This window comes from Gemmiger formicilis, from assembly GCF_018784445.1.
In the GTDB taxonomy this organism is placed as follows: Bacteria; Bacillota; Clostridia; order Oscillospirales; family Ruminococcaceae; genus Gemmiger.
Window position 1 is genome coordinate 283,238 of record NZ_WQOH01000014.1, and the last position, 57,671, is coordinate 340,908.

The following is a 57,671-nucleotide window of genomic DNA, read 5'->3' on the forward strand; positions in this document are numbered from 1 at the left end:
CTGCGCCGCCCGCCGATTCTGATTTTGGACGAGGCAACGTCCAGCATCGATACCCGCACCGAGGTATTGGTGCAGGATGCCTTTGAGGAACTGATGAAGGGCCGCACGAGCTTTATCGTAGCCCACCGTCTGTCCACCATCAAGAACGCCGACCAGATTTTGGTGATGAAGGCCGGCAACATCATTGAGCGCGGTACGCATGACGAACTGCTGGCGCAGGGCGGTTTCTATAAGAACCTGTACGAAAGCCAGTTTGCCAAAGCGTAAGAAATAGGGTCTATTTGGAAAAGAAAAGGAGAATGTAATATGAGCAGCATTACCATTCCGGAAGGCTACCAAAGCCTGCTGGGCCTGTACGACACCCAGAAAGCCATTGGTCTGATCAAGACGATTTTCCAGGAGAAGATCTGCATGGCGCTCCACCTTAAGCGCGTTACGGCTCCCCTGTTCGTCATGCAGGGCAGCGGCCTGAACGACGATCTGAACGGTGTGGAGCGCCCGGTCGAGTTCGATGTGCCCAGCCTGAACGAGCACGCCGAGATCGTCCACAGCCTGGCAAAGTGGAAGCGCTATGCCCTGTACAAGTATGGCTTCCGCCCCGGCCAGGGCATTGTGACCGACATGAACGCCGTCCGCCGTGATGAGGAACTGGACAACCTGCACAGCATCTACGTGGATCAGTGGGACTGGGAGCGCGTTATCACCGCCGACCAGCGCACGCTGGAATTTTTACAGGAGACTGTACGGGATATTGTGGATGCGGTCTGCGCGACCTCTGACGAGCTGCGCTGGAAGTTCCCTGAACTGAAAAATAACATCCACCTTGGCCGCAAAGTGACATTTGTCACGACCCAGGAGTTGGAAGATATATACCCCGACTTCACCCCGAAACAACGCGAGAACGCCTATGCCAAGGAGCACGGCACCATCTGCATTATGCAGATCGGCGGCAAGCTCAAGAGCGGCAAGCCCCACGACGGCCGTGCCCCCGACTATGACGATTGGGCGCTGAACTGCGATATCCTCTTCTGGCACAAGCCTTTGGGCTGTGCGCTGGAACTGTCCAGCATGGGCATCCGCGTTGACGCCGACGCCCTGCGCCGCCAGCTGGCCGAAGCAGGCTGCCCGCAGCGTGCGGAGCTGCCCTTCCACAAGATGCTGCTGGACGGCACCCTGCCCCTGACGATGGGCGGCGGCATTGGCCAGAGCCGCCTGTGCATGCTGTTGTTGGGCAAGGCCCATGTAGGTGAAGTCCAGGTCAGCCTGTGGGATGACGCGACCACGCAGGCCTGTAAAGATGCAGGCGTAGAACTGCTGTAAGGATTGAATAAAGTATGAATCGAGCAGGAGGCTCTCTTAACCGAAGAGCTGACCTCTCACACCACCGTGCGTACCGACCGGTACATGGCGGTTCAACCGCATAAGTACAAGGACTCGTAGTAGTTGAGGATGCTGAAGTATCCCGCTGCTGCGAGTCTTTTGTTTGTAATGGAACATTTTAATACAGGACTCCTGGCGATACGCCAATAGTCCAGTCTGGAGTTGCCCCACTGGTAAGCCCTGTCGGCCGGAAGCTTAATTATGAGTACGCATGTGTCTTGGGCGATAACCAAAAGCTGCGAGAGAACAAATTGATTCGGCTGTAGAAAAATAGCCCCTATGGTTCAACCATAGGGGCTATTATAAACAAAAGCGCTCCTTGCATATTTATACAAGGAGCGCTCTGGATTGCGTGAAAAACTCTTATGGAATGTGTGCAACATAGAGCCTTATTCATGAACAGCGTCACAATAAGGTTTGTTCTATATTGCACTGTACATTGCATCTTTATTTTTCACAATCGTTTGGAGCTAGTAATAGGACTCGAACCTACAACCTGCTGATTACAAATCAGCTGCACTGCCAATTGTGCTATACTAGCGGGAACTTATTTAGTTTAACACAAATAAGCCCTGTTTGTCAATGGCTTAATCGTTATTCCTGCATCATTGCTGTCTGCAATGCACAATAATCTTCCAGTGTCAGCTGCTCAGGGCGGGCGCGCTCGTCGAGATTAGCAGCTTGCAAAGCAGCTATGACCTGGGCTTTGGGCAGGTGCAGGCCGTTGGCAATGGCGTTGGCGGCAGTCTTGCGGCGCTGGGAGAAGGCCGCACGGATGAGGGCGAAGAAGGCGGCCTCGTCGCCGTTGGGTACCTGTACGGCGGGCTTCTCGCGCACATCCAGGCGGATGACGGCGCTGGTCACTTTGGGGGCCGGGTAAAAGCTGCCGGGCTGGACGCTGAACAGCAGTTTCGGCTCAGCGTAATAGGCCACGGCGTAGCTGATGGCACCCGCGTCCCGCGTGCCAGGGGCAGCACACAGGCGCTGTGCGGCCTCCTTTTGCACCATGACGGTAATGTTGCGGATGGGCAGCTTTTCTTCCAGCAGGCGCATTAAAATCGGGCTGGTGATGTAGTACGGCAGGTTGGCGCAGACAGCCACCGGCTTATCGCCAAACTCTTCCGCCAGCAGGGCTTTCAAGTCGACCTTCAGCACATCGTTTAAGACGAGCTTGAAGTTGTCGTAATCAGCCATCGTCTCTTCCAGCAGGGGCGGCAGACGTTTGTCGACCTCAATGGAGACGACCTTATCCGCACGCTTGCAGAGCTGTTCGGTCAATACACCGATGCCGGGGCCGACTTCCAGCGCACCCCAGCCGGGGCCGATACCGGCGGCCTCGGCGATGCGAGGGCAGATGCCGGGGTTGATGATAAAGTTCTGGCCAAAGCCCTTGGACAGGGCAAAATCGTACCGTGCGCACAGGTCACGGATGGTAGACAAATCGGTCAGTGTGGGCACGGCGGACTTCCTTTCCCCATGGTCAAGAGGTTCAGTTCTGGCCGGTCAGCGTCATGGCCGCGTTGACGGCCTTGTTGATCTGCGGGTCAGTGTTGAGGGTGTAATCGTAGTAGGCATTCTGCTCGTCGACGGACAGCGAGGCATCAATATCCGGGCTCAGGCCCTCGCCGTTCCAAGTTTGGTCTTCATTGTCCAGTAGCAGGCCGACTGTGATATAGGCGGCAGAGCCGTCGGAAAAGCTCTGGGCATCGCTCATCACAACGCCCTTGCCGGCAGTCTTGGTGCCGACGATGGTCGCGCCGCCCATCTTGCGCAGGGCGTTGGCAAACAGCTCTGCACTGCCCGCCGTGCTGCCGTTGACCAGACAGACCATCGGGACGGTAATTTCATCTTCGTCGGACATACGCAGCGTAGTCACGGTGCCGTCCTTGTCCTGCTTTTTGGCAATATCACCGGAGGGCACACAATAATCAGCGGCGACCAGGGCTGCGTTCAAGTTCTCGCCGGTGTTGTCACGCAGGTCAAAGACAAACGCAGTCGCACCCTGCTGCAGCAAATCGTCCACAGCGGATTTAAACTCACTGGCTGTGCCGGCGGAGAAGGAATCGATGCGGATATAGCCGCAGGTATCCGCGACCATCTGAGCGGCGTAAATCGAAGGCGTCTTGTAGTTAGAGTGTACGAGGTTGAACTGCTGCTCCTGGCGGTCGGGCGTCAGGTAGGTGACGGCGGTGGTCGTGCCCTCTTCGCCCAGCAGTTTGGAGGTCAAGCGTGCGCTGGACGTGATATTGCGAGTGGACTCATCATTGATGGCGGTGATAAAGCCGCCGACCTGCATCCCGGCCTCGGCCGCAGGTGAGTTATCATACAGGCGGATGATGCGGGCGTAGCCGGAGGAGGCGTCATTGACGACGGCCACGCCGATGCCGGTTAGGGTGCCTTTTTCGACGGCCTGCTTTTCGCTGTACTCCTTGGCGGTGTAGTAGACGGCGTACTTATCGTTGATGCCGTTCATATAACCGGCAGCCAGGCGGTCGTTCAGCGTATCCTCATCGATGGTGAAGAACTCTTCCGAACGGACGAAGCGGTCGATCTCGGAGAGCTTGTTGTATTGACGCTCCTTATTTTTGACACTGGAAACGGTGGTGTTGAACATTTTCATCGATACGACCATCGTCAGCGAGAAGGTGACGGCCATTGCGATAATGGCAATCGTGGCGGCCACGCCAAGACTGATTTTTTTGCTCATGGGTCTGATGGCTCCTTACTGTTTTTGCGTTTTATGCCCCGTAGGCAAGCGAGAAAATTACCGTAGAGAAAAGGCTCAGCACCATCAGAACGGCGACCACCAGGCAAAAAATGCGCACGGAGGTCTTATGCTTCTGCGGTTTCATAGCAAACTCCCCTTTCATTTATGAGAGGTAATTCATGACATTGACCAGGACGTTGTTGACCTTCATTTCCAAGTGCAGGTGGTTGCCGGTGGAGTTGCCGGTGGAACCGACATAGCCGAGCACCGTGCCCTTGGAGACATTCTGACCCACGCTGACGACAGGGGCGCTATTCATGTGAGCGTACAGCGTCGAGTAGGTGTTGCCGTTGTCGTCCTTGCCATGGTAGACCTGGACATAGTAGCCCCAGCTGTAATGGTAGGCCGCGGCGGTGACAACGCCGCCGGAAACGGCGTAAATTTCGGTGCCGCCCGGTGCGGCATAGTCGGTGCCGCGGTGGCCGTTGCCGCCGAAATAGCAGGAAACGTACTTATAGGTAGCCAGCGGGCGACCGAAATCCAGCGAGCACTGGATGGACGCATTGCCGTAGGCCTGGTTCGCGGCGTTCAGCGCGGCGTCCAGCTCGGCAGCTGCTTTATCTACAGCCTTGTTGGCCTCGATCAGCGCAGCTTTGTTGGCTTCGATCTCTGCGTCTGCCGCCGAAATGCTGGCGTCGGTCTGGGAGATATTCTGGGCCAACTCGCTGGTCTTGCCGTTCAGGGCGGTGCGCTGGGATTCCAAATCGGCCTGTGTGGCCTCAAGGTCGGCTTTTGCCTGCTCAAGGTCAGCTTTCTGCTGTTCCAGTTCGTTGTGCTCGTCCTCAAGCTGCTGGCAGATTTGTTCGTCCTTGGCGACGATCTGCTCCAGCGTGTTGGCAAAGGTCAGCAGCTGGTACAGGTTGGTGGCGCTGGAAAGCAGCGCGATAGAGCCGCCGTCGTTGAGGCGCTGCATGGCCTTCATACGGCCCTTGAAATCCTCCCAGCGCTGGTCGTACTCGGCCTGCTTCTGGTCAACCTCCTGCTGCTTCTGGTCAATCTCGTCCTGCTTGTTGACGATCTCACTGTCTAGGTCACCGATTTGTTGGGCCAGGTTGTTGATCTGGCTCAGGATAAGTTCACGCTGCTGTTCCAGCTGCGCCTTTTGTGCCTCGGCGTCGGCCTTGTCGCTCTGGGCGTTTTTGAGCTGCTTGTCGAGTTCATCCTGCTTCGTCTGTAATTCCTGCAATTTCTGACGAAGGTCGCTGACGCTTGTGGTTGCGGCCAACGGCGTCATGACGGTGGACAGTGTCATGGTCATGGCGACGGCGACACTGAGCAGCAGCGAGATAAACTTTTTTCCGTGCGAAAAATGTTTCATGGTATCTTGACTTTCCTGTATCCCCTGTTATACGTTCAGATGCTTGCGGATGCTGGTTGCAGTGCCAAGGCCGCAGAGCACAAAGCCCAGCACGACAAAGCCGCCGACAATGTAATACCACACCTGTTCCAGCGGCACGAGGGAGCCGCCGAACATCTGGGATAGGTTGGACGGATTCTCGGCATACCAGCGGCAGAGCGCATAGTATGCACCGCAGACGATGCCGGAGGCGATACCTGCCGAAATCAGGCCGGAGGTCACGCCCTCGACAAAGAATGGAAAGCGGATGAAGCCGTTGGTGGCACCCACCAGTTTCATAATACCGATCTCCTTGCGGCGGTTAAAGACAGTGATTTTGATGGTGTTGTTGATGACGACGATGGAGACGATGGCCAGCACCGCCACGATGCCGTAGCAGGCGTAATTGATGACCCGCTGCAGGGACGTGAAGGTATCGGCCATAGCCAGCGGCGCATTGACACTGGCAACGCCATCGATTTGCAGCAGCTGGGCCGAGACGCTCTCAATATCATCGGGGCTGTCCACCGCGACGCGGTAGTTCGGAGTAAACGGGTTGTCATTCTCGAAAACCTGCTGCAGGTTCGTGTAGTCAGCCAGCATGTCGCCGTAGGTGGCAAGCACGTCCTGGGGCGACATATAGGTCACGCCCACCACATGGGGTGTGCTGCGGATGGCGGCGTCTGCAGCGGCAATCTGCTCGTCGGTGGCGTTGTCGTCCATATAGACGACAGTCTCGTTCTGGTCGCCGATGTACGCCACCATGGCGTCAATGTTGACGCCCAGTAGGTAGGCCGCACCAATCAGCAGCATACAGACGGTCAGCACACCCATAGAGGCAAAAGTCATCAGCCGATTGGCCCGCAGGTTGTGCAGACCCTGGCCGACCAGATAGGTAAAGCTGGAAAAACGCATGGTGTCCCCTCTTTGTTAAAAATCAATCCTCGTCGTAGTCATCGTACTCGTCGGCTTCGCGCTCGGCCATGGCAGCGGCGTAGCGGCGGGCAGCCTCCGGGTGGGCTGTGTCGGACGCGACCATGCCGTTGGCCAGCGTAATGACGCGGTTTCCGTATTTGCGGGCCAGCTTGTGGACCAGTTCGTGCTCGTGGGTGACGACGACAACGGTGATGTTGACTTTGTTGATGGCCTCGAACAGCTGCATAATGTCCATGGACATTTCCGGGTCGATGTTGCCCGTGGGCTCGTCTGCAATGATGAGCTTGGGGCCGTGGGCCAGGGCACGGGCAACGGCTACACGCTGCTGCTCGCCGCCGGAAAGTTCATCTGGCAGACGATCCATCTTATCTTCCAAACCGACGAGGGAGAGCGCGAACGGTACACGGTCCCGAATCTTCTTAGTCGAGATATTCGTCACGCGCATGGCAAAAGCAACGTTCTCGTAGACCGTCATCGTCGGAATCAGGCGGAAGTCCTGGAACACAACACCCATCTGGCGGCGCAGATAGGGCACCTTGCGCCGACGAATACGGGTCAGGTCCTGGCCGTTGATAAAGACCTTGCCCTTCGTGGGCTTTTCTTCCATCTGGATGAGCTTTAAAAAAGTGGATTTGCCCGCACCGGAATGTCCCAGGATAAAGACAAACTCGCCCTCTTCGATATGGATATTGATATCCTCGAGTGCAACGTTCTCGTCGTTGTGCGTCTCATAGGTTTTATAAACGTGTTCAAATTCGATCATTCGGGGTTCTCCTGCCGCCGTGCGGCTCTTGCTGTTATGGTTACAGTCATACATATAATAGAATACCATGATTGCCGCGCCCGGTCAAGTGACAGGAAATGACAAAAATAGCAAAAACAGCGCCGCATCGTTGCGCAGCGCTGTTTCTATCTGTGAAAGTTTTATTAAAATCAATACTTGGCCGGGTTGGCGGACAGATATTTCTTGACCATCAGGGCTACCTTGAAAACGATAGCGTCGTCAAAGTTGCGCAGATCCAGGCCGGTCAGCTTGCGAATCTTCTCCAGACGGTAGACCAGCGTGTTGCGATGGACGAACAGCCCGCGGCTCGTCTCGGAGACATTCAGGTTGTTTTCAAAGAAGCGCTGGATGGTGAACAGCGTCTCGGCATCAAGGGAGTCAATGCTCTCCTGCTTGAATACCTCGCGCAGGAAAGCCTCGCAGAGCGTCGTGGGCAGCTGATAGATCAGGCGGGCAATGCCAAGATGGTCATAGCTGATGACCTGGCGCTCGGTGTCGAACACCTTGCCGACTTCCATAGCAATCTGTGCTTCCTTGAAGCTGGAAGCCAGGTCTTTGATGTTGCCGATGGGTGTGCCGATGCCGACGACCGCCTTGATATAGTGGTCGCCCTGCAAAGTGTCGACGATGGAGGCCGCCAGCTTTTCCATATCGCGGGTGTTGTTGTCGGGCTTGATTTCCTTGACAAGGACGGTGTCCGTCTCGCTGATGTTAAAGACGAAGTCTTTTTGTTTGTCCGGGAAAAGGCCGCTGACGACATCGTAGGCGGAAATATCGTTGCCGGAGGTCACGCGAATCAGCAGCACAACACGCTGCACGTCGGAGACGAAGTGAAGTTCCCGCGCCTTGGCGTAGATATCGCCGGGCAGGATGTTGTCGAGCACGACGTTCTTGATGAAGTTCGTCTTATCGAATTTTTCGTCGTGATACTGCTTGATGCTTTGCAGGCTGATGGACAGCATGGCGGCGAACTGCTCAGCCGTGGTGTCGGTGCCCTCGACAAAGACAGCATAGTCGTTGTGCTTTGCGTTGGAGAACTGGTGATAGGCATAGCCATCACGCACAAAAGCATCCCCGGCAGTCTGACGCACGGCTGCAACGCCCTCACGCACTTCGCCGATCTGCCCCAGTTCAGAGCAGGAAATGACGGTGCCGGTCTCATCAATGACGCCGACAACACGATCCACTGCGTCTTTCATCTGGTAGACCACATTCTGGAATACCCTGTTTGCCATAATATGTGACTCCCCTTTTGCTGTTATTTAGACAGTCTGCACCGGTGTGCAGTGCGGGCTATGGGTGTTTGGCAAAATTGCCGTTTGGTAATCTGCCCGAAAACCAAAACTTCATAATGTATATTTTACACAATTCAGTTGGCTTTTGCAACATATTTTCACTAAAATCGCAAGATTTTCTTGTACATTTTTCAAATCAGCACAAAAAATGTACCCACCGCTATGTTTGCGGCGGGTACAGCGTCCGTCATTTTGACGGATTTTCCTCTTTTGTCTGGTTCATCGCACCGGTGCCGCCCTCGACAACGCCACGCCGTTCAAACACGTAGGTGATGCTGTGAAAGAAGATTTTCACATCCTGCCAGAAGGTTACATGGGCGGCGTATTCACCGTCGTAGCGTGCCTTTATATCGATGGGCAGCTCGTCGCGGCCGTTGACCTGTGCAAGACCGGTCAGGCCGGGGCGCACATCGTTGGCGTGGACCTTGTCGCGGGCTTCAATCAAATCATACTGGTTGTACAGCGCCGGACGCGGGCCGATGACGCTCATCTGCCCGGCCAGGATGTTGTAGATTTGGGGAAGTTCGTCCAGGCTCGTCTTGCGCAGGAAAGCGCCGCTCTTGGTGATGTAGCTGTCGGCATTCTTCAAAAGATGGGTGGGCACGTCATGGGGCGTGTCACCGCGCATCGTGCGGAACTTTAAAATATTGAAGTGGGTCTTGTCCTTGCCGACGCGGCGCTGCTTGAAAAACACTGGGCCCGGCGAGTCAATTTTGATCCAGAGCGCCACAATACCCATGGGGATAGCCAAAATAATCGTGGCGGCCAGTGAGAGGATAATGTCCAGCAGACGCTTGATATAACGCTCGTACATGGGGTCAGCCCTCCTTATGTTCGCTTTCCTGCAATTTGCGGGCGACTTCCTCCTTGGAGAAAAGCGCCGTGTTGCCGGTGGCAGCTACAACGGTGTGGTCTGCGCGCACGCGGCGGTTGGGATGGTAGGTCGGGACCATCTCCTGCAGCACGTCGACGACTTCATCATCGTTGTGCTTGGCGGAGTCCTTGAGCTTCTGCAGATTGGTGTAGAATTTTTCCAAATCGATCTGCATGGGCGGTGCGATAAAAATTTTGTTGTGGGCCGTTTTCCCCATCTTGTCCCGCTCGGCGTCCATGAGCAGTTCCTCGTACAGTTTCTCGCCGGGACGCAGGCCGGTGATTTTGACCTGCATATTCACGCCCGGCTCATACCCGTAGAAGCGAATCAGTCGGTTGGCGAGATCCATAATTTTGACCGGTTCGCCCATGTCCAGCACGTAGATACTGCCGCCCTTGGCAAGGCCGCCCGCCTGCAAAACGAGCTGTGCAGCCTCGGTGATGGTCATAAAGTAGCGCACAATGTCCGGGTGGGTGATGGTGACCGGGCCGCCGCGCTTGATTTGCTCCTCAAACAGTGGGATAACGCTGCCGTGGCTGCCCAGCACGTTACCGAAGCGGACGGCCACACAGGTCATCGTTGTACCGCGTGAGAAGGTCTGGATGAGCATTTCGCACAGGCGTTTGGTGCAGCCCATGACGTTGGTGGGGTTGACGGCCTTATCGGTAGAAAGCTGGACGAAGCGCTCAACGCCGTGTTCAGCGGCAGAAGTCAGCAGGTTTTTCGTGCCGAACACGTTGTTCTTGACGGCCTCGGCGGGGCTGATTTCCATAAGCGGCACATGCTTGTGGGCGGCTGCATGGAACACGACCGACGGATGGTAGGTTTCAAATACTTCGTCCAGACGCGCTTTGTCACGGATGGAACCGATCAGGGTGATGATGGGGGCATCGGCACCGTACTTGTTTTTCAGCTCGGTTTCCAGCTCATAGGCACAGTTCTCGTAGATATCAAAAATCAGCAGCCGCTGAGGCTGGTAGCGCATGATCTGGCGGCAAAGCTCACTGCCGATGGAACCGCCGCCGCCCGTGACCAGCACGACTTTGTCATGCAGGTACTCGGAAATCTGGGCGTTGTTCAGCTGAATTTCGTCGCGGGAGAGGAAGTCTGCCGTGTTCAGTTCGCGGAAACCTGCGGCCACCGGGTTGCCGTTCTCGTCCACGGCCTGGGGGTCACTGATCATCCGCACGCGGCAGTGGGTGGAATTGCACAGGTTGATGATTTCGCTCAAACGGTCGCCTTTCACGGTGGTGATGGCGATGACGATTTCCATAATGTGGTACTTGCGCACCAACTCGGGAATATCGGAAATCGTACCCCGCACCGGCACACCCTGCACGCGCAGGTCTTTTTTTGTCAGGTCGTCGTCCACTATGCAGACCGGGTTGCCGAAGCTCTGGTTCTTGTTCTTGCACAGGTTGACAGCCCAAGCACCGGCGTTGCCCGCACCGACGATGAGCAGTGGCGTGTTGTCCTCCGGCTTGGTAGCTTTGGCCGCCTGCACGGTGCGTATCAACCGCCAGAGAAAGCGAACGCCCGAGATGGCCGCCGTGTTGAACACTGCACCGAAAATCAGCACCGCGCCGGAAATAGGGCGGTTATGGTAAATCAAATCAAACAGCATGATCAGCCCTGTTGCCAACCCGGATAGGCAGGTCAGGCGGGCCAGGTCGCGCATACCGGCGTACTCCCACATGATCTCATACAGGCCGCCAAACCAGAACACGATCATGTAGATGGGCAGCACGTACAAAAGCATGGGGGCCATGGCGCGCAGAATTTCCACGCGGCGGTAGGCGTCGCCGCTGTCAAAGCGCAGCATGACCGCCAGCCAGTAGCAGACAACGATCAGGCAGCAGTCCAGCAGCATCAAGGCAATGCGGCGCGGCAGACCCTTTATGATTTGTTTGTTTACATCTTGTTGCATCTGTTTTTCCTCTACCATAAACTCTATATTCTGGGTGTTCCCTGTTTGAGGGGCCCGATAAAATCGCTATACTTATTTATTATAGCACAAAAGAACCCCATCTGTCCTACTTTTCGGCGGGCAAATGGGGCTAATGTTGTATAAAATTGAGCAGAAAATTTTGGTAAAACAGACGAATTTGCTTATTCGACCGTCACGCTCTTGGCCAGGTTGCGGGGCTTATCCACGTCCAGGCCCTTGGCGCAGCTGACATAGTAGGCCAGCAGCTGCAGCGGAATGACCGACAGGCTGGTGGCAAAGTGGGGGTCAGTCTTGGGCACGTAGACGGTAAAGCCCGCCGTGTCCTCAATGCTGTAATTGCCGTAGGTGGTCAGGCCCATCAGGAATGCTCCGCGGCTCTTGACCTCGACCATGTTGGAGACGCACTTCTCGAACAGATCCGGCTGGGTCAGGATGCCGACGACCAGCGTGCCGTTCTCGACCAGGGAAATCGGGCCGTGCTTCATCTCACCCGCAGCAAATGCCTCGGAGTGGATATAGCTGATCTCCTTAAATTTCAGGCTGCCTTCCAGCGCGACGGCATAGTCCAGCCCGCGGCCGATGAAGAAGGCGTCCTTGGCGTTGGCGTACTTGCTGGCAAACCACTGGATACGCTCCTTATCGGCAAGCGTTTTCTCGATTTTCTCGGGCAAGGCTTCCAGTTCGGTGACAAGGTGCTCATACTGGCCGTCAGCCAGGGTGCCGCGCACGCGGGCAAACTCGGTAGCCAGCAGATAGCAGGCCGCCAGCTGGGTGCTATACGCCTTGGTGGTGGCAACGGAAATTTCCGGCCCGGCCCAGGTGTACATGGTGGCGTCAGCCTCGCGGGCGATGCTGGAACCGACAACGTTAACGATGCCGATGGTGCGCACGCCGCGCTCCTTGCACAGACGCAGGGCGGCCAGCGTGTCGGCGGTCTCGCCGCTCTGGCTGATGACCATGGCGAGGGAATCCGACTCCAGCACCGGGTTACGGTAGCGGAACTCGCTGGCAACGTCAACCTCGACCGGGATGCGGGCCAGGCTCTCAAACACATAGCGCGCGGCCATGCCGACATGGTAAGCCGAGCCGCAGCCGATGATGTAGAGGCGGCGTACATTCTGGATGGCAGCCTCGTCCAGTGCCAGTTCAGACAAATCAATCTGGCCGTCCTTCAGGCGAGGCGAGATCGTGTCGCGTACAGCGGCGGGCTGCTCGTAGATTTCCTTCATCATGAAATGCTCGTAGCCACCCTTTTCGGCTGCTTCGGCATCCCATTCGATGGTAGTGGACTCGCGGGTGATGGGCTCCTTGTCGATATTGAAGAAGTCGATGGAATCCGGTGTCAGGCGGGCGATTTCCAGATTGTCAATGTAGTAGACCGTGCGGGTGTACTTGAGCAGCGCGGGCACATCGGAGGCGATGATGGCACCGTCCCCGCACTTGCCGACGATGAGGGGGCTGTCCTTGCGCACGGCGTAGATGACGCCGGGTTCATCGGCAAACAGCACGCCCAGCGCGTAGGAGCCGCGCACATGGACCATCATGCGGGTGATGGCATCCAGCGCGTTGCCGGCGGACTCGCCGGTGTAATAGTAGTCCAGCAGCTGAGCCACAACCTCGGTGTCGGTCTGGGAGACGAAGGTGAAGCCTTTGTTCAGCAGGCGCTCTTTAATTTCCTGGTAGTTTTCAATGATGCCGTTGTGTACGACAGCGATTTTCTGGTCACGGGAATAGTGCGGGTGGGCGTTGATGACGGACGGTTCGCCGTGAGTAGCCCAGCGGGTATGGCCGATGCCGCAGCTGCCGGAGACCGCGCTGCCGCCGTCGGTCATTTCGCTCAGAACCTTCAGGCGGCCCTTGGCCTTGACGACCTCGATTTTACCGGCAGCGTTCTGCACGGCCAGACCGGCAGAGTCATAGCCGCGGTATTCCAGTTTCGCCAGGCCATCCAGCAGAATGGGCGCGGCCTGCGCCGCACCGGTGAAGCCTACGATTCCACACATAGCAGGTATCCTCCCTTACTGTAACTGTGTTTTGATATACTTTCCCATACATATGCTTTAGCGCGTAAAATCAAAATACTTATATAGTATATGCTTTCTTGCGCAATTTGTCTATACTTTTGTGCATTTTTTGCGCCTTTGTACGCGCTGCAAAAACAAAAGCGGACGGCCGTCAAGGGCTACGGCCGCCCGCTGCGCGCATTCTCCCTTTCCGGTTTCTTACACCATATAAGAACGAATCAAAAGTTATCGCGCATTTATTAGGATAGCACATCCGACAAAGAATAGCAAGTACCAAACGCAATTTTACCTGCGTTTGGTACTTGCCGCAAAAGATTTTTAAGTATTGTTCTGTAAAACTTATGAAAATCAGGAGTTGACGCGCCGCGCCACGACGACATAGCGGCCGTTGTCAGTCGAGTATTCGCAGGTGGAGAGGGTCAGCAGCTGCTCGCCGTAGCTGGGGCGGATGCCGCTGTCCACATCGCTGCGGGAAAGGACCTCATCCACATAGGCGTTGTAGGTATTCTCGTCCATGTCCACATACTGGTTGTAGACGAAGGACGTATCGTTCACCACGTCGATGGCGAAGGCGGCAAACACCTCATATTTTGCGTCACCGTAAAGTGTGTCGAACTCAATGTAGGGGTGCTCCTGGTAGTAGGCGGCCTTTTTGTACTCGGTCAGGCAGCCGAAGATCGTGCCGGTCTTCATGTTGTGGCCGTAGATAATAAGGTTCTCGCTTTCGGCGTTGGCACCCAGCGTGGTCTTTTCGTCCAGGTACGGCACGCCGTAGACGCTGTACTGCTTGTTGAAGTCATGGCGCAGGTAGAAATCCTTGTTGTCGGGCGCGTACATGACCGGGAAGTCCAGCGTTGTGCCGTCAATGGAAATCCAGCCGATGAAGTCAGCGTTCTTATTTTTCAGCGCGGCAAACTTGGCACCGTTGGGGTTGACGTTTTCCCCTGCTGCGGCCGGTTCCGGCGTGGCGGAGGTATCGATCATCGATTGCAGGTCGGCAAACTCGCTCTCGGTCTTTTTATCATCGATAAAGCGCTTGACCAGCAGCCCGCCGCTGACCAGGAAAATCACCGCGAACACGACCATGGCAATCGTATAGACCAGATCGCCTCGCTTTTTCTTGCGGGCCTCCGCGTTCTTCTGGGCGTGCTTTTTGGGGTGCTTTTTCTCCTCGCGCTCGGTAAATTCCTTATCGTGGTCCTGGTCGTAAAATTCAGCCGCGGGCTTCTGGGCGGGAATTTCCGGCAGAGTGGCGGTGCTGTATGGATTCGCAGGCTGGCCCTGGTACAGCGGCGCGTCATTGCGGTGTATTTTTGCCATAATCATTCTCCTGTGACAGTCTGGATAGTCTCTATTTACTATACGACGGAACCAGAAAAAATGCAAGCGAAATTCCGCGAAAAAACGCCCTGCGCCAAGCGGCACAGAGCGGTCTGTATGATACAGGATTACTCGCGGATCTCGATGCCCAGCTTGAACTTGAGGTTGCCGAGAATCTTCTTGACGAAGCGGTCAACCTCATCGGGGGTCAGGGCCTTATCGCCGGGTTGGAAGAACAGGCTGAACGCCATGCTCTTTTTGTCAGCGCCGAGTTTTTCACCACGGTAGATGTCGAACAGCTCGACCCTGGTCAGCTGCTTGCAGGCGCGCTGCATCTCGGTGACGAGGGTGCCGCACTCCATGCTTTCCGGTGCGACGAGGGCCAGGTCACGCTGAACCGGAGCGAACTCGGGGATGGGCTGGTAATGGACAGCGGCAGGCACCAGTGCGTGGAAGGCGACCCAGTCGATCTCGCCGAGGTAGATGTTCAGATTGGCGCGGCTGTCCTTAGGCAGTTTCAATTCGCTGGTCACATCGTTAGCCAGTTTGCCGAACACGCCGACGCGCTCCCCTTTGCACAGGATATAAGCGGCAATGCCGGGGTGCAGCCAGGCAACATCGGTGGCACGCTCGACGCTCAGTTCAACGCCGAACGCAGTGCCAAAGCTCTCGACGGCGCCTTTGACGGCGAAGAAGTCCTCGTCCTTGCCCCAGGCGGCAAAGCCCAGGTGCAGGCGCTCCTCGGGCAGCTCGGTCAAAGGCTGCTGTTTCGGGATATAGATGTTTGACAGCTCGAACAGGCGGCCCTCGGCGTTACCTTTGCGCAGGTTGTCGACAACGACATTCAGCAGGGACGGTGCCAGCAGCGGGCGCATGATGGTCAGGTGGGAGGAAATCGGGTTCAGAATGCGGATGACATTGCGCTCCGGGGCATCGGCGGCAATATGCAGCATATCCAGGTCGGCGTCAGCGTAGAAAGCCAGCGTCTCAGCCTCGTAGAAGCCCTGGGCGCACATGGTACGCTTGGCTTTGGCCTGAGCTCTCTGCTCGGCGGTCAGGCCGCCGCTGGTGACGGTGGCGGCTTTCAGGAAGGTGGGCACGATATGGTCATAGCCGTACTCGCGGATGACTTCCTCGGCCAGGTCAGGCTCGCCGACCTCGATATCCTCGCGCCAGCGGGGCGCAACGACCTGCATCGTGTCGCCGTCGGCTTCGAGCTTGACCTCAAACTGCAGGCGGTTCAGAATGTCGAGAATGGCGTCTGTGGGAACGGTGATACCCAAAATCGCGTTGATGCCGCTGATCCTGGCGGTGAAATGCTTACCCTCACGCGGCGCACCGGCCGAGCAGTCAAAGTGGGTGGAAGTGACTTCGCCGCAGCCCAGCTCCTGGATCAAATGCAGGGCACGGGCCATGCCAAGCTCGGTGGTATACTCGGAAATGCCCTTCTCGTAGTGGCTGGAAGCGTCGGTGTTCTGGCCCAGGCCACGAGCGGTCTTACGGATGTTGTCGCGGGCAAACTTGGCGCTCTCGAACAACAGCTGGGTGGTCGTATCTTTAATTTCGCTGTTCAGGCCGCCCATGACACCGGCCAGTGCGACCGGCTTGGAGCCGTCGCAGATGACGAGGTTATTGGGAGTCAGGGTGAACTCTTTTTCGTCCAGCGTTGTGATTTTTTCTCCGTCCTTGGCGCGGCGGACAAGAATCTGGCAGCTTTCCAGCGTGTCCATGTCAAAAGCGTGCATCGGCTGGCCGATTTCCAGCATGACGTAGTTTGTGATATCCACGACGTTGGAGATGCTGCGTAGGCCGCAGAGGGCCAGCTGGCGTTTCATCCAGCGCGGGGACTCGCCCGGCGTGATGTTGCGCACATAGTGGCCGATGTAGCGAGGGCACAGGTCGGTTGCCTCCACGCTGATGGACAGGCGCGGATCGGTAAAGTCGCTGGTCGTGTAGTCGGTGGCAGGCATTTTCAGGGGCTTGTTCAGCACAGCGGAGACCTCGCGGGCAATGCCGAGCACGCTCTGGCAGTCGGCACGGTTGGCCGTGATGGAGATATCAAAGATGTAGTCGTCAAGGCCGACAACTTCCTGAATCGGCGTGCCAGGGACGGTGTCCTTCGGCAAATCGAGCAGGCCGTAGACCTCGGAACCCGGGTACAGGTCGTCGTTCAGCCCCAGTTCCTCACCGCTGCACAGCATACCATTGGACTCAACGCCCATCAGGGGCTTGGCTTTGATCTTGATGCCGCCGGGCAGCGTGGAGCCGTCCAGCGCGGCGGCGGTGTGCATACCCGCGTAAACGTTGGGCGCACCGGTGGAAATTTGAATATCGTGGCCGTACTCGCCGCAATCGACCTTGCAGATGTGCAGGTGGGTACCCTCCTGGGGGACACACTCGGTCACGACACCGACGACGACCTTAGAAATCTCGCCGCCCAGGTCGATGAGCTCCTCGACCTCAAAGCCGCAGCCGAATAGCTTGTCTTCCAGCTCCTGTGCGGTGACGTCGATATCAACATATTGCTTTAACCAGCTGAATGGTACTTTCATTGTCTCGTCTCCTCCCCTGTCAATCCTCGAACTGCTTCAAGAAGCGCAGATCGTTTTCAAACATCAGTCCGATGTTGTTGATGCCATATTTCAGCATGGCGATACGCTCAATGCCGATGCCGAAGGCGAAGCCGGAATAGACGTTGGGGTCAATGCCACAGTTTTCCAGAACGCTGTGATGGACAACGCCCGCGCCCAGGACCTCGATCCAGCCGGTGTGCTTGCAGAGCGGGCAGCCCTTGCCGCCGCACTCAAAGCAGGAAACGTCGACCTCGACGCTGGGCTCGGTGAACGGGAAGTAAGAAGGACGCAGGCGGGTCTTGACCTCGGGTCCAAACAGCGCCTGGACGAACTTGTCCAGCATACCCTGCAGGTCGCAGAGGGTGATGCCCTTATCGACGACGAGGCCTTCCATCTGATGGAACATCGGGGAGTGGGTCGCGTCGGAGTCAGAGCGGAACACGCGGCCGGGGACCAATACCTTGATGGGGGGCTTTTCCATGTCCATGACACGAATCTGGCCGCCACTGGTTTGGGTACGCAATACGATATCGTCCGCAACGTAGAAGGTATCCTGCATATCGCGGGCAGGGTGGTTCTTCGGCACGTTCAGGCGGGTGAAGTTGTGGTCGTCGTCCTCGATCTCGGGGCCTTCGTAAATTTCAAAGCCCATACCGGCGAACACGTCAATGATTTCATTCTTGACGAGGGTGATGGGATGCAACACGCCGTGGGGGCGAATCTTGGCGGGCATCGTGATATCGACGGTCTCGGCGGCGTTGCGGGCAGCCAAGGCAGCCTTCTCGACCTGCTCAGACAGTGTCTGATACTCTTTCTCGGCCCACTGCTTGAACTCGTTAATGGTCTTGCCGACGGCAGGGCGATCCTCCTTGGGAACGTCACGCAGGCTCTTGGTCAGGCCTGCGACCTCGCCGTTCTTGCTCAGGTATTTCTGCCAGAAGTCAGAAAGCTGGGCTTTGTCGGTGACGGCTGCGCTGGCCTGCTCAATGGCGGCGCGCAGCTCTTTGATTTTTTCTTCCATAGTACACCTCTGTTTGACTTTGGGCCGGAGCAAATAAAAAAGCCCCGTCCCTGTGTGAAATCAGGGACGAAGCCTTGTACATACAATTCTCCGCGGTACCACCCGTGTTCCGCCTATAAAAAGCGGCACTCTTTGCTGCGGGTAACGGTGCAGGGCCGTTGCGCACTACCGGGCCGGAACGGCCTTTCCCGCGCACCACTCGGGAGGGAACTTCCGCACAATTTCTTTGCAGGCGGCTTGCAGCCGACGACCGCCCTCTCTGGCCCAAAGAACCTTGCGCGTACTTTCTCCGTCATTGTGTTTTTGTGAATACTAGATTAGTATAGCGCGAATTTTGCGCACTGTCAAGCCTGCGGCAGCGGATACTTCTGCTTATCTTCCACGCTGATAGCTTTGCCGAGCTGCACCTCAATGATTTTCAGCTCGGTATCGGCAAAGATCGTGTGCTTGCAGCCTGCCTGCATGGTCAGGATATCCCCTGCCTTGACCTGCTTCTCTGCACCGTCCAGAATCGCGCGGCCGGTGCCGGAAATGATGGTCCAGACCTCGTCGCGGTTTTCGTGGCTGTGGTAGTTCATGCCGTGGCCAGGGTTGAGGGTGATTTTGATGGTCATGCTTTCATCCTCAATGTCCAACACGCGGAAGGAACCCCAGGACTTTTCGGCAAACATAATTTGATGGTGAATGCTGTCCACATAGGGCTTGATGTAGCTGGATTGTTCCTTGTCGGAGACGAGGATGCCCTCCGGGCTGGCGGAGACAACGACGTTTTTCAGCCCCATGCAGAGAACCGGCACGTCCAGCTCGTTCAGCACATTGACGCCCTCGCAGGTGTCGTTCAGGATCGCCTTGCCGATGCTGGGTTCTTCCATGGCCTCAGTCAGTGTGTTCCAGGTGCCCATGTCCTTCCACTGGCCCGCAAAGCGCATGACCTGGATTTTGGACTCATTCTCGACAACGGCGTAGTCGAAGCTGATTTTTTTCAGCGTCTCGTACTTATTGAACAAGTCGTGATAGTCGGTAAAGTCGATCAGCTCGTGGGCTTTGTCCAACACATAGCGCAGCTTGTAAGCAAAAACGCCGCCGTTCCAGAGCGCCCCCCGGGCGATATATTTTTCCGCCGTGGCGGCGTCAGGCTTCTCTTTGAAAGTCTTGACCGAGCTGACGGCGTCGGCACTCTCGGGAATGATGTAGCCGTACTTTTCGCTGGGGTAAGTCGGCTCAATGCCCATCAGAGAGAGGTTCGCGTTCCCCTGCTCGGCCAGGTCAGACAAGCCTTTGAGAGCGGCAAAATAGTCATTGTTGACATAGGGGTCCACCGGGCAGACGACAACAGCGTCATCCAGTCCGACGCCCTTGACATCGTGCAGGTAGGCTGTCGCCAGTGCGATGGCCGGGAAGGTATCGCGGCGGCACGGCTCAACGCAGACACCCACCGCACTGCCCAGCTGGTTGTGGATGGACGACACCTGGGTCTTGCTGGTGGCAATCGTCACATTGGCCTCGGCGTCTACCTCTTTGATTTGGCGGTAGACACGCTGAACCATCGATTCATAGCCATCAACGGTCTTGAAAATTTTGATGAACTGCTTGGAACGGATATCGTTGGACAGCGGCCACAGACGCTTGCCGGAGCCGCCGGACAGCAGGATAATGTTCATGGCGTTTCCTTTCAGCGCTCGGCGCGCATGGGGTTATGCAGGAAGTCCTCATAGGAAAGGCGCAGGCCGTCTTCCAACTCGGTCTTATAGGTCCAGCCCAGGTTCGTTGCCTTGCTGACGTCCAGCAGCTTGCGGGGCGTGCCGTTGGGCTTGGAGGTATCCCACTTGATTTTGCCGGTGTAACCCACGACCTTGGCGACAAGCTCGGTCAACTCTTTGATGGTCAGCTCCTTGCCGGTTCCCGCGTTGACGGTCTCATTGCCGGAATAGTTGTTCATCAGGAACACGCAGAGATTGGCAAGGTCGTCGACGTATAAAAACTCGCGCAGCGGGCTGCCGTCACCCCAACAGGTCACAGAGTCCACGCCGTTGATTTTGGCTTCATGGAAGCGGCGGATAAGTGCCGGCACCACATGGCTGTGGGTCGGATGGTAGTTATCGTTGGGGCCATAGAGGTTCGTCGGCATGACGGAGATGTAGTCGGTGCCATACTGACGGTTCAGGAACTCGCAGTATTTCAGGCCGCTGATTTTGGCGAGAGCATAGGCCTCGTTCGTCTTTTCCAGCTCGGAGGTCAACAGGCAGCTTTCCTTCATCGGCTGGGGTGCCATGCGGGGGTAGATACAGGAAGAACCCAAAAATTCCAGCTTTTTGCAGCCGTTCTGCCAGGCAGAGTGGATGACGTTCATTTCGAGCGTCATGTTGAACCACATGAAATCGGCCAGGGCCTCCTGGTTGGCGACGATGCCGCCGACCTTGGCCGCTGCCAAAAAGACGTACTCGGGCTTTTCCTCGGCAAAGAACTTCTCGACATCCTCCTGGCGGCAGAGGTCAAGTTCCTTGTGGGTGCGGGTGATGATATTGGTGTATCCCTGGCGCTGCAATTCGCGCACGATGGCCGAACCCACCATGCCGCGGTGGCCGGCAACGTAGATTTTTGCATTCTTTTCCATCATAATAAAATACCTTCTCCCGATAAATTATTTGATAACGCCCTTTTCCAGGTACTCGGCAAGGTTCGTCTGGATATGCTCCTCGGCGCGCTCGACGGCGACCTTCTTCATGTCGTGGTCGACCATGATCTTGACGAGTTCCTCGAACGTCGTCTTGGTGGGGTTCCAGCCCAGCTCGCGCTTGGCCTTGCTGGGGTCGCCCCACAGGTTGACGACGTCGGTCGGACGGTAGAAGTCGGGGCTGACCTCAATAACGACCTTGCCGGTAGCCTTGTCAATGCCCTTCTCGTTCATGCCCTCGCCGGTAAATTCCAGCTCGATGCCTACATCGTGGAAGGCCAGCTGGCAGAACTCGCGGACGGAATGCTGCTCGCCGGTGGCAATGACGAAATCCTCAGGGGTCTTGTTCTGCAAAATCAGCCACATACACTCGACATAATCCTTGGCATAGCCCCAGTCGCGCAGACTGGACAGGTTACCGAGGCAGAGTTTGTCCTGCTTGCCCTGGGCAATGCGGGCGGCAGCCAGCGTGATCTTGCGGGTGACAAAGGTCTCGCCGCGGCGCTCGGACTCGTGGTTAAAGAGAATGCCGGAGCAGCAGAACATATTGTAGGCTTCGCGGTACTCCTTGACGATCCAGAAGCCGTACTGCTTGGCGACGGCATAGGGGCTGTATGGGTGGAACGGTGTGTTTTCGTTCTGGGGGACTTCCTCGACCTTGCCGTACAGCTCGGAGGTAGAAGCCTGGTAGATGCGGCAGGTGTCTTTCAGACCGCAGAGACGCACAGCCTCCAGCACGCGCAGCACGCCGGTGGCGTCGACATCGGCGGTAAACTCGGGCACGTCAAAGCTGACCTGCACGTGGCTCTGGGCGGCGAGGTTGTAGATTTCGTCGGGGCGCACGGTGCTGACAACGGACAGGATGCTCATGGAGTCGCTGAGGTCGCCATAGTGCAGGTGGAAGTTGGGATGGCCTTCCAGGTGGGCAATGCGCTCACGGTAGTCAACGGAAGAACGGCGGATGACACCGTGGACATCGTAGCCTTTTTCCAGCAAGAACTCTGCCAGATAGCTGCCGTCCTGGCCGGTCACGCCGGTGATGAGAGCTTTTTTCATAGTCGGTTCTAACCCTTTCGTCTGTATCTTGCGCGGTATCCCGCAGATATTTTATCCTGGTGTTTGCTATTCTACCGCACTATTTTGGCTTTTTGCAGGGGAAATCTTGCAAAAGACTAGCATTATATTGACTTTTTTGGTATACTGAAATCATTACATAGGGTAAACGAACGTGGGCGCACACACAGGTGCGCCCCTGCGATAGTTTCTGAGGAGAATTTTCATGGACACACCGCTGTTTGACGGCAAACTGGTTCATTCGCAGCGCATTATTTATACGCCGTCCCCTTTTGCCCGGGCCAGCCTGGTGCATTTGCAGGAGGTCGGCACATTGCAGGCCCGCAGCCCCCACGCCAGCACCCGGCAGGGGCTGGCATCCTACCTGTTTTTTATGGTAGAAAGCGGCAGCGGTACGCTGGAATATGAGGGCCAGACCCGCGCCCTGTGCGCCGGGGACTGCGCATTCCTCGACTGCCGCCGCCCCTACCGCCACTACACCGGCGACGATTTATGGACGCTGCGCTGGGTACACTTTTACGGTCCGAACATGGGGGCCATCTATAAAAAATACCAGGAGCGCGGTGGTCAGCCGAGTTTCCACGCCGAAGATGCGGCGGCCTACACAACGTCTTTGGAAACACTGTATACGCTGGCGGGGTCTGACAACTATGTCCGCGATATGCAGATCTGCGAAAAACTCATGGCCTTGCTGACGCTGCTGATGCAGGAGAGCTGGCACCCTGACACAGCCCGCGCGACCGCTGGCAAACGGCAGAATTTGCAGGAAATCAAGGATTATCTTGATACCCATTTTGCCGAGAAAATCACGCTGGACGCCCTGGCCGAGCGGTTTTACATCAACAAATTTTATTTGACCCGCGTGTTCAAGGAGCAGTTCGGCCAGACCGTCACGAACTATTTAGTGCAGCTGCGCATCACCCAGGCGAAGCGGCTGCTGCGGTTCAGTGATAAAAATGTAGAGGCCATCGCCCAAGAGTGCGGGCTGAATGATGCCAATTATTTTTCCCGGTTATTCAAGAGGGTGGAGGGGACAACACCGGGGGAATATCGGCGGCAGTGGTAGGATAATAAAAAAGCCTTCCCCCTTGGGGGAAGGTGGCCCGAAGGGCCGGATGAGGAAAGAGGCGGCCATAGCCGCCCCCCTCAAATGAGTTATAGCGATAAAGCCGCCCCTCGTCAGTCCGCTTCGCGGACAGCTTCTCCCGAAGGAGAAGCCTTTTTTGCTTTTAACGCTTCCTCAATCCGGTCAAACCGCTCCAAGAACGAATGCTCCTCGCCCTCGGTCTTGTAACCAGGCATGGTGTCCAGCGAGACGGCATGGATGCTGCGGAAAATGCTGTTCTCGATGTTCGGATTGTCGCGCATCAAACGGCGCAGCAGGATCTTGACCTCTTGCCGCTTGGATCCGCCACCGCCATTGTCACAAATGGTGCAGGCCTCGGTAAAGCGGCAGGCGCATTGGATAAATTCCAGCTCGTTATACCGCCGCCAGGCAATGATATCCTCCTCGCGGATGCAGTACATCGGGCGGATGAGGGTCATGCCCGGAAAGTTTGTGCTGTGCAGCTTCGGCGGCATAGCCTGCAGCTGGGAGCCGTAGAACATACTCATGACCGTCGTCTCGATGACGTCATTGAAGTGATGCCCCAGCGCGATTTTATTGCAGCCAAGTTCCTGCGCCTTCTTGTATAGGTGGCCGCGGCGCATCCGGGCGCAGAGGTAGCAGGGCGACTTGTCACTGTTGTTGGCGACATCAAAGATGTTCGTCTCAAACACCGTGATGGGAATGTGCAGCAGCGCGGCGTTGCTCTCGATTTTCTGGCGGTTGATTTCGTTATAGCCGGGATCCATGACGAGGTAGACCAGCTCAAACGGCACCTCGCTGTGGCGCTGCAACTCCTGCAAAAGTTTTGCCATCAGCATGGAGTCCTTACCGCCGGAAATGCAGACGGCGATCTTATCCCCCGCTTGAATTAACTCGTACCGCTTGACTGCCACAATGAAGGGCGTCCACAGCTGCTTGCGGAATTTTTTGATAATGCTGCGTTCGATTTTTTGATAAGTCTCTAATTGGCGTTCCAACGGTCAATTCTCCTTATTTGTCAGGAATTTGTAACAGGTATCGAAGGCTTGCAAAAAGCCGTCAATCTCTTCCTCGGTGGTCAAGTGGCTCAGGCTGATGCGCCAGCTGGACAGGGCGTTGCGGCGGTCGCGGCTGACAGCAAACACGGCCTTGGACGGCATTCCGTCCGACGAGCAGGCCGACTTGACCGAGACGCAGACACCCTGCTCGCTCAACGCCTGCTGGAACCGCGTGCCCTTGACGCCGGTGACGCTGACATTCAGAATATGCGGAACGGCCTGTGCGGGACTGTTGATGCGCACAAGGCTGTACGTTTGCAGTTCAGCTAACAAGCGGTCGTGCAGCTTCTGCACATGAGCCGTGCGGGCATCCTGTTCGTCCAGCGCTTTGGTCAGGGCGGCGTCCAGGCTGACGGCAAGGCCCAGGGTGGGCGTGCCGCTGCGGTAGATCGTCGTGCTGGCACCACCGGAAATCTGCGGCTCAATGACCAGACCGCGCCGCTTGTACAACGCACCAATGCCGTTGGGGCCGTAGAACTTGTGGGCGGTAAAGCTCATGGTATCCACGCCGTCCAGCCGCAAATCCGTCTTGCCCACAGCCTGCGTTGCGTCAACGTGCAGGCGGCAGCCGGGGTACGGCTTGACGATCTCGGCAATCTCCTGGATGGGCTGCACCGTGCCAAGCTCGCTGTCCACGGCGCAGACGGCAACCAGAATCGTATCATTGCGTATCAGTTCCCGCAGCTGATCCAGGTCTACCCTGCCGTCGCGGTTGATGTTGAGCAGGTCAATCTCATACCCTTGCTGCTGCAGGACCGAGAGTGACGCACCGATGGAAGAATGCTCAAGCTGGGTAGAAATGATGTGCTTGCCGATGTGACGCGACGCCTGGGCAATGCCCTTGACGGCCAGGTTGTTGGCCTCGCTGGCGCCGGAGGTGTAGATGATTTCCGCAGGCTGCACGCCGAGGTGGTTTGCAATCGACGTCGTCACCCGCTCCATCTCGGCACGGGCCTCCTGACCGGCAATGTGGGTGGAATTGGGATTGGCGATATACCGCCGCTCGGCCGCCACATAGGCGTCCAGCACGGCGGGGTCTGCCGGGGTGTTGGCAGAATAGTCAAGATAGATCATGGGGATGCCCCTTCTATATAATGTGTGCCAGAATCGTATGGCATAGTTTCCTACTTTGCCAATAGGAAATACACCCATGCAAAACCCCTGCGGCTAGGCAGGGGCATGGTTATTCAAAATCCGAAATCGTCACGGACTGCTTGGTAAAATAGGGTGTCAGGCCCCACAGGTCCGGCCCGGGGGCAACGTCAGTATAAAACAGCAGCCAAGGGCGCTCGTCCTCGTTCAGTGGGCGGATGGATACTTCCGGCTGGGCTTCGTCGGTCAGGATTGCCTCTCGTTCATCCAGCGCGGCGGCATAGCGCTGGGCCTGGCCGTCGGCCAGCTCATAGGCGGCTTCCAGGCTGGTGGCAAAGTAGTTGTCTTGGCCCTCTTTGACCGTGTGGCTGCCGATACAGGCCATCACCACCAGCATACAGGCAACGGCCAGCGGCAAGCGGCGGGCATGGTGCTGGCAGAACCGCTCGGCGCGATGCAGCGATACGCCGCGCACACGCTCCAGCCAGCCCAGCAGCAGAAATTCGGTGGCGGCAAGGCCCAGCACAAAAGTCATCCAGACGACGTTCAGAAGCCGACCCGCGCCGATGCCGCCCATCGTGTAGGAGGGCAGGAAAATCATAGCCCACATCAGCACAAAAGTGACTGCTGCGCCCAGCCAGGGACGGCGGAATACCCGATCGGGCAGAACCGCGCTGCGGGCCAGCTGCAAAAGCGGCAGCGCCAGCAATGCCAATAGGCAGAGCAGCGGCACATCCAGCCAGCGCAGCCATTGCATAGAGGTCAAAATAAAACTTTTTACTATTGCCTCCGCGAAGCCTGCTCCCGCAAAGCCGGCGGTGCGCACCCGCGTACCCGGAGCCAGCACATTCAGCAAAAGGCCAAGGACGGCAGCGACAAACGCGGGCAGTTGCCACAAATTGCGCCGCCGTGCGCAGAGCACCGCGGCCAACAGCAACACCAGCACGTTCAAAAGCCCGGCTACCTGATGGCCGCCGCCGATGACAAGGCTGCACACGCAGCCCGTCAGTGCATAGAGCACTTTTTGGCGGGGCGTCAATTTCCCGGCAAAGCAGAGTGCAAACGCAAGCCCGGCATTCAGCGCGGCCAGCGAGAAATACGGCAGGTAGTTCATTGCGCCGTTGAACCAGTACAGCCCTTCCACCGGGGAGGGCATCCCCTGGATAAACGCAAAGGTCAGCAGCAGCGCCAGCGCCCAGGGCAGATGCTTCTGCGCCGGATCCAGCCGCAGCACAACGCACCGCATAAGGCCGTACAGGCAGAAAAACAGCGGCAGAAGCACGCACAAAAGCGTGATGCCATACCATTTGTTGCCGAAGATAGCGGGCTGGAAGGCCAGCGTAAAGCCGGAAACGTAGAGTCCTTGCCAGTTTTCGTAATAGTAGGCGTTTGTATCCCAGGCGGCACGCAGCAGACGCGGCAGGTCAAAGCCGTACTGCTGCACCACCGCATGAGTGCGGGCCGCGTAGATGTAGTCATCGGCCGAGGGGCGCGCAAATACCGCCAGTGCAAACACCGGCACAAGCAGCACCGCTGTCAGCAGCACAAAACGGCGCAGCCAGCGCTTTTGCGCCGCTGCATCGTGCCAAAAATCCATAAGCACTTCCCTTTTGTATCAGGCGTCGCCCAGCGTCATCTGCAGGAAGTAGACCCACTGCTTCTCCCACCAGTACCAGTCGTGGGAGACATCCTGGCCCCAGATATCAACGATGGGGTGGATGCCCTTGCTCTCGAGGATAGCCTGCAACTCCCTGGTGGAGGCCAGCAAGTCAGCCTCCCACGCGCCCTGGCCGCAGCACATGATAAACTTGTCGGCCTTTTCAAACAGTTTCATGTACGGATGAGTCGTGGGAAAGTTGCGCATATAATCGCAGGGAGAATTACGGTAGACCAGATCGTCCATGTAATTGCCAAAGAACATTCCGGAGGAATACAGGCCGCTCAGGGCAATCGTACCGTTGAAGATATCGGGGCGGCGCAGGTAGAAGTTGACCGCGTGGCCGCCGCCCATGCTGGCACCGCCAGTCAGGATGCGGCCGGTGTGATCCTCTCCCTGTTCACGGTTGATCTCCAGCAGTCGGGGGATAAATTCCTCGCAGATATAGTTATACCAGCGCTCCTGCATTTCGATACGCGGGCGCTCTGGGCCGTGGTTATCCCAGCTTTCTGGGTCGATGCTGTCCACCGCGAAGATCTGCAGCTTACCGTTGTCGATCCACGGCGCGGCGGCGTTGCACATATTGCGATCCTCCCAATCGAAGAACCGGCCGCTCTGGCACGGGAAAATCACGATGGGGCGTCCGGCGTGGCCGTAGACCTTGAACTCCATAAAGCGGTTCAGGAAGCGGCTGTACTCTTTATAATAGCGGATCTGCATGGCAGTTTCCTCCTATTTATAGAAAAATTTCTTATTCATATCCAGCAAACCGACCATAGTATGCATCGGCCCGGTGACGGAAGTCTTGAATACCCAGTAATACAAAAGTGCCAGCGCCTCCCGCAGGTAGCACGGTAATACGCTGCGCAGCGGCGTGCCGGCAGCCAGTTCGGTGGCATTGGTAAAGCCCGCCATGGCAGCATATTTTCCGGCGCGGTAGCAGTGGAACGCATTGGAAACATAGACGATGGGCGTTGTCTCGTCATAGCCGTGCTGGCGCAGAATGGCGAGCGAGAAGGCAAAGTTTTCCTCGGTGGAGGTCGAACGCCCCTCTGATATGACCCGCGCAGGCTCCAGTCCCTTGGCAATAAGGTAGTCCCGCATGGCGTCACCCTCGGGGCACCACTCGTCGCGCCCCTGCCCGCCGCTGGTGATGACCAGTGTGTCCGGGTGGGCGGCGGCAAACTCATAGGCTTTATTCAGGCGGTATTGAAGCAGCTTACTGGGCTTGTCCTTGTGCAGGCCCGCGCCCAGCACAAGGACGACCTGCTCGTTCCCGGTAGGCGGGTTTGTGTAGCCGCTGACCGACACAAACGCAATGACGGCCAAGTAAATGGCAGCCAGTGCCGCCAGTACCCAGAATACGACCCGGCCTGTGCCGTGGCTGAACCACGCGTGGAGCGTACGGCGGAACACTGCATATCCGACAACGCAGGCGGTCAGCAGCCAGACCATGAGATTGCCCATGTTGAAGTTGGACAAAATCACCAGCGAGACCGAGTAAACAACGAGCACCACCGCCAGCAGATACAGCAGAAACAGCCCCACGTTACTTTTTGATCTCATCGTAGACGCCGCAGCCTGCCGGGCAGTAGTCAACGTTCAGTGCCTTGCAGACGGTGTCGGCAATCGTGGCAAAGCTGTACCGGGTGTGCAGGTTGACGCCGGACTTGACCTCATCGCCGTAAATCAGGAATGGTATATACTCGCGGGTGTGGTCGGTGGTCTTGGTGTAGCTGGGGTCGCAGCCGTGGTCAGCCGTGACCATCAGGATATCGCCCGGGCGCATCTTGGCCATAAAGCCGGGCAGCCAGTCGTTGAACTCGGCGGCAGCGGCGGCATAACCGGCGATATCACGGCGGTGGCCGTAGAGCATATCAAAGTCAACGAGGTTGACAAAAGCCAGACCCTCAAAATCGCGGTCAGCCAGATCCAGCGTGACCTGCAAGCCTTCGGTGTTGCCGCTGGTGCGGATGGTCTCGCCGATGCCCTTGCCCGCAAAGATATCATGAATTTTGCCCACGCCGATAGTTGCCTTGCCTGCGGCCTGGATGGCGTCCAGCATCGTGTCATGCGGCGGCACCAGGCTGTAATCGTGGCGGCGGGGCGTGCGGGTAAAGTTGGCGGCACAGTCGCCCACGAAGGGCCGGGCGATCACACGGCCAACACCGTACTTGCCGGTCAGCAGCTCACGCGCCTGGGCGCAGATTTCGTAGAGCTTTTCGATGGGCACAAGGGCCTCGTTGGCGGCAATCTGGAACACACTGTCGGCGGAGGTGTAGACGATGAGGGCACCGGTTTTCATGTGCTCCTCGCCGTAGTCGCGGATGACCTCGGTGCCGGAGTAGGGCTTGTTGCACAGAACCTTGTAGCCGGTCTTGGCGGTGAACTCGTCCAGCAGCTCCTGCGGGAAGCCGTTCGGGAAGGTGGGCAGTGGCTCTGCGCTGAGCAGACCCGCAATCTCCCAATGGCCGATGGTGGTGTCCTTGCCGGCACTGGCCTCGCGCAGGCGGGCATAGCTGCCGATGGGCGCAGACACCGGCGTGCCGCAGGTGACACCGTCCAGGTTGAACATACCGAGCTTGGCAAGGTTATCACCCTTGAAGTTGGGGTGGCCTGCAATGGCCCCCAGCGTATTGGTGCCGGGGTCGCCGAAAAGCGGTGCATCCGGCTCTGCGCCAACACCGAAGCTGTCCAGCACGATCAGAAATACACGTTTTGCCATGATGATTCTCCTAATATAAAAATGGGTCTGTGATATTCTTAGGCTTATTATACCGTAAAACGAACAAAAAGTAAACATGAAATCCGAGGTTGCAAATCGGCGTGACTTGGGCTATACTGTAAAATAGGTAAGAGTAGGATTTTTATATTCCTTATAAAAAGGAACTGCATGCAGGTACAAAAATTCAGCACACTCCCCTACACACGGCCGGATTATGCGGCCGCCCAGCAAAAACTGCGCGAGCTGACCGAGCAAGCCTAACACGCCGCTGACTATGCCGCGCTGAAAGCCGTCGTCAAGGAGCGCAACGCCCTGACGGCCATCGCTCAGCCTGCCTACCCCTTACCCACCAGGCAGCACCAAAGCTGCCGCAGAATTTGTACGGACGAGGCTGAATTTGTCTAAAAAATAACGCACCGAAAAAAAGCAAAAAATGCGCGGCAAAACCGTGCAGGAGAGCTTTTTCCCACTTGTTTACCCCTGCAAACTTGTAGTATAATACCGCTGAGGTTTGCTAAGAGTATATAAATAGGTAGAAAAACGAACGGAGGCATTTCTATGCGTAAAACCAAAATCGTATGTACTATGGGTCCGTCCACCGATAAGCCGGGCATTCTGCGCCAGCTGATGGAAAACGGCATGAACGTTGCTCGCTTCAACTTTTCTCACGGTGACTACGAGGAACACAAGGGTCGTTTTGACAAGGTGCGTGCCCTGTCCAAGGAACTGGACCTGCCCATCGCCTGTATGCTGGACACCAAGGGCCCCGAGATTCGCCTGGGTGAGTTCAAGAACGGCGTCGAGAAGCTCGTCACCGGCCAGAAATTCACCCTGACCTCCCGCAATGTGGAGGGCACGAATGAAATCTGCTCCGTTACCTACAAGGATCTGCCTCGCGATGTCAAGGCCGGCGGCCGCATCATGCTGGATGACGGCCTGATCGAACTGCGCATCGATGAAGTCGGCGACACCGATATCAACTGCACTGTCTGTAATGACGGTACCATCAAGACCAAGAAGGGTGTCAATGTCCCCGGCGTACACCTGACTATGCCGTATATGAGCCAGCGCGATACCAGCGATATCCTGTTTGGCATCGAGCAGGGCTTTGACCTGATTTCCGCCAGCTTCGCCCGCAACGCCCAGGACATTATGGAGATTCGCCACATTCTGGACGAGCACAACTCCAAAATCCGCATCATTGCCAAGATCGAAAACCAGGAAGGCATTGACAACATTGACGAGATTTTGACTGTGGCTGACGGCATCATGGTCGCCCGCGGCGATATGGGCGTGGAGATCGACTTTGCTGAGATTCCTGCCATTCAGAAGCACTTGATCGACCGCGCCATGAGCGCCGGTAAAATCTGCATCACCGCTACCCAGATGCTGGATTCCATGATCGTCAACCCCCGCCCGACCCGTGCCGAGATCACCGACGTTGCCAATGCCATTTACGACGGCACCGGCGCGGTCATGCTCTCCGGCGAGACCGCTGCGGGCAAGTACCCGGTCGAAGCCTTAAAGGCCATGGCCACGATTGCCGAGACCACCGAGGCCGACTCCAACTTTGACAGCCTGGTTCATCACTCCGGCTCGGATTCCACCCGCCTGAATGTCAGCGCTGCTGTGGGCCACGCCGCCTGCACCACTGCTGCCGATATCGGTGCGTCCGCTATCATCACGGCCTCCAAGAGCGGTGAGACCGCCCGCCTGCTGAGTCGCTTCCGCCCCGACACCCAAATCATTGCCTGCGTGCTGGACGAGACGACCCGCCGCCAGCTGAATGTCTACCGCGGTGTGACCCCGCTGATGATGGAGTATGCCACCTCCACCGATGAGCTCATCAGCATGTCCGTTGCCAAGGCGCAGGAGGCTGGCCTGGTACAGGACGGCGACCTGGTCGTCGTGACCGCTGGTGTTCCGGTCGGTGTGTCCGGCACCACCAACATGATCAAGGTCCACATGGTCGGTGATTCCCTGCTGGCTGGTGTTGGCATTGGTCAGTACAACGCCAAAGGCGAAGTCTGCGTCTGCCGCAGCGCCGCCGAGGCCGCCAAGAAGTTCAAGCCCGGTCAGATTCTGGTCGTGCCCTTCACCACCAACGACACCCTGCCCTTCATGCGCGAGGCTACCGGTATCATCACCGAGGAGGCTGGCACCAACAGCCACTCCGCGATTGTCGGCCTGACGCTGGGCAAGGCAGTCATCGTCGGTGCTACCAACGCCACCCGCACCCTGAAGGACGGCATGGTCATCTCGATGGACTGCGCCCGCGGTGTTGTCCAGGCTATGGCGAAGTGAGGCGCAACGATGGAACGTATCGCGAGTTTCTGTGTTGACCACACCAAGCTGCTGCCCGGGATGTATCTTTCCCGCCAGGATGGCGAGAACGGCGAGATCCTGACCTGGGACATCCGCATGAAGCAGCCCAACAAGGGCAGTTACCTTTCCTCCGCCGCGGCCCACACGCTGGAACACCTGTTCGCGACCTATGCCCGCAACAGCAAGTACAGCAAGGGTGTCGTCTATGTCGGTCCCATGGGCTGCCTGACCGGCTTTTATCTGCTGACCATCGGCCTGACGCCTGCCGAGGCGCTGGACCTGACCCGCAGTGCTTTTGCCTGGATGGCAGCGTTTGAGGGCGACATCCCGGGTGCATCCGCCGTGGAATGCGGAAACTACCTGATGATGGACCCCATCGCTGCCCGCGCCGAAGCCTCCGCCATGCTGCCGGTGCTGGAAAATCTGGATGCGGATAAGCTGCATTATTGATGAATAAATAAAACTGCCCGCTGCTGAAAATCGCAGCGGGCAGCTTTTTGTAGGGGCGGCTGTTTACATCCGCCCGCGGGTCGATACAAGCATCGACCCTTACATCGACCCTTACAACCTAAAAACTGCCGCCCACTGTATTGCACAATGGGCGGCGGTGATTTTATGTAGAAATTTTAACTCAGATCAGTGCGGCGGTGATCAGGGCCATCTTGTAGACCTCCTCGGCGTTGCAGCCGCGAGACAGATCATTGATGGGGGCGTTCAGGCCCTGCAGGATGGGGCCGTAGGCCTCAAAGCCGCCCAGACGCTGGGCAATCTTGTAGCCGATGTTGCCGGCGTTGATGTTGGGGAAGATAAAGGTGTTGGCGTAACCGGCAACCTTGGAGCCGGGAGCCTTCAGCTGACCGACTTCGGGGGCGACAGCAGCGTCAAACTGCAACTCGCCGTCAACCTTCAGTTCGGGGTGAGCCTCCTGCACACGCAGGGTTGCGTTGCGCATCTTGTCAACGGTCTCGCCCTTGCCGGAACCCTTGGTGGAGTAGGACAGCAGCGCAACGCGGGGGTCGATGCCAAAGACCTCAGCGGTATGCGCGGTCTCGACGGTGGACTCAACAATCTCATCCTCGGAAGGATCAATGTTGATGGCGCAGTCGCCCATGGCGATGCTCTCGTCACCGCGCATCAGGATGAAGCAGGAACTGACGGACTTGATGCCAGGCTTGCACTTGATGAGCTGCAGCGCGGGGCGGACGGTATCGGCGGTAGAATAGGTGGCACCGCCCAGCAGGCAGTCAGCTTTGCCCATCTTGACCAGCATGGTGCCGAAGTAGTTGCCCTTGGACAGAGCGGCGCGGCACTGCTCGTCGGTCATCTTGCCCTTGCGCAGCTCGACCATCTTGGCGACCATCTCGTCAAAGCCCGCGTAGTTGGTGGGGGCGATGATCTCGGCACCGGTGATATCAAAGCTGCCATCAGCAGCGGCCTTTTTGACGGCCTCGACCTCGCCCAGCAGGATGACCTTCAGGGTCTTGCCAGCCAGCAGGCGGCTTGCAGCAGACAGGATACGGGCGTCGGTGCCCTCGGTAAAGACGATGGACTTCGGCTCAGCCTGCAGTTTCTTCTCAAAATTCTCGAAAATGGACATACTCTGATAACCTCCAGTATTTATGCAGCCAAGGGCTGCGCAGCATTTACATGGTTATTATAGCACCCATTTTGCGCTTTGCAATAAAAATGTGCGAAATGCGCCGAATTTGCGCAACATATGTGCGGAAAAGGCGTTCGAGGCAAAATATTTCACAAAGTTAATAAAATGTCAAGTTGAGATTGTGGATTATTTGTCAAATTCAACCGCTTAGCTGTGTGTTCAGCGCAAAAAGTACCACAGAAGCCCGGTCTGCACAGCCAAAATCAGCGGCATGCCCACGACAAAATACCAGCGGCGCGTCTTGTGGCGGAAGGTGTACATCCCTGCCCAGGCCCCGGCGCTGCCGCCCAGCAGTGCCGCGCCGAACAGGACTTTTTCTGGGATGCGCCACTGCCGCGTGCGGGCGCGGTGCTTGTCCAGCCCCATCAGGCAGAAACCGATGATGTTCATGATTATGATGTAAATAAATGTAGCATTCATGCGTCTATTATACTGTGTGTGGGGGCAAAAGGCAAGCGCTGGCGGGGCGTCTCGAGGACGCCGCCCCCTGCCGTAAAAAACAAAATACCTCCGCTTTGTCAGCGGAGGCAGAAATGATTCAAATATCCTTGCGTGCGGCCACACTGCTGCGCACCAGGGCACGCTTCAAGCGGGCTTCGGCCAGCTCCATGTCGCGCTTGTCCAGGTTCTTCTGGGCCAGCATTTCTTCGGCGCGGGTCTTACTGCGGGCGGCGCGCTCGGCGTCGATGGCGTCCGCCCATTCAAAGGTGGTCGCCAGCAGACGGCACTCGCCTTTCAGCATACTGAGCATACCGCCCATGCAGGCGGCGCGGCGGGTGGTGCCGTCCTCGAGCTTGATGTGGGCCTCGCCCATACCCAGGGCCGTGCAGAAGTCAATATGCTTTGCCAGCAGCTGCACCTGACCGTTGATGGTCCGGCAGGATACCGACACGGCCGGGCCGTCATAGGCGACACCGTCCGGCGTTAAGATTTTGAGCGGGAAAGTTGCCATACGCCCACCACCTTACTGTTGCTTGGCCTTAGCCAGCACATCATCGATGGTGCCTGCAAACAGGAAACAACTCTCGGGGATGCTGTCGCACTCGCCGTTCAGAATCATCTTGAAGCCGCGGATGGTTTCCTTCAGCGGCACATACTGGCCGGGCATACCGGTGAACTGCTCCGCTACATGGAAGGACTGGGACAGGAAGCGCTGCACCTTGCGGGCGCGGGCGACCGTGACCTTGTCCTCCTCGGACAGTTCATCCATGCCCATGATGGCGATGATGTCCTGCAATTCCTTGTAGCGCTGCAAGACCTGCTGCACGGCGCGGGCGACCTCGTAATGCTCCTGGCCGACTACCTCGGGCGAAAGGATACGAGAGGTAGAATCCAGTGGGTCAACAGCCGGATAAATGCCCTGGGAGGCGATATCACGGCTCAAAACCGTGGTGGCATCCAGGTGGGTAAAGGTAGTGGCGGGCGCAGGGTCTGTCAGGTCGTCAGCGGGCACGTAGACGGCCTGCACAGACGTGATGGACCCCTTGCGGGTGGATGTGATACGTTCCTGCAAGGCACCCATTTCGGTGGCCAGTGTTGGCTGGTAGCCAACGGCAGAGGGCATACGGCCCAGCAGCGCCGAGACCTCGGAACCGGCCTGGGTGAAGCGGAAGATGTTGTCGATAAAGAGCAGCACGTCCTGATGCTTGACGTCACGGAAATACTCCGCCATTGTCAGGCCGGACAGGGCGACGCGCATACGTGCTCCCGGCGGCTCATTCATCTGGCCATAGACCAGCGCGGTCTTGTTCAGAACGCCGCTCTCGCGCATTTCACCGTACAGGTCGTTGCCCTCGCGGGTGCGCTCGCCGACGCCGGTAAAGACAGAGTAGCCGTTGTGGGCCGTCGCGATGTTGTAGATCAATTCCTGGATCAGAACGGTTTTGCCGACACCGGCACCGCCGAACAGACCGATTTTGCCGCCCTTGGCATAGGGGCAGATCAAGTCAACGACCTTGATGCCGGTCTCCAGAATTTCCGTTGCGGATTCCTGCTCGTCAAAAGCGGGGGCCTGGCGGTGGATGGGCCAGCGCTCGGTATTTTCGGGGGCGGGCTGCTCGTCGACCGGCTCACCCAGTAGGTTGAACACGCGGCCGAGGCATTCGTCACCGACGGGCACCTTGATAGGCTCACCGGTGTCCACAGCATCTGCGCCGCGCACAAGGCCGTCGGTGGCGGCCATGGCAATGCAACGGACCACGTTGTCGCCGACATGCTGGGCGACCTCGACGATCAGCTTTTTGTCGTTGTTTTCCACCTCAATGGCGTTGAGCAGGGCAGGCAGTTCACCGTCCTTGAATCGGATGTCCAGTACGGGTCCCATGACCTGTACGACCTTTCCGATGTGTTTTTCTGGCATAGCACACACTCCTTTAGTGGGCTTTTTCGTTTAAGACTCGGCGTCCGCGCCAGCCACAATCTCGGTAATTTCCTGGGTGATGGCGGCCTGGCGGGCGCGGTTGTAATACAGGTTCAGGTGGTCGATCATCTCACCTGCGTTCTTAGTGGCGGCGTCCATAGCCATACGGCGCGCGCCTTGTTCGCTGGCAACGCTCTCGCACAAAGCGCCGTAGACGACACCTGCAAGATACTCAGGGATGATGGCGTCAAAGACAGCTTTGCCGTCCGGCTCGTACAGCATCAGGCTCTCGCGCTCATGGCCCGGCTCGGGGCGCTTGGCGTCGAAAGGCAGCACCGGCAGCACGGTAGCCGTCTGGGTCAACATCGAGACAAATTGCGTAAAACCAAGGCGTATCTCGTCAAACTCCCCTGCCAGAAATTTCTGGCAGACAAGGCGGGAAATCTCAAAGCAATCACTCACGGACAAATCGCCCGCTTCGGCAAAGGCAGTGGTCAGCACATTGGCCTTGCGGCGCTCGAAATGCTCGACGGCCTTTTTGCCGATGGGAAGCACGCAGTAGTCGCTGCCCGCAGCGTCGGCTTCGATTGCCTTTAAGATGTTGGCGTTGTAGCCGCCCGCCAGCCCGCGGTCGCCCGCAATGACGATATACAGGCGGCGGTTCGTCTCCCGCTTGGCAAGGTAGGGACTGTCAAACGCGGAATCCGTCCTCACGATGTCAAACAGCGTCTCGTATAGCGTCTCAAAATAGGGGCGGCTACCCTCGACACGCTCTTTGGCGCGGCGCAGTTTGCTGGACGCCACGAGCTCCATAGCCTTGGTGATCTGCATGGTGCTTTCGACGCTTCGGATACGCAGCTTGATTTCTTTCATGGAACCGGCCATCGGCGGCACCTCCTTTGCAGTTTATTTTTCTTTGAGGAACTGTGCAGTAAAGTCGGCCAGTACCTGCTTGAGCTGTTCCTCGGTCTCCGGTTTCAAATCGCCGGTGGTGCGGATGGTCTCCATCACGCCAGCAGCGGTGACGTTTTCGTCCAGGTAGTCATAGAGACGCTGCTCATACTCGGCAATATCGGACACGGCGACCTCTTTCAGATAGCCGTGAATCGTCGCATAGAGAATAGCAACCTGCTTCTCGACGGCGACAGGACTGTTGCGGTCCTGTTTCAGCACTTCGACGATGCGCTCGCCCTGCGCCAGACGCGCTTTAGTGTCGGCGTCCAGGTCAGAGCCGAACTGGGCGAAACCCTGCAACTCGCGGTACTGGGAGTAAATCAGTTTCAGTGTACCGGCGACCTTCTTCATCGCCTTGATCTGGGCGTTGCCGCCGACACGGGAAACAGAAATACCGGGGTTGACGGCGGGGCGGATGCCTGCGTGGAACAGCTCCGTCTCGAGGAATATCTGCCCGTCCGTGATCGAGATCACATTCGTCGGGATATATGCCGAGACATCGCCGGCCTGCGTTTCAATGATGGGCAGCGCGGTCAGAGAACCGCCGCCCTTGGCATCGCTGAGCTTGGCCGCGCGCTCAAGCAGGCGGCTGTGCAGGTAGAAAACATCGCCGGGATAGGCCTCTCGTCCCGGGGGACGGCGGATCAGCAGCGAAAGCGCACGATAGGCAACGGCATGCTTGGACAGGTCATCGTAGATGATGAGGACATGCTTGCCCTTGTTCATGAAATACTCGCCCATGGCGCAGCCTGCGTAGGGGGCGATATACTGCAGGGGGCTGAGCTCCGATGCGGTCGCACAGACAACGGTCGTGTACGCCATTGCACCGTTTTTCTCAAGGTTCTCCACCAGCGTTGCCACGGTAGAGCGCTTCTGGCCGATGGCAACATAAATGCAGAGGACATCCTTGCCCTTCTGGTTGATAATCGTATCGGTCGCAATGACCGTTTTACCGGTCTGGCGGTCGCCGATGATCAGCTCACGCTGGCCGCGGCCAATGGGGATCATCGAGTCGATGGCCTTGATGCCGGTCTGCAGCGGCTGCTTGACCGGCTGGCGGTCAAGGATTCCGGGCGCAGGCGACTCAATGGCACGATAGTCGGCAGCTTCGATGGGGCCTTTACCGTCGATGGGTTGGCCCAGCGCGTTGACGACACGGCCAATCATCCCCTCGCCTACCGGCACGGAAACGACTTTACCGGTGCGCTTGATGGTACTGCCCTCTTTGATGCCTTCATCGTCACCAAGCAGGACGATGGAGACACTGTTTTCTTCCAGGTTTTGCGCCATACCGTAGGTACCGCTCTCAAACTGGACCAGCTCACCGGCCATACAGTTGTCAAGCCCCGCGGCGCGCGCAATACCGTCGCCCACCATCGTTACCGTTCCGGTCTCGGTCTGCTCAATGGCATTTTCGTAGTACTTGATCTGGGAACGGATGATGCGGGAGATTTGTTCGGGTTTCAGTTGCACTGTTTGGTTCACCACACAATTCTATAAAATAGGTGTAATGTGTTAAAGCACGGCACTGTTGATTTCCTCGCGCAGGCGCTCCAAATGGCGCTGCACCGTGCCGTCCAGACGCTTGCCGCCCATATCCAGCCGCAGGCCGCCCAGCACGCTGGGGTCTACGGTCTCGGTCAGGACGACATTTTTGCCTGTCATCTTCTGCAATTTTGCCAGCAGTTTTTCGCGGGCGGGAGCGGCCAATGCCACAGCCGATACCGCCGTAACTTCCAGAATGCCGTTATCCTCATTGTAACGGTCCCGGTAGGCACGCAACACGCCGGGCAGTTCCCCAATCAAATTTTCCTCGCACAAAAGTTTGAGAAAGTTGACAAGGTACGGATGCGCCCCCTCGAACGCCTTGTCCAGCAGGGCGCAGCGCTCTTTTTTCGGTACGCCGGGCGTTGCCAGCAGGCGCTTGTACTGCGGCTCGGCCTCGATGCTGTCCACCGCAGTCTGCAATTCCTGCAAAAGCTCCTCGGTCAGTTTTTCCTCGGCCGCCAGGTCATACAGGCTTCCGCCGTAGCGTTTCGCAAGCTCGGTCATGAGGCATCCCCCACATTCCGGATAAATTCATCGATCAAAGTCTGATGGTCAGACTCCTTGATCTCGCGCTCGACGACCTTACCGGCGATCTCGACAGCCATGCCGCCAATCTCGTTTTTCAGGTCATTGACAGCCTTCTTGCGTTCCTGGGCAATGTCTGCCTCTGCCGCGGCGCGGATGGACGCAGCCTCGGCCTTGGCTTCGCTGACGATCTCTTCCTCGCGCTTCTGGGCGCGGGCGGTCGCTTCGCGCAGCATGGCGTCGCGCTCATCCTTGATGCTTTGCAGATGATCCGCGTACTCTTTCTCAAGGTCAGCGGCCTTCTGCTTGGCAGCATCGGCGTCGGCGTACATCGTATCAATCTCCTGCTGGCGGTCGTCGATCATCTTCTTTACCGGCTTAAAAAGGAACTTTCTCAGCACTGCAAAGGTGATGAGCATATTGCAGAAGGTAAACAGCGCAGTCCACGGGTTGACGCCTACAAAACTTTCAAAGCCCGTCATGAGCTATTCCTCCAATTTCAGCAAGATTTATCAGAACACGAAGAGCAGCAGCAGCGCGATGACCAGCGAGTAAATGCCGGTCGACTCGGTGATGGCGCAGCCCAAGATCATGTTGGTACGCAGGTCGTTGGCCATTTCGGGCTGGCGGGCCATGCCCTCCAATGCCTTGCCGACGGCGTTGCCTTCACCGATAGCCGGGCCGATAGCACCAAAGCCCATTGCGATACCGGCGCCGATGGCGCAGGCAGCTTTTACGATTGCAGCTTCCATAAAAGAATCCTCCTAAAATAATAAATACAATGTCATGCTTCTGCCGGGGGCGGGCAGGCATTGCCCACATACACCATTGTCAACAGGCTGAAAACAAGGGCTTGTACGCCGCCGGAGAAAATATCAAAATACAGGCTCAGGATGCCGGGAACACCGACCTCCAGATAAGGTACGCCTGTCAGCCCCAAGAGGGAGAGTGCGCCGGTCACGGCAAAGACCGTGCCAAAGATTTTACGGGCCATTTTTTTGCCCTTGACGCCGCTGTACAGCAGCGCCGCACCAATGGCAAGGATCACGATGCCCACCACAAGGCTGCGGCCCACAAGGCCCAGCACGGCAGCCGAGACGGTTGCCAGCGCCGAATAGACCAGACTGGTCAGAACGCTGCCGCCAGCAATGTTGCCGAAGTGACGGAACGCCATAGAGATCGGCTGTGCGATTTCAGAGACAAGGTTCATCGGCGTCATGACCACGATGGGTTCGGTAAAGCCCTTGAGCCAGCCGCCCACGCCGTTGCGCTTGATGGAACAGCCCCAGCACAGAAAGCTGGTCATCAGTGCCCAGGTAAAGGTCGTGGACAAATCAGCGGTAGATGAGCGGAAAATACCGGTCATGCCGATAAAAGAACCGCAGATCGAGCTGAGGAACAGCGCGCCGATGTAGGGCGTCCAATAGCTGTTGTGCTTGCCCATCGTGCTTTCGACCATGTCATAGAGCATCGTCACGCCCTTTTCAACAAGCACCTGCCGCCGACCGGGACGCTTTTGCAGGTTGCCGCCCAGCACAACGGCCGCCGTGCAGAGCAGCACCATGACTACAAAGGAAGAAACGGTCGTCTGGGTAATGTCGATGCCGCCGAGCAGCGGTATGGTAAAGTAGATTTTCGGACCATTCATGGGGTGGTATCACCGTCCTTTTTTGTAGGTTCGGATTCATCCTTGCGGAAGAACTCAATCAGTTTCAGACATACCTGCGCAAAAAGTAGCGGTAGAATGGTAGCCAGTGGGTCACAGAACTTTGCGCGGAACAACAGAATGTAGATGATGACCAGCACCACCAGGCGGATTACGCCGGACGATTGAATCTGCAGCTGGGCTTTCTGTGGGTTGTCCCCTTTGACCGTACGGTCAAGGGCGTTGGAAACGGTAATACACAGCGAGATAAAGTTGCCCATAGCCAGCACAAAACCAATCAGTGCACCGAGCAGCACGGTATTGGTAAACCGGCCCGCCAGCGCATAGACAGCCAGCATGGCTGCGATGCAGAGGGCCACCGCCACCGCCAGGCGGCTGACCTGCCCGAAAATATCCTCATGCTTTCGCAAAGGTGGTGCTCCTTTCTAATGTTGGTTAAAGTTTACAGGCGGCGGGCCCTTTTGCTTCGGGGCTTTCCCCTGCTGATCCATGGCTTTCAGTGAGCCTTGCAAGCAGCTTACCGCCGCCAGCACGCCGACGAAAACGCCCACGGTCACGACCCAGCCGCCTAGGGCGAACTGCCGCTGCAACCATACTGCGCCCATAATGCAGAGCACAGGCGGAATGACGATGGAAAGGCCGAACTGGGTCAGCCAGACCAGATGGCGGGCGACATCGTACAAGCCTTTCATTGGTCCTCATCCTCCATCATCAGCCTCAATACTCACAGTATACAACAGTGTGTGCAATATTTCAACAGTTATTTTTCACGGAAAAGAAGTAATTTGTATAGATTTCATATTACGTTCACATTTTGACTGCTGTCGGGAATGGTAAAAATCCCCAGCGCCAGCAGTACCGGATAGAGATAGCTTGCCCCATAGCAGCCGATTTTCTTCGGCCCAGTGATGGGGATACCGTCCATTTCCAACGCAGCAATTTTTTCCAGTGCATTCGCCACGGTGGAAATTGTGATGGATTTGCTGCGCCGGTCCACGAACAGTTCCCCGCCGCGGATAGTGTAGGTAAACGGCAGGCCCTTGGCGGTGTAGAAAGTTTTGCCCTGGTGCTGCTGGAGCAGCGGCCACACAAAGTCTATATCTTTTGCCATGTCACATCACCTGTTTAGTATAGCAGATTAACACAATCAATCGCAATGTACAAAAAACACCGCATGACCAAAATCATGCGGTGTCGTTGGGACAGGTTACTTCTTTTGTCCAAAACGGTACTCGGTGCCGTTTTTCAGGCGCTCGATGTTCGAGCGGTGCAGCCAGATGACCATAGCGGCCATGATGACGCAGCAAATCGTGCTGAACACGATGGTAGGCAGGTTGGCCCCACGGGCAATCAGGTTGATAAGAGTGCCCACAGGATACAGCGCAGCAATGATGATGCTGCCCAGTGAGACGATGCGGGTGACGGCAACTTCAATCAGGAAGATGCCCAGCAGCACCGCGCAGACCAGCGGCTCGGTGGCGAGGGCGGCACCCGCGCCGACTAACACGCCCTTGCCGCCTTTGAAGCCGAAGAAAATCGGGCGGCTATGGCCAATCATGCAGAAGATGGCGGCCAGATACGCGCCGCAGACGGGATCCAGCGGGTTCTGCCAGGCCGCACCTGTGCCGGAGAGCAGTGCGCCAAAGATGAAGCGGCCCAGGTTGACAGCCGCAACGCTCTTGCCCACATCGCCGATGGTCGTAAACACAGCGGGCAGTTTGCCGTAGGTGCGCAGCACATTGGTCATGCCGGCGTTGCCGCTGCCATGATTGCGCACATCATCGTTGTACATGACCTTGGAAATCAGCACACCGAACAGAATGCTGCCCAGCAGGTAGCCGCCCGCTGCAGTCAGCACGCAGGCCAGAAAGATATTGAATATCATGGGTTACACCTTCCCTGCTTTGACCGCGCCGTCGCCGTGCTCACGGGTAATCATCTTGATGGGCGTGCCAGTCAGGCCGAACGTCTCACGGATCTGGTTTTCCAGGTAGCGCTGGTACGAGAAATGGAACAGTGCCTTTTGGTTGACGAAGCAGACGAACGTCGGCGGGCGGGTGGAAATCTGTGTGATATAGAATACCTTCAGGCGCTTGCCCTTGTCGGACGGCGGCTGAACCTTGGCGGTGGCGCGGGCCAGCATCTCGTTCAAAGCACCGGTAGGCACGCGGGTACCATTCTGGACATCCACAAAGTGAATTGTCTCAAACAGCTTGTCGATGCGCTGGCCGGTCTTGGCGCTGATGAAGATGATGGGCGCATAGGACATGAAGCTGAAATCCTCTTCCAGCTTTTTGCGCATGGCGTCCATGGTGTAGCTGTCCTTCTCGACAGCGTCCCACTTGTTGACGGCGATGATGCAGGCTTTGCCCTGCTCGTGGGCATAGCCCGCGACCTTTGAGTCCTGCTCGGTGAAGCCGACCGTCGCGTCAATCATAATGACGCAGACGCGGCTGCGCTCGACGGCGGCCAGACTGCGCAGCACGCTGTATCGTTCGACGCCGCTCTCTACCTTGCCGCGCTTGCGCAGGCCGGCGGTGTCGGTAAAAACAAACTTGCCGTACTTGTTCTCGACCATCGTGTCAATGGCGTCGCGGGTCGTACCGGCCTCGTTGGCAACAATCAGGCGGTTTTCGCCCAGGATATGGTTGATGAGGCTGGATTTGCCCACGTTGGGGCGGCCAATGACGGCGACTGTGATGCGGTCGTCGGTGTCCTCCTCGTCCTCCTCAAAGTTGAGGTGGGCGCAGACGGCGTCCAGCAAATCGCCGGTGCCGTGGCCGTGTACGCCGGAAACCGGAATCAGCTCACCCAGGCCCAGGCTGTAAAAGTCGTACAGTTCCATCGGCGGCTCGCCGACTTTGTCGCACTTGTTGACAGCCAGCACCACCGGCTTGCCGCTGCGCATCAACATACCGGCCACGTCCTGATCCTGGGGCGTAACGCCTGCGGACAGTTCCGTGACCATGACGATGCAGTCAGCGGAGTCGATGGCCAGCTGGGCCTGCTCCCGCATATGGGCCAGCAGGCCGTCGTCGATGCGCGGCTCAATGCCGCCGGTATCTACCAGCAAGAATTTGTGGCCGGACCACTCGCAATCGCAGAAAATGCGGTCGCGGGTGACGCCGGGGGTGTCCTCGACGATGGCGAGGCGCTGGCCGGTCAGTTTATTGAAGATGGTGGACTTGCCCACATTGGGGCGGCCCACGATGGCTACGATCGGTTTTGCCATATCTGCTCTCCTCCCTCTCTACTCTCTTATCGTTTGAATTTTATCGTTTTGCGCTTGTGGCTTGTCAGCATGGCCTTACAGCACCCGCCGCCGTCGGTGGGGATACTGATGACCCGGCAGCCCAGCGTCCTGCCCAGTTCTTCCAGCGTGATATCGTCGAGAAACTGGCCTTTTTCGTCGCGGATCATGACCTCGGGCACGCCCAGCAGGTCGCTGTGCAGATTGCCGCCGCACTGCTTGATGATATCCGTACCGGTGATAAGCCCCGCCACGCTGACGTTGCCGCCGAAATACTCATTTTTGATCTCATGCACGGTAATCTTCACCTGCGGGTATCTCTGCATCAGTGCGTCTGCGCAATCCTGAATCAGCGGCCCGGCTAGCGTGCCGGTGACAACGTCCATGCTGTGGGGCAAGACCAGGCCGGGGTAATTTTCCAGTTCTTCCAGGAAGGTATCGTGGTAGAGCCGCCACATGCCCACGCCGTCCTCCAGCTGGGCAAACTCGTCGTAGAACTCAGCGGGCGGCAGCGGGCGCTCCGCGGTCAGATACCACTCATCGCTGGGGTAGACGACGCTGCGGCCGTACTCAGTGCGGCATTTCCGGGCGAACTCCTCCAGGATATCCAGTGTAGCGGCGGCGGATTCCTTATCGTAGGGCGTCAGCTTGAACAGCTTATCGCGGTAGTCCGTCACACCGGCGGGCACGGCGGCAATACTGCCCACCTGCGGGCGCAGGGCCAGCAGATCTGTCAGGGTGCGGCGCAGTTCGTCATCGTCGTTAACGCCGCGGCAGAGCACAAGCTGACAGTTCAGCTCGATTCCGCCCGCCGCCAGCTTGGGCAGGTATTTCAGCACCTCGCCCCCGCGCTTGTTCGCCAGCATCCGCACCCGCAGTTCGGGGTTTGTCGTGTGGACTGAGACAAAAATCGGGCTGATGTGCATTTGGATGATACGGTCGATCTCGTGCTCGGTCAGGTTCGTCAGCGTGATATAGTTGCCGAAAAGGAAGCTTAGGCGCTCGTCGTCATCTTTAAAATAGAGCGGTTCGCGCATGCCGGGCGGCAGCTGGTCGATGAAGCAGAACATACAATGGTTGGCGCAGCTGTGCTTTTCGTCGCCCAGGTAGGTCTTGAAGTTGCAGCCCAGCGGCTCATACTCACCTTTTTCCACCTGCACGGTGCGGTGCTGTTCGTCCTTACAGAGCTCCAGAGAGAAACTTTTCGGCGTTGTATAGAACTGGTAATCCAGCGCATCGTTCAAAGGGTGGCCGTCGATGGCCAGCAGCGCGCAGCCTACGGTGATGCCGAATTTTTCAGCCGGGGAATTTTCGTCCACCGCCGTCACGTACAGGGCCATCGCTTCACACTCCTTGTAATCACAACAAAAAATGGGGAAGGCATCGCCCTCCCCACGCAAGAGACTTACGCCTCTTTCTTGATGACTTCCTGGCCTTTGTAGTAGCCACACTTGCCGCAAACCTTATGGGGAACCTTCAGTTCGCCACACTGCGGGCACTTCACCAGCGTAGGCGCCTCCAGTTTCCAGACATTAGAGCGACGTTTATCGCGGCGGGCTTGAGAATGCTTTCTCTTGGGTACGATAGCCATAATCGGACACCTCCTTGGTGAAATTCAACTTAATAGTTGTTTTAATATGCTAAGCCTTGCATCCACAGGGGCAGCATTGTCTGCCGGTTGGCAGGAACACCCTGCCGCCTTCTTTCGTCCGCAGATGGGGCATAGACCTTGACAATCAGCACTGCACAGCAGTACCGCGGGTACCTCAAAAATCAACGCCTGATAGGCGAGTTCTTCGAGGTCGAGACAGCCATTATCGTTGCACGGCAGTTCAAAATCCGGGTCTTCCAAATCACGATCCCGCACGAAATACTCGCGCTGGAAATCGTAATCGCGGGTGATGGGTTCCAGGCAACGGGCACACTCAGCATCTACATGGGCCTTTACACACAACAGCAACGCTGCGCCATCCTCGGTGAGCGTCGCCGTAAAGTCACATACTGCCGGGGCGTTTACGCTGTATCCCCCAAAGTCCGCCTGGGAAAAGTCAGCCTCAAAATGTGCCATGTAGGGCTTGCGGCCGCTTTCCAGAAAAGTGCGAAGATTAAATTGCATAGTACACCTCAAAAGGTTGCTTAAATAGTATACACAAGCGGAAGGGTCTTGTCAACACGTAAAACACAAAAAGTTGAGATTTTTTTGGATTTTTCGCATAAAATCGGGGCGGGAAGCACTTCCCCGCCCTGAAATCTCAATTTCTGTGATCCTAAAAGGTTCAGATGACGAACTTCTTCAGATCCTCCGGCAGATCGGCAGCGTCAGCAGAAACGGTGACGACGACCTCGATGTTGGAGGTGATCTTGTCGATGGCGTTCAGAACCTTGGCAGCAGCGGCCATGTCGTGGTCGGTGATGCGCAGGATGCCGTCCAGGAACAGTTCGGTGATGTCGTAGTTGCCAGCCAGCATACCGGCGACAAAGCCGTACAGCATATCAGCGCCGACGATGCCGTACTCGTCCACGTCAACAAGGCGGGCGGAGTGGTTGATCTCGGTGGTGAGCTTCATGCACTTTTCAATGACAACAATGTTGCCGGAGGTGGTCTTAACGGCCTTGTCGATCATATCGATCATGGTCTTGGTCTTACCGGAGCCTTTGGTTCCAACAATCAGTTTCAGCATAGGGGGTTACCTCCTTATATTCGTCAGCGCGCGGTGCGCGTAGTTCCTTTAATCTTTCAGTGCAGCTTCCAGCTCGGCCTTGCGATCCTCATAGCCGGGCTTGCCAAGAAGGGCGAACATATTCTTCTTGTAGCTCTCAACGCCGGGCTGGTCAAACGGGTTGACGCTCAGCAGATAGCCGGAAATCGCGCAGGCTTTCCAGAAGAAATAAATCAACTCGCCGACATCATGCGCGGACAGGCTGTCAACTTCAATCAGGCCCAGAGGAACGCCGCCGTCGGTATGGGCGAGGATGGTGCCCTCCATAGCCTTGCGGTTGACGACGCTCATGTTCTGGTTTGCCAGGAAGTTCAGGCCGTCGAAGTTGCCCTCCAGCTCTTCAATATAGAAGTCGTTGCGGGTGTTCTTGATATCGACGTAAGTCTCAAACATGACGCGAGCGCCGTCCTGCAGGAACTGGCCCATGGAGTGCAGGTCGGTGGAGAAGATGCAGGAAGTGGGCATCAGGCCCTTCTGATCCTTGCCCTCGCTCTCGCCGAACAGCTGCTTGTACCACTCGTTCATCATTGTAAAGTCAGGCTCAAAGCAGGCCAGCGTCTCGACGCTCTTACCCTTGCGGTACAGGATGTTGCGGGTCATGGCGTAGCGGTAAGCATCGTTGTCCATACTCAGCTTGCCAAACTTCTCGCGGCCTTCGGCAGCACCCTGCATCAGCTCGTTGATGTCGATACCGGCGCAAGCGATGGGCAGCAGACCAACAGCAGTCAGCACAGAGTAGCGGCCGCCGACGTCATCAGGAACAACGAAGGTGGGCCAGCCCTGCTCGGTGGCAAGCTGTTTCAGCGTGCCCTTAGCGCGGTCGGTGGTGGCGTAGATGCGCTTGTTGGCTTCCTCGACACCGACAGAATCTTCCAGCAGCTTGCGCAGCACGCGGAAGGCAAGGGCCGTCTCGGTGGTGGTGCCGGACTTGGAGATAACGTTGATGGAGAAACGCTTGCCCTTCGTCAGCTTGATGATATCGTTCAGCGCGGTGGGGCTGATGGTGTTGCCGCAGAAGTAGATTTTCAGGCCGTCATCGACCTCGTTGTGATACAGGCCCTTGACGGCCTCGACCACAGCGCGGGCACCCAGGTAGGAGCCGCCGATACCGGCGACCAGCAGCACATCGGAATCGGAACGAATCTTCTGCGCAGCTTCTTTGATGCGGGCAAATTCTTCCTTGTCATAAGTAACAGGCAGGTCCAGCCAACCCAAAAAGTCATTGCCGGCACCAGTCTTGGTTTCCAGCTGCTTGTGGGCTAACTCGACCTGCGGATAGATTGCCTCATATTCTTCAGGACGGATGAATTTTGCAAGATGCTTACCGTTAAAACTAACAGCCATCTTTAACTCCTCCTTTGTTATTTTTATATCCCAATGATACCGTTTTCTGTCGGTATTGTCAAGCAAAAGCCGGGGTGTTTTTTCGACTTTTTCATGAAATTTGCACAAAATCAATCCAAAGCCACCAGGCTTTGTGCCAATTTGCGGAAGCAATAGCCGAAACTTAACGCATCAACGTCCTGTGCTGCCGTGATGGGGTATGCCTGCACTTCCGCGCCGTTATTGCGTATCGTCACAGTACCGACAGTCTGCCCTGCCGTTACCGGGGCTTCCAGCTTTTCGGGCAGGTCGATAGCGGCTTCCAACGCCGTGCCCTCGCCCTTAGGCATCAGGCAGCGATTCGGGGCCGTATAGGTCAGTGTCACGGTTTCCGCAGTGCCGTGGGTGACGGACAGCGTCTGCGGCGCATCGTCGGGCAGCTCAGCGGCAGCGCTCTCATAGTGAGCAAAGCCGTAGTCCAACAGCGCACTGGCAGCCTGGAAACGCTCCTTGCCCGAGGCAGACCCCAGCACAACGGCAATCAGCCGCAGGCCGTCGCGCTCGGCACTGGCGGAGATGCAGACGCCCGCCTTGCCGGTGGTGCCGGTCTTCAGCCCCGTGATGCCGGAGTAGCTTTTCAGCAGTTTGTTGGTGTTGACCAACTGCGTTGCGCCGCCGCGCAGAGTATCCATCCAGATGGAGCAGTAGTTCCGCACCTCGGCATGATGCAGGAGAATTTCGCGGCTCATGAGGGCCACATCCCGGGCTGACGAGAGGTGGCCTTCCTCGTCCAGGCCGCAGGCATTGGAAAAATGGGTGCTCGTCATGCCCAGCTCGGCGGCGCGGGTGTTCATCTGCTGGGCAAACGCCGTTTCACTGCCGCCGACATACTCGGCCACCGCCACAGCGGCATCGTTGGCGCTGGAAATACAGATGGCCTTGAGCATATCGTTAAGCGTCATCTGCTCGCCGGGTTCCAGCCATATCTGGCTGCCGCCCATGTGGTAGGCATGCTCACTGACCGGGACAAAATCGTCCAGGTGTATCTTCCCCGCTTCCAGTGCCTCAAAGGTCAGCAGCAGCGTCATAACTTTGGTGATGGACGCAATGGGGCGACGGTCGTCGGCGTTTTTCTCGTACAGCACTGTGCCGGAGTCCTCATCAATGAGGATAGCCGCCGCGCAGGGCACGTCAAAGTCGGCGATTGTGGCAGGGGTGATGCCTTCAGCGGACGCAGCAAACCCGCGCAGGATGGACAGCACCGCCAATACAAGGCAGAGCAAGAGAGTTATGACACGTTTTTTCATGGCAGCACACCTCCGGCGGAAATCGCTTTGTCTAAAGCTATGCGGCGGCGCCTGGAATTAGTATTGCGCTTTCGTGGTTTTTCTATTATAATAGGAAAGCTATTCTATATGTAAAGGACACAAAACCATGCGGGTAACTTTTTACACCTTGGGCTGCAAGGTAAATCAGAACGAAACCGGCGCACTGGCACAGCTGTTTGAGGAAAACGGCTACACCGTCGTCTCCAACGAGGAAGGGGCCGATGTCTATATCGTCAACAGCTGCACCGTCACGAATTTCGGTGATCAGAAAAGCCGTAAGTGGCTGCGCCGCGCCAAGCGCGAGAACCCCGGCGCGGTGACGGTGTTGACCGGCTGCTATCCCCAGGCTTTCCCCGAGGAGGCCGCCGAGATCGCCGAGGCTGACGTTGTGACCGGCTCCGGCAACCGGCACGCGATTCTGGCCGATGTGCAGAAGGTGCTGAACGGCGAGGAGGAGCGCGTGGTAGATATCCGTCCCCACGAGAAGGGAGAACGGTTTGAAGAACTGCCCATGGATAAGTTTGCCGAGCACACCCGCGCCTTTGTCAAGGTCGAGGATGGCTGCAACCGCCGCTGTGCCTACTGCGTCATTCCCCGCGCCCGCGGCCCGGTGCGCAGCCGAGACGAGGCCAGCGTGCTGGAAGAACTGCGCCGTCTGTCCGACGCAGGCTATAAAGAGGTCGTGCTGACGGCCATCAGCCTGCCCAGCTACGGCACCGACAGCGGCACAAGCCTGGTGGAACTGATTGAGAAAGCCGCCGAGGTACCTGGCATTGAGCGTATCCGCCTTGGCAGCCTGGACCCGGATATGCTGCACGACGAGGATATTCTCCGGATGGCGGGCGTGAAAAAACTCTGCCCGCAGTTCCATTTGAGCCTGCAAAGCGGCTGCGATAAGACGCTGCGCGCCATGCGCCGCCCCTACACCACGGCCCAGTACGCCGACATTGCCGCCAAACTGCGGGAAGCCTTCGGTGCGGAGAAGGTCAGCTTTACGACCGACGTCATTGTCGGTTTTCCCGGTGAGACCGAGGAAGACTTTGAAGCCAGCATGGCTTTCGTGACCGGGATGCAATTTTTGAAGGTACACGTGTTCCCCTACTCCCGCCGTGAGGGAACAGCCGCGTATGACTTCCCCGGCCAGGTGCCAGAGCACGAGAAGGAATCCCGCAGCCGCCGTATGACCGCCGCTGTGGAGGAAGTACGCGCCGCCGAGGTGGCCGCCATGCAGGGCCGCACGGCCAGTGTACTGCTGGAAACGCCGCTGTCCAACACGCTGTTCACCGGCTACACCAAGCAGTACCTGCCGGTGCTGGTCAGCGCCCCCGGGCACAAAACCGGGGATATTGTGGATGTGACGCTGGGAGCGTGGGACGGCAAACGCTGCCGGGCGGAGAGTATCTGATAGCTACATATTTGTAGGGGCGAACAATGTTCGACCCTACATTTACTGCGAAGCAAAAAATATGCTTATTTTTCCTGTTTTTTGTTGCCTGTCCTCTTGCAAAAAGCATGGATTTTTGGTAAAATTTTAACAGGAGCGGGTATGCCCGCCGATAAGTCCATTTAAGAGCAAACGGAGCAAAAAAAAGGAGCAATTAGAATGAGAGGCATTTACACCCCCGTAACGGATATCCGTCGCAAGGTGTTCACTGAGGTTGCCCGCATGGCCTATGAGGTCAACGAGCTTTCCGATTACGAGCAGCTGATGCGTGAGCTGCCCTTCAAGATCATCCCCGGCGAGGAGAAATCCCTGCGTAGCAGTATCTTCCTGGAGAGAGCCATCATCTCTGAGCGTGTCCGCCTGGCTATGGGTATGTCCCTGCGCCCGCTGGACGAGAGCGTCCCTGCCAGCGAGGGTCTGGAGCACAGCGTCATCGCAGACAAGTACTACGAGCCGCCGCTGATCAACGTCATCAAGTTTGCCTGCAACGCCTGCCCGGAGAAGGTCATCAAGGTCACGGCCATGTGCCAGGGCTGTCTGGCGCATCCCTGCCAGGAGGTCTGCCCCAAGCACGCCATCAGCTTCCGCAACGGCAAGAGCCACATTGACCAGAGCCTGTGCGTCAAGTGCGGCCGCTGCGTCAACAGCTGCCCCTACAGCGCCATTGTCAAGACCGAGCGTCCCTGCGCCGCCGCCTGCGGCATGGGCGCGATCCACTCTGACGAGCACGGCCGTGCCGAGATCGATTACGATAAGTGCGTTTCCTGCGGTATGTGCCTTGTCAACTGCCCCTTCGGCGCTATCGTCGACAAGGGCCAGATCTTCCAGCTGATCCAGTCCATCAAGCGCGGTGACGAGGTCGTTGCCATCGTCGCCCCCGCCTTCATCAACCAGTTCCCCGGTATGACCCCCGCCAAACTGAAGGAGGCTATGCGTCAGCTGGGCTTCGCCGATGTGGCCGAGGTCGCTATCGGTGCCGATTTGTGCACCATCGACGAGGCGAAGGACTTCATGGAGGAAGTTCCCGCCAAGATCCCGTTCATGGGCACGTCCTGCTGCCCCGCGTGGAGCGTTATGGCGAAGAAGCTGTTCCCCCAGCAGGCTGAGTGCATCAGCATGGCCATGACCCCGATGGTCCTGACCGCCCGCCTCATCAAGAAGGAAAAGCCCAACGCCCGCATCTGCTTCGTCGGCCCCTGCGCCGCCAAGAAGCTGGAAGCCAGCCGTCGCTCCGTCCGCAGTGAGGTCGACTTTGTGCTGACCTTTGAGGAACTGATGGGCCTGTTCGAGGCGAAGGCTGTCAACTTTGCGGACCTGTCCGACAACCCGGAGGATGCCTTCAATAGCGCCAGTGCTGATGCCCGTGGCTTTGCAGCTTCCGGCGGTGTTGCCCAGGCTGTTGTCAACGCCATCAAGAAGATGGATCCCGACCGCGAGGTCAAGGTCATGAGCGCCCAGGGTCTGGCCGACTGCAAGAAGATGATGATGATGGCCAAGGCCGGCAAGTACAATGGCTACCTGCTGGAAGGCATGGCCTGTCCGGGCGGCTGCATTGCCGGTGCCGGTACGCTGGCTGACCCCGCCAAGAGCGTGGCTATGCTGAACAAGTACAAGAGCGAAGCCACCATGAAGGTCGCCACCGAGACCCCGTATCAGGATTCTCTCGACCTGTTGCACTACTAATTTGTAAATAGAAACTGCCCTGTGGAGTGAATGACTCCACAGGGCAGTTTTTGTTTTGGGGTGGCGGTTGGTTTGCGGGCCGATGCTTGTCATCCGCCCGGGACGTCGAGGACGCCCCTACTTATGGTATTTCATCCCTGCATTGATGGTGCAGGCGCGATAGAGCTGCTCTGTCAGGACCAGGCGAGCCAGTTGGTGGGGCAATGTGATACGCCCCAGACTGATGCGGGCCTGCGCGGCACGCTTGACGCTGTCGTCCAACCCATGGGAGGAGCCGATGACAAACGCCATATACCCTGCGCCGCTCATGGCACGCTCAGCAATCATGGCAGCCAGGTCCTCGCTGGACACCTGCCTGCCCTCGACACAGAGGGCAACAAGATACGCCCCCTTGCGCACGCTGGCTAAAATCGTCTCTCCCTCCTTTTGCAGGGCTTTGGCAATCTGCTTATCGCTGGCGTTTTTGTCGGCAATCTGCACCTCCGGCAGCTCGATAATGCGGAAATTGCAGAAACCACCCAGCCGCTTCTGATATTCGGCTACACCCTGCGCGAAGTAGGCGGCGTTCATCTTGCCAATGGCAATCAAATCAATATTCTGCATGGTCTTCCCCCCGCTTAAAATTCAATGTAGGGGCTGACTTCGCTGCGGTGCTGCGCCTGAATCAGCACATCCCGCCCGGGCTGGATGCCCGCTGCCAGCAGCACGTTATAGACCGTAGTCAGCGCCAGCTCCGGCGAGTTGTTCGTCTGGCTCAAATGGCAGAGGGCAAACTTTTTGCAGCCGTCCTGGATTAGGTCAAGAATTTCCGCCGCGCAGGCCTTGTTGTCCAAGTGGCCCCGGTCGCTGGCAATGCGGACTTTCAAATAGTAGGGATACGGCCCGCCGTGCAGGCTGAAAGCGTCGTAGTTGGCCTCCAGCGCTACCAGGTCACACCCGATCAGGTTATCCTGTACGACCGGCGTCAGATAGCCAAGGTCAGTGGCAAGGGCCATCACATGGCCGTCCGTTGCGCGGATGCGGTAACCGCAGCAGGGCACGTCATGGCTGGTGGGAAAAGATGTCACGGTAAACTCACCAATTTCCAGCGTCTGGCCGTCCACCGGAATTGCATCCACCGTAGGCGGGATGGTTCCCCTGGATTGCAGGGTATCCAGCGTATCCGCGCAGCCGTACAGCGGGGTGGGATATTTTTTCAGGAAGGTGTCCAGCCCGGCGACGTGGTCGGAGTGCTCGTGCGTGATGAGGATGCCAGCACAGTCGCTGACGGCCAGTCCCAGGGATTTCAGCGCAGTCAGAGTTGTTCGGCAGCTTTTGCCCATATCGATGAGCAGATATTGGTCGCCGCAGCGCACCAGCCCACAGTTGCCGGAGGAGCCAGAATACAAGGTGGTAAAATATGCCATTTGTCTGTCCTAACGCTTTCCATAAAAATTGGGCCGCCTAAGCGGCCCAGAAGTTTTTTACATTGCCCGGCTCACGGCATTGGCCGGAATTTCCACACGACGGATATCTGCGCCCAGGGCCTGCAGTTTCTCCACAATGTTCTCATAGCCGCGCTCGATGTGGATGGTCTCATCCACTTCGCTTGTGCCGTCGGCTGCCAGCGCAGCCATGACCATGGCGGCACCGGCACGCAGGTCAGTAGCTCGCAGCGGCGCGGGGTGTAGTTCCTTGACGCCCTCAATGACGGCGACCTGGCCATCCACCTGGATGTTTGCACCCATGTGGATCAACTCATCCACATAGCGGAAACGGTTTTCCCAGATGCCCTCGGTCACGATGGAAGTACCTTTGGCAAGGGTCAGCAGCGCCGTCATCAGCGGCTGCATATCCGTCGGGAAGCCGGGGTGCGGCATCGTCTTGAGTTTCAGTGGACGTAGCTCACCGGTGCGGGTGATGCGCAGGGCATCGTCAAATTCCTCCACCTCGCAGCCTGCGGCACGAAGCTTGGCCGTGATAGGCTCCATATGCTTGGGGATGACGTTGTGCAGCGTGATATTGCCCTTGGTGATGGCGGCGGCTACCATGTAGCTGCCGGCCTCGATCTGATCCGGGATGATAGAGTAGTTACAGCCGTGCAGCTGCTTGACGCCGTGGATTTTGATAACATCCGTACCGGCGCCATGTACATCTGCGCCCATCATGTTCAGGAAGTTGGCAAGGTCAACGATGTGCGGCTCACGTGCGACGTTTTCAAGGATCGTAGTGCCTTCAGCCAGAACGGCCGCCAACATAGCGTTCATCGTCGCGCCGACGGAGACTGTGTCAAAGAACACATGGCCGCCGACAAGGTGATTCGACTTGACATGGATTTGACCGTACTCCACCGAATCCTCGGCCCCGAAGGCGTTGAATGCCTTCAAGTGTTGGTCGATGGGGCGCGGACCCAGGTTACATCCGCCCGGCATGGCGACCTGCCCCGCCCCAAAGCGGCCCAGCAGTGCGCCAAGGAAGTAGTAGCTGGCACGCATCTGGCGAGACAGCTCATTGGAGACTTCGGTGCTGTCAATATGCGTCGTATCGATCTCATAGGTGCTGCGGCTGACCATGCGGATGCTGGCACCTAGCTCGCTCAATATCTGCAGCGACGCCATAACGTCGCTGATGCAGGGAAGATTTTCAATCAGGCATTTTCCGCCCGCTAAAATCGTGGCAGGCAGTATGGCAACTGCGGCGTTTTTGGCACCGCCAATGTTGACATCGCCGACCAGCGGCTTGCCCCCGCGAATAACGTATTTTTCCAAGTGTAGCTCTCCTTTGTGCAGCGGTTCGCCGTCAACCCTCTGTCAGACAGCGTTCCAATAGTACACACTTTACATGATTATACAACATTTTGCGGTGATTGAAAAGTCCTGTTCTACCCATTTGCAAAATTTTTGTGAAACAGTACAAGATGTGCTTGTTTTCGACAGCACTTTCAAGCCAAATTACATACCGGGAAACAGCGTATAGGCGCTGAACAGTGCGCCGTTATACGACATCTCAAAGTGGCAGTGGTTGCCAGTGGAGTTGCCGGTGGAACCGACATAGCCGATGGTCTGGCCCTGGCTGACGGCCTGGCCCTGGGTAACGGCAATTTCGGACATATGGCCGTACAGGGTACGGTAGCCGTTGCCATGGTCGATTTCGACATAGTTGCCGTAGGAGTAATGCCAGCCGGCAGCAACGACCGTGCCGGAGTCGGACGCAATAATGGTCGTGTGGTAGGCCGCGCAGATATCTGCGCCTCGGTGGCCGTTGCCCATCCAGCGGCTGACATACTTGTAGCCCGGCACAGGCCAGATGAAGGAACCAGAGCCGACCTTGGCGACCATGCCGTTTTTGAGCTTGGTACCGGTGACGGTGATTTCCGGCGTGGGGGCCTGCAACACATTATAGGCCACAGCCTGGCGGTCAGTGACCGCACCGTCGATCATCGTGGTTTCGTAGGTGATTTCTTCCGAGCCGTCCACGCCCTCCTGCACGGTCACGACCTTGCCGAAATCGTACTGGTCGGACTCGGAGTTCTGGGTGTCAAAGGGAATTGCCACGGTCTCGGTGTCGCGGCGGACGACCTTGACCTTGATAAGCTCTGCCGAGGATGCGCCGGTCGTAATGACGGTGCCCTCAGGAATTTCCTGGTCAAGGGAGAGCAGGTCGGGGTTCATCTGTGCCAGCGAGTCAAAATTGACGCCGGTGGTGTCGATAACGCTCTGTACGGTGTCACCCTCGACAGCAGTGTAGGTGTGGATACCGCCGCCCTCGCTCAGCGCGCTGATTACATCGGCGTAGGAGCTGACGGATTCCTGCAGGTAAACGCCGTCCACCAAGCGGATACTGTGGGCAAACGCCGTGTAGATGCTGCTGTCCATGGCATCCTCAAAGGGGGCCTTGATGTTTTCCAGATAGGTGCGCAGGTGGTCGCCCTCAGTGGTGACATAGAGCAGCTGGTCGTCCACATAAACAGCCGTGCCGTTGATGATCTCGTCACTGGCGGTACGCAGAATGGCGTTGGCAATCTCGCTCTCGGTCATTGTCTGGTTGCCGATGGACAGCGAATAGGTCGGGTAGACGTCCCAGTTTGTGTCGGTGATGTCTGAGCCGGAATTTTGCAGCATACGCTTGGCGGTGTTGATACGCGACTGCACATCCTCGCGGGCGCTCTCAAACACCTGCTCGCTCTCCACATAGCCGACGTTTTCGCCGTTCACCTGCACGTTCAGCACGAACTTCAGGCCCAGGCCGCCGCGCACAATGACCACCAGGCCCGCAGCTGCCACGGCGGGCAGGATGTATGTAATCGCGTTCCATACGACGATGGCATATTTGCGGATGCCGCTGGCAAGATACTTGGCCTTGGCGGCACGGACAGTGCCGGCCTCGCTCTCCTCCATCGTGTCCGGCAGGGCTTGGATGTGGCGGATGCCCGACGCCATGCGCACGAAGGGACCGGTCAGATCCTCCACCAGCGTGATTAGCCCAATCAAAATCGGGCGCAACACAATAAGCAGCAGGTTCAGCGCGGTATCGGCGACACCGTGCAGTACAGCGCCCAGCCTGCGGCCGACGCAGACAAAGACATACTCGACCCAGAAACCGACCATGTACAGCATATCGCCGACAACACTGCGGCGCTGCAAATCTTTCATGTAGCGGGATGCCTTGCGGCGGTTCTCGTTGCGTTTTTTCTCCTGGGAGGAATGGGCAAAGCGCACATTTTCCGCGCTTTCCGACTGACCGGCGAGGGTTTCACTCTTCGGCGTCGCATCGGTTTGGATGGGATTCAAAATACGGAAGCTCCTTTCCGTGTGTAACAAAGTTTAAGTAAGTGCATCTTCGCCGCAGGGCAGACTGCTCAGCTGCCAGCCGTCCATCAAATCTTCAGCCTCGGTCAGGGCGGCCATGTCGGCGGGCAGCGGGCACTCGACCCGGATAGGCTTGCCTGTCAGCGGGTGGGCAAAATGCAGGATGGCGCAATGCAGTGCGTGGCGGGCAATGACTGTATCCGAGCCGCCGTAGAGGGTGTCCCCCGCCAGCGGGTGGCCGATATACGCCATATGGACGCGGATCTGATGAGTGCGCCCGGTGCAGAGCCAGCAGGCCACCAAACTGTGGCTGCGGCCCACGGCCAGCACCTGATATTCCGTCAGGCTGTACTTGCCGTCCTCCCGCACGCAGCGGCCAATGATGGAATCACCCCGCCGCGCAATGGGGGCCTCTACCCTGCCGCGGACCAGCGGCATTGCCCCCTGCACAATGGCAAGGTAGCACTTGTGGGC

Annotated in this window: 54 protein-coding genes, 1 tRNA gene and 1 other annotated feature (2 of these 56 running past the window's edge); of the genes, 7 read left to right on the forward strand and 48 right to left on the reverse strand. The window is 57.4% G+C overall.

Going from position 1 to position 57,671, the window contains the following annotated elements; genetic code table 11:
• Together GPK89_RS06385 and asnA are read left to right on the forward strand one after the other, a co-directional pair.
• Positions 1-267 carry the 3' portion of an ABC transporter ATP-binding protein gene (locus GPK89_RS06385; RefSeq protein WP_215692071.1) on the forward strand. It extends 1,491 nt beyond the left edge of the window, so the window shows 267 of its 1,758 coding nt (coding positions 1,492-1,758); its start codon lies beyond the left edge, outside the window; it ends in the stop codon at positions 265-267.
• A gap of 39 nt (positions 268-306) precedes the next feature.
• On the forward strand, positions 307-1,320 hold the full coding sequence (asnA, locus tag GPK89_RS06390; protein WP_215692072.1) for an aspartate--ammonia ligase: 1,014 nt from the start codon (positions 307-309) through the stop codon (positions 1,318-1,320).
• Positions 1,321-1,845: 525 nt separating this feature from the next.
• On the opposite strand, the gene GPK89_RS06395 is transcribed toward asnA, so the two are convergent.
• The 16 genes from GPK89_RS06395 to gmd form a co-directional block, all read right to left on the reverse strand.
• Positions 1,846-1,921 (reverse strand) — tRNA-Thr (locus tag GPK89_RS06395).
• A gap of 53 nt (positions 1,922-1,974) precedes the next feature.
• Complete coding sequence (rsmA, locus tag GPK89_RS06400) at positions 1,975-2,838, reverse strand: 16S rRNA (adenine(1518)-N(6)/adenine(1519)-N(6))-dimethyltransferase RsmA (protein WP_215692073.1); 864 nt, start codon at positions 2,836-2,838, stop codon at positions 1,975-1,977.
• Positions 2,839-2,869: 31 nt separating this feature from the next.
• The gene (locus GPK89_RS06405) at positions 2,870-4,087 is read right to left on the reverse strand and encodes a S41 family peptidase (protein WP_215692074.1); all 1,218 of its coding nucleotides are present in this window, start codon (positions 4,085-4,087) and stop codon (positions 2,870-2,872) included.
• A 163-nt stretch (positions 4,088-4,250) separates the two neighbouring features.
• Positions 4,251-5,465 carry a murein hydrolase activator EnvC family protein gene (locus GPK89_RS06410; RefSeq protein WP_215692075.1) on the reverse strand — a complete coding sequence of 405 codons (1,215 nt, stop codon included), beginning with the start codon at positions 5,463-5,465 and terminating at the stop codon, positions 4,251-4,253.
• 27 nt (positions 5,466-5,492) lie between these two features.
• Positions 5,493-6,398 (reverse strand): permease-like cell division protein FtsX, encoded by a 906-nt coding sequence (ftsX, locus tag GPK89_RS06415; RefSeq protein WP_215692076.1) that lies wholly within the window; start codon positions 6,396-6,398, stop codon positions 5,493-5,495.
• 22 nt (positions 6,399-6,420) lie between these two features.
• On the reverse strand, positions 6,421-7,182 hold the full coding sequence (gene ftsE / locus GPK89_RS06420; protein ID WP_215692077.1) for a cell division ATP-binding protein FtsE: 762 nt from the start codon (positions 7,180-7,182) through the stop codon (positions 6,421-6,423).
• 170 nt (positions 7,183-7,352) lie between these two features.
• Positions 7,353-8,438, reverse strand: coding sequence for a PucR family transcriptional regulator (locus tag GPK89_RS06425; RefSeq protein WP_078783700.1), 1,086 nt, complete (start codon positions 8,436-8,438; stop codon positions 7,353-7,355).
• 247 nt (positions 8,439-8,685) lie between these two features.
• Positions 8,686-9,312: a sugar transferase gene (locus tag GPK89_RS06430; RefSeq protein ID WP_215692078.1), complete on the reverse strand. Its 627-nt coding sequence runs from the start codon at positions 9,310-9,312 to the stop codon at positions 8,686-8,688.
• A 4-nt stretch (positions 9,313-9,316) separates the two neighbouring features.
• On the reverse strand, positions 9,317-11,299 hold the full coding sequence (locus GPK89_RS06435; protein WP_215692079.1) for a polysaccharide biosynthesis protein: 1,983 nt from the start codon (positions 11,297-11,299) through the stop codon (positions 9,317-9,319).
• 182 nt (positions 11,300-11,481) lie between these two features.
• Entirely contained in the window at positions 11,482-13,323 is a 1,842-nt protein-coding gene (gene glmS / locus GPK89_RS06440) for a glutamine--fructose-6-phosphate transaminase (isomerizing) (protein WP_215692080.1), read from the reverse strand.
• 369 nt (positions 13,324-13,692) lie between these two features.
• Positions 13,693-14,664: a class B sortase gene (gene srtB, locus GPK89_RS06445; protein ID WP_215692081.1), complete on the reverse strand. Its 972-nt coding sequence runs from the start codon at positions 14,662-14,664 to the stop codon at positions 13,693-13,695.
• Between the two features lie 128 nt (positions 14,665-14,792).
• The gene (gene pheT, locus GPK89_RS06450) at positions 14,793-17,216 is read right to left on the reverse strand and encodes a phenylalanine--tRNA ligase subunit beta (protein WP_215692082.1); all 2,424 of its coding nucleotides are present in this window, start codon (positions 17,214-17,216) and stop codon (positions 14,793-14,795) included.
• A 19-nt stretch (positions 17,217-17,235) separates the two neighbouring features.
• Entirely contained in the window at positions 17,236-18,258 is a 1,023-nt protein-coding gene (gene pheS, locus GPK89_RS06455) for a phenylalanine--tRNA ligase subunit alpha (RefSeq protein WP_215692083.1), read from the reverse strand.
• Between the two features lie 59 nt (positions 18,259-18,317).
• Positions 18,318-18,563 (reverse strand) — a binding site (T-box leader).
• A gap of 39 nt (positions 18,564-18,602) precedes the next feature.
• The gene (locus GPK89_RS06460) at positions 18,603-19,919 is read right to left on the reverse strand and encodes a sugar phosphate nucleotidyltransferase (protein ID WP_215692084.1); all 1,317 of its coding nucleotides are present in this window, start codon (positions 19,917-19,919) and stop codon (positions 18,603-18,605) included.
• Between the two features lie 11 nt (positions 19,920-19,930).
• Positions 19,931-20,875: a GDP-L-fucose synthase family protein gene (locus GPK89_RS06465; protein WP_215692085.1), complete on the reverse strand. Its 945-nt coding sequence runs from the start codon at positions 20,873-20,875 to the stop codon at positions 19,931-19,933.
• Between the two features lie 24 nt (positions 20,876-20,899).
• Positions 20,900-21,988, reverse strand: a complete 1,089-nt coding sequence (gmd, locus tag GPK89_RS06470) for a GDP-mannose 4,6-dehydratase (protein WP_215692086.1) — start codon at positions 21,986-21,988, stop codon at positions 20,900-20,902.
• A 223-nt stretch (positions 21,989-22,211) separates the two neighbouring features.
• Between gmd and GPK89_RS06475 the strand changes: the two genes are divergently transcribed.
• A complete protein-coding gene (locus GPK89_RS06475) occupies positions 22,212-23,072 on the forward strand; it encodes an AraC family transcriptional regulator (protein ID WP_252261510.1) in 861 nt (286 codons plus the stop codon).
• 113 nt (positions 23,073-23,185) lie between these two features.
• On the opposite strand, the gene GPK89_RS06480 is transcribed toward GPK89_RS06475, so the two are convergent.
• The 6 genes from GPK89_RS06480 to GPK89_RS06505 form a co-directional block, all read right to left on the reverse strand.
• Positions 23,186-24,091, reverse strand: coding sequence for a tRNA 2-thiocytidine biosynthesis TtcA family protein (locus GPK89_RS06480; RefSeq protein WP_215692087.1), 906 nt, complete (start codon positions 24,089-24,091; stop codon positions 23,186-23,188).
• 3 nt (positions 24,092-24,094) lie between these two features.
• The gene (locus tag GPK89_RS06485) at positions 24,095-25,225 is read right to left on the reverse strand and encodes a cysteine desulfurase family protein (RefSeq protein ID WP_215692088.1); all 1,131 of its coding nucleotides are present in this window, start codon (positions 25,223-25,225) and stop codon (positions 24,095-24,097) included.
• Between the two features lie 109 nt (positions 25,226-25,334).
• The gene (locus GPK89_RS06490; protein WP_215692089.1) at positions 25,335-26,840 is read right to left on the reverse strand and encodes a DUF6056 family protein; all 1,506 of its coding nucleotides are present in this window, start codon (positions 26,838-26,840) and stop codon (positions 25,335-25,337) included.
• A gap of 18 nt (positions 26,841-26,858) precedes the next feature.
• Positions 26,859-27,620 carry an esterase family protein gene (locus GPK89_RS06495; RefSeq protein WP_215692090.1) on the reverse strand — a complete coding sequence of 254 codons (762 nt, stop codon included), beginning with the start codon at positions 27,618-27,620 and terminating at the stop codon, positions 26,859-26,861.
• Positions 27,621-27,632: 12 nt separating this feature from the next.
• A complete protein-coding gene (locus tag GPK89_RS06500) occupies positions 27,633-28,466 on the reverse strand; it encodes a YdcF family protein (RefSeq protein ID WP_215692091.1) in 834 nt (277 codons plus the stop codon).
• The gene (locus tag GPK89_RS06505; RefSeq protein WP_215692092.1) at positions 28,450-29,625 is read right to left on the reverse strand and encodes a phosphopentomutase; all 1,176 of its coding nucleotides are present in this window, start codon (positions 29,623-29,625) and stop codon (positions 28,450-28,452) included. The genes GPK89_RS06500 and GPK89_RS06505 overlap by 17 nt, the downstream gene beginning before the upstream one ends.
• Positions 29,626-30,183: 558 nt before the next feature.
• Here GPK89_RS06505 and pyk point away from each other — a divergent pair.
• Both pyk and GPK89_RS06515 read left to right on the forward strand, forming a co-directional pair.
• Positions 30,184-31,929 (forward strand): pyruvate kinase, encoded by a 1,746-nt coding sequence (gene pyk, locus GPK89_RS06510; protein ID WP_215692093.1) that lies wholly within the window; start codon positions 30,184-30,186, stop codon positions 31,927-31,929.
• A 9-nt stretch (positions 31,930-31,938) separates the two neighbouring features.
• Complete coding sequence (locus tag GPK89_RS06515; RefSeq protein ID WP_215692094.1) at positions 31,939-32,400, forward strand: S-ribosylhomocysteine lyase; 462 nt, start codon at positions 31,939-31,941, stop codon at positions 32,398-32,400.
• Positions 32,401-32,581: 181 nt separating this feature from the next.
• Here the strand turns inward: GPK89_RS06515 and pta are convergent, their stop codons facing one another.
• The 21 genes from pta to GPK89_RS06620 all read right to left on the reverse strand — a co-directional run bounded on the left by pta (position 32,582) and on the right by GPK89_RS06620 (position 49,262).
• The gene (gene pta / locus GPK89_RS06520) at positions 32,582-33,547 is read right to left on the reverse strand and encodes a phosphate acetyltransferase (protein ID WP_215692095.1); all 966 of its coding nucleotides are present in this window, start codon (positions 33,545-33,547) and stop codon (positions 32,582-32,584) included.
• Between the two features lie 222 nt (positions 33,548-33,769).
• Entirely contained in the window at positions 33,770-34,030 is a 261-nt protein-coding gene (locus tag GPK89_RS06525; RefSeq protein ID WP_215692096.1) for a DUF1294 domain-containing protein, read from the reverse strand.
• Between the two features lie 118 nt (positions 34,031-34,148).
• Positions 34,149-34,562: an ATP synthase F1 subunit epsilon gene (atpC, locus tag GPK89_RS06530; RefSeq protein WP_215692097.1), complete on the reverse strand. Its 414-nt coding sequence runs from the start codon at positions 34,560-34,562 to the stop codon at positions 34,149-34,151.
• 12 nt (positions 34,563-34,574) lie between these two features.
• Complete coding sequence (gene atpD / locus GPK89_RS06535; protein WP_215692098.1) at positions 34,575-35,969, reverse strand: F0F1 ATP synthase subunit beta; 1,395 nt, start codon at positions 35,967-35,969, stop codon at positions 34,575-34,577.
• Positions 35,970-35,999: 30 nt separating this feature from the next.
• Complete coding sequence (atpG, locus tag GPK89_RS06540; RefSeq protein ID WP_215692099.1) at positions 36,000-36,854, reverse strand: ATP synthase F1 subunit gamma; 855 nt, start codon at positions 36,852-36,854, stop codon at positions 36,000-36,002.
• A gap of 21 nt (positions 36,855-36,875) precedes the next feature.
• The gene (gene atpA, locus GPK89_RS06545; protein ID WP_215692100.1) at positions 36,876-38,396 is read right to left on the reverse strand and encodes a F0F1 ATP synthase subunit alpha; all 1,521 of its coding nucleotides are present in this window, start codon (positions 38,394-38,396) and stop codon (positions 36,876-36,878) included.
• A 42-nt stretch (positions 38,397-38,438) separates the two neighbouring features.
• Positions 38,439-38,975: an ATP synthase F1 subunit delta gene (atpH, locus tag GPK89_RS06550; RefSeq protein ID WP_215692101.1), complete on the reverse strand. Its 537-nt coding sequence runs from the start codon at positions 38,973-38,975 to the stop codon at positions 38,439-38,441.
• The gene (gene atpF / locus GPK89_RS06555; protein WP_215692102.1) at positions 38,972-39,478 is read right to left on the reverse strand and encodes a F0F1 ATP synthase subunit B; all 507 of its coding nucleotides are present in this window, start codon (positions 39,476-39,478) and stop codon (positions 38,972-38,974) included. Before atpF ends, atpH begins: the two co-directional genes overlap by 4 nt.
• 30 nt (positions 39,479-39,508) lie before the next feature.
• Positions 39,509-39,748 (reverse strand): ATP synthase F0 subunit C, encoded by a 240-nt coding sequence (gene atpE / locus GPK89_RS06560; RefSeq protein ID WP_215692103.1) that lies wholly within the window; start codon positions 39,746-39,748, stop codon positions 39,509-39,511.
• A 32-nt stretch (positions 39,749-39,780) separates the two neighbouring features.
• Positions 39,781-40,644 carry a FoF1 ATP synthase subunit A gene (locus GPK89_RS06565; protein WP_215692104.1) on the reverse strand — a complete coding sequence of 288 codons (864 nt, stop codon included), beginning with the start codon at positions 40,642-40,644 and terminating at the stop codon, positions 39,781-39,783.
• A complete protein-coding gene (locus tag GPK89_RS06570; protein WP_215692105.1) occupies positions 40,641-41,072 on the reverse strand; it encodes an ATP synthase subunit I in 432 nt (143 codons plus the stop codon). The genes GPK89_RS06565 and GPK89_RS06570 overlap by 4 nt, the downstream gene beginning before the upstream one ends.
• 15 nt (positions 41,073-41,087) lie before the next feature.
• Positions 41,088-41,354 carry an AtpZ/AtpI family protein gene (locus tag GPK89_RS06575; RefSeq protein WP_215692106.1) on the reverse strand — a complete coding sequence of 89 codons (267 nt, stop codon included), beginning with the start codon at positions 41,352-41,354 and terminating at the stop codon, positions 41,088-41,090.
• A 104-nt stretch (positions 41,355-41,458) separates the two neighbouring features.
• Positions 41,459-41,773 (reverse strand): hypothetical protein, encoded by a 315-nt coding sequence (locus GPK89_RS06580; protein ID WP_215692107.1) that lies wholly within the window; start codon positions 41,771-41,773, stop codon positions 41,459-41,461.
• A gap of 96 nt (positions 41,774-41,869) precedes the next feature.
• Positions 41,870-42,547, reverse strand: coding sequence for a glycerol-3-phosphate 1-O-acyltransferase PlsY (gene plsY, locus GPK89_RS06585; protein WP_215692108.1), 678 nt, complete (start codon positions 42,545-42,547; stop codon positions 41,870-41,872).
• Between the two features lie 3 nt (positions 42,548-42,550).
• Positions 42,551-43,894 (reverse strand): ribosome biogenesis GTPase Der, encoded by a 1,344-nt coding sequence (gene der, locus GPK89_RS06590; protein ID WP_215692109.1) that lies wholly within the window; start codon positions 43,892-43,894, stop codon positions 42,551-42,553.
• A 26-nt stretch (positions 43,895-43,920) separates the two neighbouring features.
• A complete protein-coding gene (locus tag GPK89_RS06595; RefSeq protein ID WP_215692110.1) occupies positions 43,921-45,252 on the reverse strand; it encodes a DUF512 domain-containing protein in 1,332 nt (443 codons plus the stop codon).
• 65 nt (positions 45,253-45,317) lie between these two features.
• On the reverse strand, positions 45,318-45,503 hold the full coding sequence (gene rpmF, locus GPK89_RS06600; RefSeq protein ID WP_007046791.1) for a 50S ribosomal protein L32: 186 nt from the start codon (positions 45,501-45,503) through the stop codon (positions 45,318-45,320).
• Between the two features lie 24 nt (positions 45,504-45,527).
• Positions 45,528-46,028, reverse strand: coding sequence for a YceD family protein (locus GPK89_RS06605; protein ID WP_215692111.1), 501 nt, complete (start codon positions 46,026-46,028; stop codon positions 45,528-45,530).
• A 160-nt stretch (positions 46,029-46,188) separates the two neighbouring features.
• Complete coding sequence (locus GPK89_RS06610) at positions 46,189-46,593, reverse strand: type IV pilus twitching motility protein PilT (protein WP_215692112.1); 405 nt, start codon at positions 46,591-46,593, stop codon at positions 46,189-46,191.
• Positions 46,594-46,641: 48 nt separating this feature from the next.
• Positions 46,642-47,976, reverse strand: coding sequence for a glucose-6-phosphate isomerase (locus GPK89_RS06615; RefSeq protein WP_215692113.1), 1,335 nt, complete (start codon positions 47,974-47,976; stop codon positions 46,642-46,644).
• Between the two features lie 110 nt (positions 47,977-48,086).
• Positions 48,087-49,262 (reverse strand): D-alanyl-D-alanine carboxypeptidase family protein, encoded by a 1,176-nt coding sequence (locus tag GPK89_RS06620; RefSeq protein ID WP_215692114.1) that lies wholly within the window; start codon positions 49,260-49,262, stop codon positions 48,087-48,089.
• A 127-nt stretch (positions 49,263-49,389) separates the two neighbouring features.
• Here GPK89_RS06620 and mtaB point away from each other — a divergent pair, with 127 nt between their 5' ends.
• Together mtaB and GPK89_RS06630 are read left to right on the forward strand one after the other, a co-directional pair.
• Positions 49,390-50,688, forward strand: a complete 1,299-nt coding sequence (mtaB, locus tag GPK89_RS06625) for a tRNA (N(6)-L-threonylcarbamoyladenosine(37)-C(2))-methylthiotransferase MtaB (protein ID WP_215692115.1) — start codon at positions 49,390-49,392, stop codon at positions 50,686-50,688.
• A 198-nt stretch (positions 50,689-50,886) separates the two neighbouring features.
• Positions 50,887-52,410, forward strand: a complete 1,524-nt coding sequence (locus tag GPK89_RS06630; RefSeq protein ID WP_215692116.1) for a 4Fe-4S dicluster domain-containing protein — start codon at positions 50,887-50,889, stop codon at positions 52,408-52,410.
• Between the two features lie 117 nt (positions 52,411-52,527).
• On the opposite strand, the gene GPK89_RS06635 is transcribed toward GPK89_RS06630, so the two are convergent.
• From GPK89_RS06635 to GPK89_RS06655, 5 genes are all read right to left on the reverse strand, one after another.
• On the reverse strand, positions 52,528-53,013 hold the full coding sequence (locus tag GPK89_RS06635; protein ID WP_215692117.1) for a 23S rRNA (pseudouridine(1915)-N(3))-methyltransferase RlmH: 486 nt from the start codon (positions 53,011-53,013) through the stop codon (positions 52,528-52,530).
• Between the two features lie 14 nt (positions 53,014-53,027).
• Positions 53,028-53,816 (reverse strand): MBL fold metallo-hydrolase, encoded by a 789-nt coding sequence (locus tag GPK89_RS06640; RefSeq protein WP_215692118.1) that lies wholly within the window; start codon positions 53,814-53,816, stop codon positions 53,028-53,030.
• A 57-nt stretch (positions 53,817-53,873) separates the two neighbouring features.
• Positions 53,874-55,157 carry a UDP-N-acetylglucosamine 1-carboxyvinyltransferase gene (locus GPK89_RS06645; protein WP_215692119.1) on the reverse strand — a complete coding sequence of 428 codons (1,284 nt, stop codon included), beginning with the start codon at positions 55,155-55,157 and terminating at the stop codon, positions 53,874-53,876.
• A gap of 183 nt (positions 55,158-55,340) precedes the next feature.
• Positions 55,341-57,179 carry a peptidoglycan DD-metalloendopeptidase family protein gene (locus tag GPK89_RS06650; protein WP_215692120.1) on the reverse strand — a complete coding sequence of 613 codons (1,839 nt, stop codon included), beginning with the start codon at positions 57,177-57,179 and terminating at the stop codon, positions 55,341-55,343.
• A gap of 33 nt (positions 57,180-57,212) precedes the next feature.
• Positions 57,213-57,671, reverse strand: partial view of an RluA family pseudouridine synthase gene (locus GPK89_RS06655; RefSeq protein WP_346344840.1) — the final stretch only. Its footprint extends 468 nt past the window's final position; only the last 459 of its 927 coding nucleotides appear in the window; its start codon lies off the right edge, out of view; the stop codon is at positions 57,213-57,215.

Coding starts and splice junctions, on each gene's coding strand:
- asnA (WP_215692072.1), top strand. CDS start 307: ATGAGCAGCATTACCATTCCGGAAGGCTACCAAAGCCTGCTGGGCCTG.
- GPK89_RS06405 (WP_215692074.1), bottom strand. CDS start 4,087: ATGAGCAAAAAAATCAGTCTTGGCGTGGCCGCCACGATTGCCATTATC.
- GPK89_RS06410 (WP_215692075.1), bottom strand. CDS start 5,465: ATGAAACATTTTTCGCACGGAAAAAAGTTTATCTCGCTGCTGCTCAGT.
- ftsX (WP_215692076.1), bottom strand. CDS start 6,398: ATGCGTTTTTCCAGCTTTACCTATCTGGTCGGCCAGGGTCTGCACAAC.
- ftsE (WP_215692077.1), bottom strand. CDS start 7,182: ATGATCGAATTTGAACACGTTTATAAAACCTATGAGACGCACAACGAC.
- GPK89_RS06425 (WP_078783700.1), bottom strand. CDS start 8,438: ATGGCAAACAGGGTATTCCAGAATGTGGTCTACCAGATGAAAGACGCA.
- GPK89_RS06430 (WP_215692078.1), bottom strand. CDS start 9,312: ATGTACGAGCGTTATATCAAGCGTCTGCTGGACATTATCCTCTCACTG.
- GPK89_RS06435 (WP_215692079.1), bottom strand. CDS start 11,299: ATGCAACAAGATGTAAACAAACAAATCATAAAGGGTCTGCCGCGCCGC.
- glmS (WP_215692080.1), bottom strand. CDS start 13,323: ATGTGTGGAATCGTAGGCTTCACCGGTGCGGCGCAGGCCGCGCCCATT.
- srtB (WP_215692081.1), bottom strand. CDS start 14,664: ATGGCAAAAATACACCGCAATGACGCGCCGCTGTACCAGGGCCAGCCT.
- pheT (WP_215692082.1), bottom strand. CDS start 17,216: ATGAAAGTACCATTCAGCTGGTTAAAGCAATATGTTGATATCGACGTC.
- pheS (WP_215692083.1), bottom strand. CDS start 18,258: ATGGAAGAAAAAATCAAAGAGCTGCGCGCCGCCATTGAGCAGGCCAGC.
- GPK89_RS06460 (WP_215692084.1), bottom strand. CDS start 19,919: ATGAACATTATCCTGCTGTCCGGCGGCTCCGGCAAGCGTCTGTGGCCG.
- GPK89_RS06465 (WP_215692085.1), bottom strand. CDS start 20,875: ATGATGGAAAAGAATGCAAAAATCTACGTTGCCGGCCACCGCGGCATG.
- gmd (WP_215692086.1), bottom strand. CDS start 21,988: ATGAAAAAAGCTCTCATCACCGGCGTGACCGGCCAGGACGGCAGCTAT.
- GPK89_RS06475 (WP_252261510.1), top strand. CDS start 22,212: ATGGACACACCGCTGTTTGACGGCAAACTGGTTCATTCGCAGCGCATT.
- GPK89_RS06485 (WP_215692088.1), bottom strand. CDS start 25,225: ATGATCTATCTTGACTATTCTGCCAACACCCCGGCAGACCCCGCCGTG.
- GPK89_RS06490 (WP_215692089.1), bottom strand. CDS start 26,840: ATGGATTTTTGGCACGATGCAGCGGCGCAAAAGCGCTGGCTGCGCCGT.
- GPK89_RS06495 (WP_215692090.1), bottom strand. CDS start 27,620: ATGCAGATCCGCTATTATAAAGAGTACAGCCGCTTCCTGAACCGCTTT.
- GPK89_RS06500 (WP_215692091.1), bottom strand. CDS start 28,466: ATGAGATCAAAAAGTAACGTGGGGCTGTTTCTGCTGTATCTGCTGGCG.
- GPK89_RS06505 (WP_215692092.1), bottom strand. CDS start 29,625: ATGGCAAAACGTGTATTTCTGATCGTGCTGGACAGCTTCGGTGTTGGC.
- pyk (WP_215692093.1), top strand. CDS start 30,184: ATGCGTAAAACCAAAATCGTATGTACTATGGGTCCGTCCACCGATAAG.
- GPK89_RS06515 (WP_215692094.1), top strand. CDS start 31,939: ATGGAACGTATCGCGAGTTTCTGTGTTGACCACACCAAGCTGCTGCCC.
- pta (WP_215692095.1), bottom strand. CDS start 33,547: ATGTCCATTTTCGAGAATTTTGAGAAGAAACTGCAGGCTGAGCCGAAG.
- GPK89_RS06525 (WP_215692096.1), bottom strand. CDS start 34,030: ATGAATGCTACATTTATTTACATCATAATCATGAACATCATCGGTTTC.
- atpC (WP_215692097.1), bottom strand. CDS start 34,562: ATGGCAACTTTCCCGCTCAAAATCTTAACGCCGGACGGTGTCGCCTAT.
- atpD (WP_215692098.1), bottom strand. CDS start 35,969: ATGCCAGAAAAACACATCGGAAAGGTCGTACAGGTCATGGGACCCGTA.
- atpG (WP_215692099.1), bottom strand. CDS start 36,854: ATGGCCGGTTCCATGAAAGAAATCAAGCTGCGTATCCGAAGCGTCGAA.
- atpH (WP_215692101.1), bottom strand. CDS start 38,975: ATGACCGAGCTTGCGAAACGCTACGGCGGAAGCCTGTATGACCTGGCG.
- atpF (WP_215692102.1), bottom strand. CDS start 39,478: ATGACGGGCTTTGAAAGTTTTGTAGGCGTCAACCCGTGGACTGCGCTG.
- atpE (WP_215692103.1), bottom strand. CDS start 39,748: ATGGAAGCTGCAATCGTAAAAGCTGCCTGCGCCATCGGCGCCGGTATC.
- GPK89_RS06565 (WP_215692104.1), bottom strand. CDS start 40,644: ATGAATGGTCCGAAAATCTACTTTACCATACCGCTGCTCGGCGGCATC.
- GPK89_RS06575 (WP_215692106.1), bottom strand. CDS start 41,354: ATGAAAGGCTTGTACGATGTCGCCCGCCATCTGGTCTGGCTGACCCAG.
- GPK89_RS06580 (WP_215692107.1), bottom strand. CDS start 41,773: ATGGCAAAAGATATAGACTTTGTGTGGCCGCTGCTCCAGCAGCACCAG.
- plsY (WP_215692108.1), bottom strand. CDS start 42,547: ATGATATTCAATATCTTTCTGGCCTGCGTGCTGACTGCAGCGGGCGGC.
- der (WP_215692109.1), bottom strand. CDS start 43,894: ATGGCAAAACCGATCGTAGCCATCGTGGGCCGCCCCAATGTGGGCAAG.
- GPK89_RS06595 (WP_215692110.1), bottom strand. CDS start 45,252: ATGGCCCTGTACGTGACGGCGGTGGACGAAAATTCCCCGGCTGAAAAA.
- rpmF (WP_007046791.1), bottom strand. CDS start 45,503: ATGGCTATCGTACCCAAGAGAAAGCATTCTCAAGCCCGCCGCGATAAA.
- GPK89_RS06605 (WP_215692111.1), bottom strand. CDS start 46,028: ATGCAATTTAATCTTCGCACTTTTCTGGAAAGCGGCCGCAAGCCCTAC.
- GPK89_RS06610 (WP_215692112.1), bottom strand. CDS start 46,593: ATGCTGAAACTGATTGTTGGAACCAAAGGCTCCGGTAAGACCAAGACC.
- GPK89_RS06615 (WP_215692113.1), bottom strand. CDS start 47,976: ATGGCTGTTAGTTTTAACGGTAAGCATCTTGCAAAATTCATCCGTCCT.
- GPK89_RS06620 (WP_215692114.1), bottom strand. CDS start 49,262: ATGAAAAAACGTGTCATAACTCTCTTGCTCTGCCTTGTATTGGCGGTG.
- mtaB (WP_215692115.1), top strand. CDS start 49,390: ATGCGGGTAACTTTTTACACCTTGGGCTGCAAGGTAAATCAGAACGAA.
- GPK89_RS06630 (WP_215692116.1), top strand. CDS start 50,887: ATGAGAGGCATTTACACCCCCGTAACGGATATCCGTCGCAAGGTGTTC.
- GPK89_RS06635 (WP_215692117.1), bottom strand. CDS start 53,013: ATGCAGAATATTGATTTGATTGCCATTGGCAAGATGAACGCCGCCTAC.
- GPK89_RS06640 (WP_215692118.1), bottom strand. CDS start 53,816: ATGGCATATTTTACCACCTTGTATTCTGGCTCCTCCGGCAACTGTGGG.